Origin of the sequence: Streptococcus infantis (assembly GCF_047464215.1) — a bacterium.
GTDB classification, from domain to species: Bacteria; Bacillota; Bacilli; order Lactobacillales; family Streptococcaceae; genus Streptococcus; species Streptococcus infantis_P.
In genome coordinates this window covers 56,192-108,907 of record NZ_JASHCG010000008.1, presented here as the reverse complement: position 1 = coordinate 108,907, position 52,716 = coordinate 56,192, and the positions used below count along the sequence as shown (strand labels likewise).

General features: G+C 40.5%; 53 protein-coding genes and 1 riboswitch (1 of these 54 running past the window's edge). Of the genes, 22 read left to right on the top strand and 31 right to left on the bottom strand.

Features of this window, described 5'->3' with window-relative positions; translation table 11 throughout:
• Window positions 1-992, top strand: a 992-nt coding sequence (locus QM469_RS06415) for an ISL3 family transposase (RefSeq protein WP_414320621.1), incomplete at its 5' end; no start/stop codon positions are given.
• Between the two features lie 72 nt (window positions 993-1,064).
• Here the strand turns inward: QM469_RS06415 and QM469_RS06410 are convergent.
• Together QM469_RS06410 and QM469_RS06405 are read right to left on the bottom strand one after the other, a co-directional pair.
• Complete coding sequence (locus QM469_RS06410) at window positions 1,065-1,910, bottom strand: undecaprenyl-diphosphate phosphatase (protein WP_371559020.1); 846 nt, start codon at window positions 1,908-1,910, stop codon at window positions 1,065-1,067.
• A gap of 61 nt (window positions 1,911-1,971) precedes the next feature.
• The gene (locus tag QM469_RS06405) at window positions 1,972-3,864 is read right to left on the bottom strand and encodes a DUF2207 family protein (protein WP_414276308.1); all 1,893 of its coding nucleotides are present in this window, start codon (window positions 3,862-3,864) and stop codon (window positions 1,972-1,974) included.
• A 130-nt stretch (window positions 3,865-3,994) separates the two neighbouring features.
• Here QM469_RS06405 and QM469_RS06400 point away from each other — a divergent pair, with 130 nt between their 5' ends.
• Both QM469_RS06400 and QM469_RS06395 read left to right on the top strand, forming a co-directional pair.
• Window positions 3,995-5,560: an ABC transporter substrate-binding protein/permease gene (locus tag QM469_RS06400; RefSeq protein WP_045763619.1), complete on the top strand. Its 1,566-nt coding sequence runs from the start codon at window positions 3,995-3,997 to the stop codon at window positions 5,558-5,560.
• The gene (locus tag QM469_RS06395) at window positions 5,560-6,300 is read left to right on the top strand and encodes an amino acid ABC transporter ATP-binding protein (RefSeq protein WP_000081949.1); all 741 of its coding nucleotides are present in this window, start codon (window positions 5,560-5,562) and stop codon (window positions 6,298-6,300) included. Before QM469_RS06400 ends, QM469_RS06395 begins: the two co-directional genes overlap by 1 nt.
• Window positions 6,301-6,758: 458 nt before the next feature.
• On the opposite strand, the gene QM469_RS06390 is transcribed toward QM469_RS06395, so the two are convergent.
• The 13 genes from QM469_RS06390 to QM469_RS06330 form a co-directional block, all read right to left on the bottom strand.
• Window positions 6,759-6,974 carry a hypothetical protein gene (locus tag QM469_RS06390; RefSeq protein ID WP_001140700.1) on the bottom strand — a complete coding sequence of 72 codons (216 nt, stop codon included), beginning with the start codon at window positions 6,972-6,974 and terminating at the stop codon, window positions 6,759-6,761.
• A gap of 105 nt (window positions 6,975-7,079) precedes the next feature.
• Window positions 7,080-7,976, bottom strand: a complete 897-nt coding sequence (locus QM469_RS06385; protein ID WP_000243418.1) for an SPFH domain-containing protein — start codon at window positions 7,974-7,976, stop codon at window positions 7,080-7,082.
• Between the two features lie 82 nt (window positions 7,977-8,058).
• On the bottom strand, window positions 8,059-9,309 hold the full coding sequence (gene ilvA, locus QM469_RS06380) for a threonine ammonia-lyase IlvA (RefSeq protein WP_414276307.1): 1,251 nt from the start codon (window positions 9,307-9,309) through the stop codon (window positions 8,059-8,061).
• An 80-nt stretch (window positions 9,310-9,389) separates the two neighbouring features.
• A complete protein-coding gene (gene ilvC / locus QM469_RS06375; RefSeq protein WP_045763621.1) occupies window positions 9,390-10,412 on the bottom strand; it encodes a ketol-acid reductoisomerase in 1,023 nt (340 codons plus the stop codon).
• Window positions 10,413-10,477: 65 nt separating this feature from the next.
• Entirely contained in the window at window positions 10,478-10,954 is a 477-nt protein-coding gene (ilvN, locus tag QM469_RS06370; protein WP_001253809.1) for an acetolactate synthase small subunit, read from the bottom strand.
• The gene (locus tag QM469_RS06365) at window positions 10,947-12,647 is read right to left on the bottom strand and encodes an acetolactate synthase large subunit (RefSeq protein ID WP_414276306.1); all 1,701 of its coding nucleotides are present in this window, start codon (window positions 12,645-12,647) and stop codon (window positions 10,947-10,949) included. Before QM469_RS06365 ends, ilvN begins: the two co-directional genes overlap by 8 nt.
• 212 nt (window positions 12,648-12,859) lie before the next feature.
• Window positions 12,860-13,549 carry a 50S ribosomal protein L1 gene (rplA, locus tag QM469_RS06360; protein WP_001085672.1) on the bottom strand — a complete coding sequence of 230 codons (690 nt, stop codon included), beginning with the start codon at window positions 13,547-13,549 and terminating at the stop codon, window positions 12,860-12,862.
• Window positions 13,550-13,645: 96 nt separating this feature from the next.
• Entirely contained in the window at window positions 13,646-14,071 is a 426-nt protein-coding gene (rplK, locus tag QM469_RS06355; RefSeq protein WP_001085808.1) for a 50S ribosomal protein L11, read from the bottom strand.
• Between the two features lie 192 nt (window positions 14,072-14,263).
• Window positions 14,264-14,746 (bottom strand): GNAT family N-acetyltransferase, encoded by a 483-nt coding sequence (locus tag QM469_RS06350; protein ID WP_414276311.1) that lies wholly within the window; start codon window positions 14,744-14,746, stop codon window positions 14,264-14,266.
• Window positions 14,721-15,140, bottom strand: a complete 420-nt coding sequence (locus QM469_RS06345; protein WP_414276305.1) for a chromosome partitioning protein ParB — start codon at window positions 15,138-15,140, stop codon at window positions 14,721-14,723. The genes QM469_RS06350 and QM469_RS06345 overlap by 26 nt, the downstream gene beginning before the upstream one ends.
• A gap of 27 nt (window positions 15,141-15,167) precedes the next feature.
• Window positions 15,168-15,818, bottom strand: a complete 651-nt coding sequence (locus tag QM469_RS06340) for a phosphatase PAP2 family protein (protein ID WP_000653445.1) — start codon at window positions 15,816-15,818, stop codon at window positions 15,168-15,170.
• Window positions 15,808-16,371 (bottom strand): ECF transporter S component, encoded by a 564-nt coding sequence (locus tag QM469_RS06335; RefSeq protein ID WP_000185852.1) that lies wholly within the window; start codon window positions 16,369-16,371, stop codon window positions 15,808-15,810. The genes QM469_RS06340 and QM469_RS06335 overlap by 11 nt, the downstream gene beginning before the upstream one ends.
• 157 nt (window positions 16,372-16,528) lie before the next feature.
• A riboswitch (FMN riboswitch) is annotated at window positions 16,529-16,747 on the bottom strand.
• A 48-nt stretch (window positions 16,748-16,795) separates the two neighbouring features.
• Window positions 16,796-17,299 (bottom strand): tRNA (cytidine(34)-2'-O)-methyltransferase, encoded by a 504-nt coding sequence (locus tag QM469_RS06330; RefSeq protein WP_320692775.1) that lies wholly within the window; start codon window positions 17,297-17,299, stop codon window positions 16,796-16,798.
• A gap of 393 nt (window positions 17,300-17,692) precedes the next feature.
• Between QM469_RS06330 and trkA the strand changes: the two genes are divergently transcribed.
• The 9 genes from trkA to QM469_RS06285 all read left to right on the top strand — a co-directional run bounded on the left by trkA (window position 17,693) and on the right by QM469_RS06285 (window position 28,853).
• Window positions 17,693-19,042, top strand: a complete 1,350-nt coding sequence (gene trkA, locus QM469_RS06325) for a Trk system potassium transporter TrkA (protein WP_414276304.1) — start codon at window positions 17,693-17,695, stop codon at window positions 19,040-19,042.
• A gap of 3 nt (window positions 19,043-19,045) precedes the next feature.
• Window positions 19,046-20,485 carry a TrkH family potassium uptake protein gene (locus QM469_RS06320; protein WP_248034659.1) on the top strand — a complete coding sequence of 480 codons (1,440 nt, stop codon included), beginning with the start codon at window positions 19,046-19,048 and terminating at the stop codon, window positions 20,483-20,485.
• Window positions 20,486-20,648: 163 nt separating this feature from the next.
• Window positions 20,649-21,281, top strand: a complete 633-nt coding sequence (locus QM469_RS06315; protein WP_414276303.1) for a hypothetical protein — start codon at window positions 20,649-20,651, stop codon at window positions 21,279-21,281.
• Between the two features lie 60 nt (window positions 21,282-21,341).
• Entirely contained in the window at window positions 21,342-22,034 is a 693-nt protein-coding gene (locus tag QM469_RS06310; protein WP_315640846.1) for a CPBP family intramembrane glutamic endopeptidase, read from the top strand.
• Between the two features lie 354 nt (window positions 22,035-22,388).
• Window positions 22,389-23,618, top strand: a complete 1,230-nt coding sequence (gene arcA, locus QM469_RS06305; RefSeq protein ID WP_371559028.1) for an arginine deiminase — start codon at window positions 22,389-22,391, stop codon at window positions 23,616-23,618.
• Window positions 23,619-23,684: 66 nt separating this feature from the next.
• Window positions 23,685-24,698, top strand: coding sequence for an ornithine carbamoyltransferase (argF, locus tag QM469_RS06300; RefSeq protein WP_315640906.1), 1,014 nt, complete (start codon window positions 23,685-23,687; stop codon window positions 24,696-24,698).
• A gap of 258 nt (window positions 24,699-24,956) precedes the next feature.
• Window positions 24,957-25,904, top strand: coding sequence for a carbamate kinase (gene arcC / locus QM469_RS06295; RefSeq protein WP_414276302.1), 948 nt, complete (start codon window positions 24,957-24,959; stop codon window positions 25,902-25,904).
• 93 nt (window positions 25,905-25,997) lie between these two features.
• The gene (locus QM469_RS06290) at window positions 25,998-27,506 is read left to right on the top strand and encodes a YfcC family protein (protein ID WP_153225072.1); all 1,509 of its coding nucleotides are present in this window, start codon (window positions 25,998-26,000) and stop codon (window positions 27,504-27,506) included.
• Between the two features lie 18 nt (window positions 27,507-27,524).
• Window positions 27,525-28,853, top strand: coding sequence for a dipeptidase (locus QM469_RS06285; protein ID WP_414276301.1), 1,329 nt, complete (start codon window positions 27,525-27,527; stop codon window positions 28,851-28,853).
• Window positions 28,854-29,194: 341 nt separating this feature from the next.
• Here the strand turns inward: QM469_RS06285 and QM469_RS06280 are convergent, their stop codons facing one another.
• Window positions 29,195-30,739: a peptide chain release factor 3 gene (locus QM469_RS06280; RefSeq protein ID WP_414276300.1), complete on the bottom strand. Its 1,545-nt coding sequence runs from the start codon at window positions 30,737-30,739 to the stop codon at window positions 29,195-29,197.
• A 212-nt stretch (window positions 30,740-30,951) separates the two neighbouring features.
• Here QM469_RS06280 and gatC point away from each other — a divergent pair, with 212 nt between their 5' ends.
• From gatC to nusB, 7 genes are all read left to right on the top strand, one after another.
• Window positions 30,952-31,254, top strand: a complete 303-nt coding sequence (gene gatC / locus QM469_RS06275; protein WP_311518865.1) for an Asp-tRNA(Asn)/Glu-tRNA(Gln) amidotransferase subunit GatC — start codon at window positions 30,952-30,954, stop codon at window positions 31,252-31,254.
• A complete protein-coding gene (gene gatA, locus QM469_RS06270) occupies window positions 31,254-32,720 on the top strand; it encodes an Asp-tRNA(Asn)/Glu-tRNA(Gln) amidotransferase subunit GatA (protein ID WP_414276299.1) in 1,467 nt (488 codons plus the stop codon). Before gatC ends, gatA begins: the two co-directional genes overlap by 1 nt.
• A complete protein-coding gene (gene gatB / locus QM469_RS06265) occupies window positions 32,720-34,162 on the top strand; it encodes an Asp-tRNA(Asn)/Glu-tRNA(Gln) amidotransferase subunit GatB (RefSeq protein WP_414276298.1) in 1,443 nt (480 codons plus the stop codon). The genes gatA and gatB overlap by 1 nt, the downstream gene beginning before the upstream one ends.
• 124 nt (window positions 34,163-34,286) lie before the next feature.
• The gene (locus tag QM469_RS06260) at window positions 34,287-35,327 is read left to right on the top strand and encodes a 2,3-butanediol dehydrogenase (RefSeq protein WP_414276297.1); all 1,041 of its coding nucleotides are present in this window, start codon (window positions 34,287-34,289) and stop codon (window positions 35,325-35,327) included.
• 379 nt (window positions 35,328-35,706) lie between these two features.
• Window positions 35,707-36,267 (top strand): elongation factor P, encoded by a 561-nt coding sequence (gene efp, locus QM469_RS06255; RefSeq protein WP_000568646.1) that lies wholly within the window; start codon window positions 35,707-35,709, stop codon window positions 36,265-36,267.
• A 28-nt stretch (window positions 36,268-36,295) separates the two neighbouring features.
• Window positions 36,296-36,685 (top strand): Asp23/Gls24 family envelope stress response protein, encoded by a 390-nt coding sequence (locus QM469_RS06250; protein WP_049548992.1) that lies wholly within the window; start codon window positions 36,296-36,298, stop codon window positions 36,683-36,685.
• The gene (nusB, locus tag QM469_RS06245) at window positions 36,678-37,100 is read left to right on the top strand and encodes a transcription antitermination factor NusB (protein WP_049548991.1); all 423 of its coding nucleotides are present in this window, start codon (window positions 36,678-36,680) and stop codon (window positions 37,098-37,100) included. Before QM469_RS06250 ends, nusB begins: the two co-directional genes overlap by 8 nt.
• A 50-nt stretch (window positions 37,101-37,150) precedes the next feature.
• Here nusB and QM469_RS06240 read toward each other — a convergent pair whose 3' ends face one another.
• The 15 genes from QM469_RS06240 to QM469_RS06170 form a co-directional block, all read right to left on the bottom strand.
• Window positions 37,151-37,876, bottom strand: a complete 726-nt coding sequence (locus QM469_RS06240; protein WP_414276296.1) for a lysostaphin resistance A-like protein — start codon at window positions 37,874-37,876, stop codon at window positions 37,151-37,153.
• Window positions 37,877-38,260: 384 nt separating this feature from the next.
• Complete coding sequence (locus QM469_RS06235) at window positions 38,261-39,028, bottom strand: acetyl-CoA carboxylase carboxyl transferase subunit alpha (protein ID WP_414276295.1); 768 nt, start codon at window positions 39,026-39,028, stop codon at window positions 38,261-38,263.
• Entirely contained in the window at window positions 39,028-39,891 is an 864-nt protein-coding gene (gene accD / locus QM469_RS06230; RefSeq protein WP_414276294.1) for an acetyl-CoA carboxylase, carboxyltransferase subunit beta, read from the bottom strand. Before accD ends, QM469_RS06235 begins: the two co-directional genes overlap by 1 nt.
• A gap of 232 nt (window positions 39,892-40,123) precedes the next feature.
• Window positions 40,124-41,491 (bottom strand): acetyl-CoA carboxylase biotin carboxylase subunit, encoded by a 1,368-nt coding sequence (accC, locus tag QM469_RS06225; RefSeq protein ID WP_414276293.1) that lies wholly within the window; start codon window positions 41,489-41,491, stop codon window positions 40,124-40,126.
• 11 nt (window positions 41,492-41,502) lie between these two features.
• Entirely contained in the window at window positions 41,503-41,925 is a 423-nt protein-coding gene (gene fabZ, locus QM469_RS06220; RefSeq protein WP_414276292.1) for a 3-hydroxyacyl-ACP dehydratase FabZ, read from the bottom strand.
• The gene (accB, locus tag QM469_RS06215) at window positions 41,922-42,365 is read right to left on the bottom strand and encodes an acetyl-CoA carboxylase biotin carboxyl carrier protein (RefSeq protein ID WP_414276291.1); all 444 of its coding nucleotides are present in this window, start codon (window positions 42,363-42,365) and stop codon (window positions 41,922-41,924) included. The genes fabZ and accB overlap by 4 nt, the downstream gene beginning before the upstream one ends.
• Before the next feature lie 2 nt (window positions 42,366-42,367).
• Window positions 42,368-43,603 carry a beta-ketoacyl-ACP synthase II gene (fabF, locus tag QM469_RS06210; RefSeq protein WP_414276290.1) on the bottom strand — a complete coding sequence of 412 codons (1,236 nt, stop codon included), beginning with the start codon at window positions 43,601-43,603 and terminating at the stop codon, window positions 42,368-42,370.
• 22 nt (window positions 43,604-43,625) lie between these two features.
• Complete coding sequence (fabG, locus tag QM469_RS06205) at window positions 43,626-44,360, bottom strand: 3-oxoacyl-[acyl-carrier-protein] reductase (protein WP_414276289.1); 735 nt, start codon at window positions 44,358-44,360, stop codon at window positions 43,626-43,628.
• A 33-nt stretch (window positions 44,361-44,393) separates the two neighbouring features.
• Complete coding sequence (fabD, locus tag QM469_RS06200; RefSeq protein WP_248034679.1) at window positions 44,394-45,314, bottom strand: ACP S-malonyltransferase; 921 nt, start codon at window positions 45,312-45,314, stop codon at window positions 44,394-44,396.
• Window positions 45,307-46,281, bottom strand: a complete 975-nt coding sequence (fabK, locus tag QM469_RS06195) for an enoyl-[acyl-carrier-protein] reductase FabK (protein ID WP_414276288.1) — start codon at window positions 46,279-46,281, stop codon at window positions 45,307-45,309. The genes fabD and fabK overlap by 8 nt, the downstream gene beginning before the upstream one ends.
• Window positions 46,282-46,397: 116 nt before the next feature.
• Window positions 46,398-46,622, bottom strand: coding sequence for an acyl carrier protein (locus QM469_RS06190; protein ID WP_000257838.1), 225 nt, complete (start codon window positions 46,620-46,622; stop codon window positions 46,398-46,400).
• A 56-nt stretch (window positions 46,623-46,678) separates the two neighbouring features.
• Window positions 46,679-47,653, bottom strand: a complete 975-nt coding sequence (locus tag QM469_RS06185) for a beta-ketoacyl-ACP synthase III (RefSeq protein ID WP_248034681.1) — start codon at window positions 47,651-47,653, stop codon at window positions 46,679-46,681.
• Complete coding sequence (locus tag QM469_RS06180) at window positions 47,653-48,087, bottom strand: MarR family winged helix-turn-helix transcriptional regulator (RefSeq protein ID WP_075232026.1); 435 nt, start codon at window positions 48,085-48,087, stop codon at window positions 47,653-47,655. The genes QM469_RS06185 and QM469_RS06180 overlap by 1 nt, the downstream gene beginning before the upstream one ends.
• A gap of 91 nt (window positions 48,088-48,178) precedes the next feature.
• Window positions 48,179-48,964, bottom strand: a complete 786-nt coding sequence (locus tag QM469_RS06175) for an enoyl-CoA hydratase (protein WP_414276287.1) — start codon at window positions 48,962-48,964, stop codon at window positions 48,179-48,181.
• Between the two features lie 110 nt (window positions 48,965-49,074).
• Complete coding sequence (locus QM469_RS06170; protein ID WP_248034683.1) at window positions 49,075-49,635, bottom strand: hypothetical protein; 561 nt, start codon at window positions 49,633-49,635, stop codon at window positions 49,075-49,077.
• 158 nt (window positions 49,636-49,793) lie between these two features.
• Here QM469_RS06170 and QM469_RS06165 point away from each other — a divergent pair, with 158 nt between their 5' ends.
• From QM469_RS06165 to serS, 3 genes are all read left to right on the top strand, one after another.
• Window positions 49,794-51,158: an aspartate kinase gene (locus QM469_RS06165; RefSeq protein WP_414276286.1), complete on the top strand. Its 1,365-nt coding sequence runs from the start codon at window positions 49,794-49,796 to the stop codon at window positions 51,156-51,158.
• A gap of 2 nt (window positions 51,159-51,160) precedes the next feature.
• Window positions 51,161-51,532, top strand: coding sequence for a DUF956 family protein (locus QM469_RS06160; RefSeq protein WP_049508922.1), 372 nt, complete (start codon window positions 51,161-51,163; stop codon window positions 51,530-51,532).
• 213 nt (window positions 51,533-51,745) lie between these two features.
• Window positions 51,746-52,716, top strand: the 5' portion of a protein-coding gene (gene serS / locus QM469_RS06155; RefSeq protein WP_000884217.1) for a serine--tRNA ligase. Its footprint extends 304 nt past the window's final position; the window shows 971 of its 1,275 coding nt (coding positions 1-971); its start codon is at window positions 51,746-51,748; its stop codon lies beyond the right edge, outside the window.

Genomic DNA, 52,716 nt, shown 5'->3' with positions numbered 1-52,716 from the left:
CTGTCGCAGAGACTTCCTTAGTCAAAAAGAATCACCAAATCGCGACCATCGTCAACCAGAAAATCACTCAAAAATTAATCGAGAAAGTCCCTATGACGGCTATCGCAGAAAGTCTATCTGTCTCTACTTCGACAGTCATTCGTAAATTGAAAGAATTCAAATTCAAGACAGATTTATCTTTCCTTCCAACTCACATGTCTTGGGATGAATACAGCTTCAAGAAAGGTAAGATGAGTTTCATTGCACAGGATTTTGATTCCAGAAAGATCGTAACTATTCTGGATGGACGAACTCAAGCGACTATTCGCAATCATTTTCTTCGTTATTCTAGTCAGGTGAGAAGTCGCGTGAAAGTCATTACAATGGATATGTTTAGTCCCTATTACGATATTGCCAGAAAACTTTTTCCTAATGCTAAAATCGTTCTCGACCGCTTTCACATTGTCCAACATCTCAGTCGAGCTATGAATCGTCTTCGTATCCAAATCATGAATCGTTTTGATCGTAAATCGCACGAATATAAAGCATTAAAACGTTACTGGAAACTCATTCAACAGGATAGCCGTAAACTTAGTGATAGACGTTTTTATCGCCCTACTTTTCGCTCACACTTGACCAATAATGAGATTCTCGAAAAGCTCCTTGCATACTCTCAAGAACTTAGAAAGCACTATGAACTCTATCAACTATTACTGTTTCATTTCCAAGAGAAACAAACAGACAATTTCTTTGAACTGATTGAAGAAACGATTTCTTGTGTAAATCCTATTTTTCAAACTGTTTTTAAGACCTTTTTGAAAGACAAGGACAAAATCATGAACGCACTGGAACTGCCCTACTCAAACGCGAAACTAGAGGCTACCAATAACCTCATTAAGGTCATCAAGCGCAATGCTTTTGGCTTCCGGAACTTTGAAAACTTTAAAACTAGAATCCTCATTGCTTTGAATATCAAAAAGGAGAGAACCATGTTGGTCCTCTCCAGGTTATAACTTTTCATCAACCCACTACAGTTGACAAAGAGCCTTAAAACCTTGAAGGAAGCTTCCCTCAAGGTTTTTTTCTTATACAAATAATCGAATAAAGCTATAAAGTAGCAAGACACTACCAAGGACAATGCGGTATTTACCAAACATCGTAAAGTCGTGTTTTTTAACATAGCTAGTCAAGAAACGAATGGCAACCATGCTGACTGCAAAAGCGACTACCATGGCAACTAAGAGCAAGAAGAATTGACCAAAACTCAAAACTTCTCCTGCCTTGATGAATTTAAAAATCTTCAAGGCACTAGCTCCAAACATAACAGGAATTCCTAGATAGAAGGTGAACTCAGTTACAACTGAACGACTAGTACCATTTAACAAACCACCGACGATAGTGGCACCTGAACGGCTAGTTCCCGGTAAAAGAGCCAAGACTTGGAAAAGACCGATATAAAGGGCTGTTTTATAAGGTAATTTGTCCAACTCTGTGACTGTTGGCTCAATAGCTTGGGCCTTGTTGCGTTTTTCAAGATAGATAAAGGCCACCCCATAAACAATCAACATAATAGCCACTGACACCATATTATGGAAATGAGTATCAAACCAATCATCGAACTTAAAGACAAGGAGAAGAGGTAGAGTCGCTACAAAAACCTTGGACCATAACTGCCAAGTTCTACGGACTTGCACCTTATCCTTACCAGGTTTGAAGGGATTAAGCTTGTTAAAGTAGATAACCATAACCGCTAAAATAGCTCCTAGTTGAATAACTACGTTAAACATAGACATGAAGGCTTCACTCTGGTCTTTATACTGGACAAATTCTTCTGCTAGGATCAAGTGACCTGTACTTGAAATCGGCAACCATTCCGTAATTCCTTCAACAATACCAAAAAAGATAGATTTTAAAATTTCAATAAGATACATAGATAACTCCTTTTTCTATCCTCCATTATATCATACTTTTATAAGCTGTGTTTAGTTTTCTTTAAAAGGCACCGATACTACCGCCTCCACCGCCTCCAGAGAATCCGCCTCCAGAACTTCCATTACTAGAAGATACTGAGTAAGTGCTTGCCGTATTTGCGACACTGGCATAATGGCTCATTTGCGCTGTTGAATGATAAAACATGCTATGCCAGCCATAGGCTACATAGAGATTGATATCTGGATTTTCAACTTGGATCTGGTGAACCTTCATCAAATGGCTCACCTTGTCAGCACAGCCAAACAAGGTTGCATACACCAGTAGGCGATTCCAGACTACAATACTTTCCAACTCTGCCTGATCCAGTCGTGCAATCTCACGCAACATATTTTCAAAGCTCGTCCAAAGATAATAGACTTCAGCTCCTACTTCATTTAGAACACCATCACGATTATCTAGTCGAAGCTTCCAATAATAGAAAACAGTCAAAATTAAACCCAATGAGCCAAGTATTGGCAAGGGGAGGTAAAGATAGCCATGAACGTCCAAACTGTACAAGAACAAACCAAATCCGATGATTAGTGGCAAAATAGTAGAAACACCCATACTCACTTGCAAGATCTTTTCCCCGCTAGTCAAGGGACGATAATAAGCTGGTAGCCCCAAGAAAGAGACTCGGTCCTCCACCCCTTCTTGCATCTCTTTCAATGCTCTTTCAAAAGAATATTTGAGCTTACGGCCTTTTGTTTGAATCCGTTTTTCATCAGTAGCTTTCGCTCCACGGTAAAGGCTCTCAGATACCTTATAATCTGCAAACAAATCGGAAACAGCAACTTCTTTTTTACCTGAAAAGGCCAGATTTAGACAGGTCCTCTCAAAGCTTGCCAAGCCATCTTCTTTTACCAACCTTAAAGTAACTGCATCTCCTTCTGAAATAATAGAGACATTACCACGGTCGATTACATCTAGTAAGGTAGCCTGAATAAGCTGGTTGAAGGTGAATTTGCCTGCTCCTTTAATTAGAGGACTCACTTCCTCCAAGGAAGTAGAATAAACAGCTTCAGATAAAACCATAGGCTCTAATTCCATCGGCGGTTCATAGAGACGATGATTTTTGGCATATTTGACTGAAGGAGTGGTTTTTCTTCTATAAATAAAATAGAAGCAGATACTCAATAACAAGGAAAGTGACGAAATCAAAGGAAACACCCAAGTAACGAGTTGTTTACTCTGCTCTTTTTCTCTAACAATCGAGTCTTCTATCTTATTAAACTCTTCTAAACGATTCCCTTTTAAGCCCTGATCCATAGCGCTAGCAAAATCGGTTCGAGGCCAGTAGGCATGCAACTCAACTCCGCGCTTAGACGGAAGATTGTCGAAGCGAATAGTATAGTCATGACCACTCTGTTCAATACTTCCCTCTCTAAAGAGTTGCCCTGTGTGGAAAAAGAGTTTTTCAGCCCCCTTCTCTCCGCTTACATGAAACTCAAACTTTTCAATAGATTCTGAACTGTCTGTTAAGGGTTGCCAATTTAATTCAGCGATATCATTATACAAGAAAAGAAGGTTTTTCAATTGCCAGGTAAGTTCCACTTCGACCCTGTCCCCTTCCTGACCTGGATTATAGACTTTAACAGTATAACCATTCGTTTCTTCTGTCACTTCGCTAGTAACATCTGTCAGTTCAGCACCATTTTTCGAGGCCTCAACCTTTGGATGAGGATCAATTTCAAACCCGCTAGGCATCTTGCCTGCACGACCAAGACCCACGATTTGCCCATTAAAATCATCCTCGAACTGGTAAACTATCTTCTGCCTAAATTCCGCTGTATTATCTGCATGAATATACAGTTCTCCTTTATAGGATGGAATGCTGAAATCCACGGCAAAAACCAATTTTGGAACAATTATCAGACAAGTAAATATAAGTACTATTAACCATCTTTTTTTCATAATATAGCCTCTTTTGACCTTTTTCTCATTATATCATTTTTTTACAAGTAAGGGTTTACTAAGATTGAAAAAGTTCCGCTTTTTCGATACAATAGAGAGAAGCAATTTTAGACTAGAAATAGGAGAAATCATGAAAAAATTATGCTTAACTATCCTTGCTAGCCTGGCCCTTACTTTAGGACTAGTTAGCCAGGTCCAAGCCGATGAATATTTACGCATCGGTATGGAGGCAGCCTACGCACCCTTTAACTGGACTCAAGATGACGACAGTAACGGCGCTGTCAAAATCGATGGAACCAACCAATATGCTAATGGTTACGACGTCCAAATAGCTAAAAAGATTGCTAAGGACCTAGGCAAAGAGCCCTTGGTTGTTAAAACCAAGTGGGAAGGACTTGTTCCAGCCCTTACTTCTGGTAAGATTGATATGATCATTGCAGGTATGAGCCCAACTGCTGAACGCAAACAAGAAATTGCATTTTCAAGCAGCTACTATACTAGCGAACCAGTACTTTTGGTTAAAAAGGATTCTGCCTATGCAAATGCCAAATCACTAGAGGACTTTAGCGGAGCAAAAATCACTTCTCAACAAGGTGTTTACCTTTATGATTTGATTTCACAAATCTCAGGCGCTCAGAAGGAAACTGCCATGGGAGATTTCGCCCAAATGCGTCAAGCTCTTGAAGCTGGTGTCATTGATGCCTATGTTTCTGAACGTCCTGAAGCCCTAACTGCCGAATCAGCAAACGCTAAGTTCAAAATGATTCAGCCTGAACCTGGTTTTAAAACTGGTGAAGAAGATACATCTATCGCTATTGGACTTCGTAAAGATGATGACCGTATCAGCCAAATCAACGCCAGTATTGAAACCATTTCTAAAGATGAACAAGTTGCGCTCATGGATCGTATGATCAAAGAGCAGCCAGCAGAATCTACAACGACTGAAGAAAGCAACAGTAATTTCTTTGGCCAAGTCGCCAAAATTCTGACTGAAAACTGGCAACAACTCTTGCGTGGTGCTGGTATTACCCTTCTCATTTCAATTATCGGTACCATCGTTGGTCTCGCTATCGGTCTTGCTATCGGTGTCTTCCGTACAGCACCTCTATCTGAAAACCAATTTATCTTTGGTATCCAAAAACTAATCGGTTGGATTCTCAATATCTATATCGAAATTTTCCGTGGAACACCTATGATTGTACAATCTATGGTTATCTACTATGGAACTGCTCAAGCTTTCGGAATCAATCTAGACCGTACGCTAGCTGCTATCTTTATCGTTTCGATCAACACTGGTGCCTACATGACTGAAATCGTCCGTGGTGGTATTCTGGCTGTTGATAAGGGACAATTTGAAGCAGCAACTGCACTTGGTATGACTCATAACCAGACCATGCGTAAGATTGTTTTGCCTCAAGTTGTTCGAAATATTCTACCAGCAACTGGTAATGAGTTCGTCATCAACATCAAGGATACTTCTGTATTGAACGTTATCTCTGTTGTAGAACTCTACTTCTCAGGAAACACAGTAGCAACACAAACCTACCAGTACTTCCAAACCTTTACCATCATCGCAGTTATCTACTTTGTCCTCACCTTCACAGTAACGCGTATCCTACGCTTCATCGAAAAACGTATGGATATGGATACCTACACGACAGGTGCTAACCAAATGCAAACGGAGGATTTGAAATAATGAGTCAACCAATCCTTGAAATCAAACACCTCAAAAAATCCTACGGGCAAAACGAGGTCCTAAAAGACATCTCTCTCACTATTCATAAAGGAGAAGTGATTTCTATCATCGGTAGTTCCGGTAGTGGTAAATCAACCTTCCTACGTTCTATCAACCTTCTCGAAACACCAACTGAAGGTGAGATTCTTTATCACGGTGAAAACGTACTTGAAAAAGGGTATAACCTCACTCACTATCGTGAAAAACTAGGCATGGTTTTCCAATCCTTTAACCTCTTTGAAAATCTCAACGTTCTTGAAAATACGATTGTTGCACAGACAACTGTCCTCAAACGTGAACGATCAGAAGCAGAGAAAATTGCTAAAGAAAACCTTGAAAAAGTTGGCATGGGAGAGCGCTACTGGCAAGCTAAACCAAAACAACTTTCTGGTGGTCAAAAGCAACGTGTAGCCATTGCTCGCGCGCTTTCTATGAATCCTGATGCCATTCTCTTTGACGAGCCTACATCAGCCCTCGACCCTGAAATGGTCGGTGAAGTTCTCAAAATCATGCAAGAACTAGCTCAAGAAGGCTTGACTATGATCGTTGTAACCCACGAAATGGAATTTGCTCGTGACGTATCACACCGTGTCATCTTTATGGACAAGGGTGTGATTGCAGAAGAAGGCAAACCTGAAGATTTATTTACAAATCCTAAAGAGGAACGTACAAGAGAATTTTTACAACGCTATTTAGGATAAGATAAAAGCGATTGGATAAACCTCTTAAACCAAGAGTTGTTTTCCTATTCAAACCCCAATCAATATTGAGTCAAAGGCTCATGAACATAAAAATCAAGGTCGGAGTTTTTTATCCCGACCTCTTTTTATATACTTTAAAAATCAGCTTTATCCCTTCTTCTGTTTCCTGAGCAAGTATTGCTTGTAGCTATATTCCTAATCTTTTATTTGATTTTCATGAGTGATACTCAATGAAAATCAAAGAGCAAACTAGGAAGCGAGCCGCAGGCTGTACTTGAGTACGGCAAGGCGAAGCTGACGTGGTTTGAATTTGATTTTCGAAGAGTATGAGATCACTCAGCTCCCTGTCAACCTAGTTCATCCTGACAAATAGATTTGTTGAGCAGGTCATAGCATGGCTATTTCGCCGTTCCATAAATAAAAGCAGACCCTAATTAGAGTCTGCTTGTATCCAAAGATTAATCTTCAAATTTTTCATGATTTTTTTCATAGAAATCAATTAATCCAAGGGCTGTTTCAAAGGAAATATTTTTAACTTTTGCACGTCCTTGAGCTAGAGCAATGATAGACATTTCACGTGCATTCGTTTCTTTAGAAATACGATAACCAGTGATCTTCTTATCACGAACCCAGCTAACAACTGATTCTACTTTTTCAAAGTTAGTCTTAGCCATGTTTTTCTCCTATTTTATTCTTTACGATATTTAATTGTATACGTTTTTATGGCATTTGTCAATAAAAAAACATATATCCAATCAAATAAGACGTTAAGATTACATTTACTTGGCTTTTAAAGCCGATAATATATGGGTTCGTATATCTTCAACTCCGTTAGGATTTGCTGGTAAGAAAATTGTATTATTACCTTGTTTTTCTGCAAAATTATTCAATGTATCTAAATACTGGTTAGTTAACAAGATTGACATGATTTGCTCTTCAGTTAATTCAACATTGGCTCCTTTTAACTCTTTAATAGAATCAGCAAGTCCATCAACAATTGCTTTTCGTTGCTCTGCGATCCCCACACCATGTAGGCGATCCTTTTCTGCCTCTGCTTCGGCCGCTGTTACGATCTTAATTTTATCTGCTTCGGCCAATTCTTGTGCTGCTACTCTCTTACGTTGAGCAGCATTGATTTCATTCATCGATTGCTTGACTTCCGCATCCGGCTCTACTTTGGTAATGAGCGTTTTGACGATAATGTACCCATACGTTGACATTTCTTCCGCTACTTGTTTTTGAACTTCTAATGCAATTTCATCCTTTTTCTCAAACAATTCATCCAAAGTTAACTTAGGAACTGATGAGCGCAATGCGTCTTCAATATAAGATTTGATTTGAGCCTCAGGTCTCATTAGTTTATAGTAAGCATCTGTAACATTTTGTTCATTTACTCGGTACTGTGTCGCAACATTCATCGTCACAAATACGTTATCTTGAGTCTTGGTTTCCACAACGATTTCACTTTGCAAGAGACGCAGTTGTACACGAGCTGCAATTTTATCAATCCCAAATGGTGCTCTTAGGTGAATACCACTATTGCTCAATTTTTGATACTTACCAAATCGTTCAATGATAGCTACTGATTGTTGTCGAACAACATAGATTGAGCTCATTAGTATAGCTCCTACAATAAGCATTAGAATAATTAGAACAAGTATAACTTTTAAAACCATGGGAATCTCCCCCTTTCTTCACTTACATTATAGCACTAGTAAATAGGTTAGGCAAATAATATGATAAAAATTTCATAGCATATTAAACAAGCATATTATATAGGGTTTCATTCCCATTTAAGTTAATATAAGACGGGTCAAATTTTTCCATCCGGTGAATCAATCCCGCATAATCATGTTTATCAGCCAGCGCAATCCCTATTAGTACTGGACCAGTTCCCTTGCTAGCTCGTTTGATATATTCAAAACGAGTAATATCATCATGAGGTCCTAAGATATCATTTACAAATTCTCGAAGTGCTCCCGGACGTTGTGGGAAATTCACTACAAAGTAATGCTTGATACCATCATAAATCAAGGCACGTTCTTCCATCTCTGGCATACGGTTGATGTCATTATTCCCTCCAGAAATGATACAACAAATGGTCTTGCCCTTAATATAGTCTGATAATACTTCTAGGGCTGCAACACTAGCAGCACCCGCAGGTTCTGCTACGATACCTTGTTTAGAGTAGAGATCAATTAAGGTCTCAGAAATCAAGCCTTCATCTACTCCGATAAGAGTTTCTACATGTTTGCGTGTTGCTTCATAGGTCAACTGTCCTACCTTTTGCACTGCAATTCCATCCGCAAACTTATCAATTTCTTTAAGTTTAACCGGTCCTCCAGCTTCAAAGGCAGCCTTCATAGAACGAGCACCTTCAGCCTCTACTCCAATGACCTCAATCTGAGAATTTGTTTCTTTAATATAAGTAGAAACACCTGAAATGAGACCTCCTCCTCCAACAGGTACCAAGACAGTATCAAATTCAATAGATTCTTTACGAGCTTCTTCTAAAATTTCATAGGCTACCGTGCCTTGACCAGCTTGAACATAGGGATCATCAAAGGGATCAATAAAAGTACGATTTTCAGCTACGGTAAAGTCTTGAGCAGCCTTGGCTGAAGCATCAAAAGTATCCCCTACTAATTTGATAGTAACAAAATCTCCTCCAAAGAAACGAACCTGACCAATTTTCTGTTGAGGTGTCGTAATTGGCATAAAGATTGTTGCAGGAATCTTCATCTCATTACATGTGTAGGCAACACCTTGAGCGTGATTTCCCGCTGAAGCACACACTACACCACGTTCACGTTCCTCTTTTGTCAATTGGGAAATTGCGTAATAAGCCCCACGAATTTTAAAAGAACGGACACGTTGAGCATTTTCCTTTTTAAGATAAATTTTCGCTCCGTATTTTTCGGATAAATAATGATCGTAGTCAAGTGGCGTATTGGCTACTACACCACTCAAAACCTTGTGGGCTTTCACCACATCTTTTGCACTTAGCATAATCTCCTCCTAGATGAGTTTTCAAGATAAAAAACGAGTTAGGTTCCCCCCAACTCGCCTTCTGTTTATATTCTTAAAAATTAGTTGTAGATCTTGAATGCATCATCGTCGTTTTTACCGACAAATGGCATTGCTTTACGCAATTCTGCACCAACTTTTTCAATTTCAAGGTTAGCTGCTTGTTCACGGTAGGCAGTCAATTTTGGACGTCCAGCTTTGTAGTCATTTACAAAGTCGTTGGCGAATTTACCATTTTGGATGTCCGCGAGAACTGCTTTCATATTTTCTTTGACTTGTTCAGTGATTACACGTGGACCTGAAACATAGTCACCGTACTCAGCAGTGTTTGAAATTGATTGACGCATTTTCTTGAATCCACCTTCGTAGATCAAGTCAACGATCAATTTCATTTCGTGAAGAACTTCAAAGTAAGCCAATTCTGGAGCATAACCAGCTTCTGTCAAGACTTCAAAACCAGCTTCAATAAGGGCAGTCAAACCACCACAAAGTACTGCTTGTTCACCAAACAAATCTTCTTCAGTTTCTTCTTTGTAAGTTGTTTCAAGAAGACCTACACGAGCTGCACCAACACCTTTACACCAGTCCATAGCGATGTCTTTAGCATTTCCTGTTGCATCTTGGTAGACAGCGTAAAGCGCTGGAACACCAAATCCTTCTTCGTAAGTACGACGTACCAAGTGTCCTGGTCCTTTAGGAGCACACATGAAGACATCAACATCTGCAGGAACTTTGATGAATTCGAAGTGGATGTTGAAACCATGTGCAAAACCAACTGCATTTCCAGCTTCCAAGTTTGGTGCAATTTCTGCTTCGTACAATTCTTGTTGGATTTCGTCTGGAGCCAAGATCATGATAACATCAGCCAACTTAGTTGCTTCTGCTACTGTGTATGTATCAAAACCATCTTCTTTTGCTTTGTCAAAAGATTTACCTGGGCGTACACCGATGATGACATCACGACCTGAATCACGCAAGTTTTGAGCGTGAGCATGACCTTGTGAACCATAACCGATAACGGCGATTTTTTTACCGTCAAGTGCTGCTACTTTTACATCTTTTTCGTATTCCATTTGAACTGCCATAGTTTTTTCTCTCTTTTCTATTTTTATTGCCTATTAGGCTAGTTTAACAAATTGAGGTTGGATTTTTAGTCGCGGGTAAATCCAGTTGCACCCGTACGAGCGATATTCTTAATACCATATGGTCGAATCACTCGAATCAAAGCTTCACTCTTTTCTGCATTCCCAGTCATTTGAATAGTAATGGAACTTGGAGCTACATCGACTACTGTTGCACGGAATGGTTGGATAATAGCCAAAATTTCTGCACGTTTTTCAGCAGGCGCTGAAACCTTTATAAGAATCACTTCTCGTTCTAAGTGGGGCTGATCCGTGATATCACGAATGCGAATCACATCAATCTGACGATTAAGTTGTTTGATGATTTGCTCCACTTCATCATGTGAGGCAACATCAATGATAATGGTAATTCGTGATACATTAGGATTTTCCGTTGCGCCAACAGAAATGCTTTCGATATTGACTTGACGTCTCGATAAGACTCCTGTGAAGCGATTGAGAACACCTGAACGGTTTTGAAGTTTGGCTGTTAACATTCTACGCATTAAACTTCACCCCCAACATCTCATGATTACTCTTACCAGCTGGTACCATCGGTAAAACATGTTCTTTACGAGAAATGTCTACTTCAATAAACATTGGTACATCTTCCATGATGACTTCCAAATCCTTCTCAAGAGTTTCAGGATTATCAAACTTATAATTTTTAATCCCGTAAGCTTGAGCCATCAATTGGAAATCTGGAAGGCTATCAAAGACTGATTCAGATGTTCGACCATCATAGAAGGCTTCTTGCCACTGGCGAACCATTCCAAGTGAGTGGTTGTTAAGCATGATGACCTTGATTGGAATCTTGTAAATATTTAAGATTGCTAATTCCTGATTGGTCATCTGGAAACCACCATCACCGACAAAGAGAACAACTTCTTTATCTGGATTGGCAATCTTAGCACCAATAGCTGCTGGGACTCCGAATCCCATAGTTCCTAGTCCACCTGATGTTACCAATTGACGCTCGTTTTGGTAAGGATAGTATTGTGCCGTCCACATTTGGTGTTGTCCAACGTCTGTTACGACAATGGCATCTCCCTTGGTCAACTCACCGATACGTTCAATAACTGCTTGGGGTTGAACCACACGTTCTTTCTTATCATAAGAACGAACACGATTCTTATCTTTGGTAACTTTTTCAATCCACTTTTCAGTATTGTTACGAACGATTGGCTCAGCTAGTAACTGTTGCAAAGCCTTTTTCGCATCTCCAACAACTGGAATATCAACTGCGATAATCTTACCAATCTCTGCAGGATCGATATCAATATGCGCTACTTTAGCATTCTTAGCAAAGGTCTTAGGATTTCCAGTCAAACGGTCATCAAAACGACAACCAATAGAAATCATAAAGTCAGCCTCAGTCATGGCAATATTGGCTGCAAAGGAACCGTGCATTCCACCCATTCCCAAAAACAGTGGATGGCTAGTTGCGATTGTTCCCTGTCCCAAAAGACTGGTAACAACAGGAATTTGATAACGCTCTGCGAATTCATTTAACTCTGCTGCAGCCTCAGCATAACTAATCCCACCACCAGCTAGCAAAACTGGCTTTTTAGCCTTAGACAACTGCTTCAAGATTTTCTTGATCTGCATGTCATTTGGCTCAAGTGTCGGCTGATAACTTGGTAAATCTATCTCTGGAGAGTAAATGAAGTCTGTCTCAAGCGCAGAAACATCTTTTGGAAGGTCAATGACGACTGGCCCTGGACGACCTGTAGTCGCAATATGCACAGCTTCCGTAATAATCCGTGGAATATCCGCAGTTTCTCGAACCTGATAATTATACTTAGTGATTGGCATGGTGATACCAACGATATCAGCTTCTTGAAAAGCATCTTTCCCAATTCCAGCACGTGCCACTTGGCCAGTAAAGACTAAAAGGGGAACACTATCGCTCATAGCATCTGCGATCCCTGTAATGGCATTTGTAGCTCCTGGTCCGCTTGTGACGACTGCTACACCCAGTTTTCCTGTTGACTTAGCATAACCTTCAGCTTCGTGAAGACAGCCCTGCTCATGGCGACCTAGAATATGGCGGATTCCCTTAAAATTATAAATAGCATCATATAAAGGAAGTACCGCTCCACCAGGATAACCAAAAATCGTATCGATTCCTAAGTTACGAAGTGTTTCCAAAACAAGATCCGATCCCGACTTAGGTGAGTCTAAAATGATTTTCTCCATCGTTCCCCTTTCTCTTCTCTTAAAAATAGCTTGTTACTATGATACCATTTTTTCAAAAATTTTCAAGGGAAAAGAGCAAATTTTCTGAATTTTCTATCTAGATACTTTACAATATCAAATAGATTAGAAAGTTTATACGTATTTTTATTTTTTTAATAGAAAAAAGGTTGAGACAAACTTGTCTTCAACCTTTCATGTTAAATTATTACTAATTAAAGTGAGTTAACGTCAACCTTGATACCAACACCTTGAGTAGTTGTAATTGTCAAGCTTGTTACGTAAGTTCCTTTAGCAGTAGCTGGTTTAGCTTTTTGGATTGTTTCGTTGAATGCTTTGAAGTTTTCAACCAACTTGTCAGCTTCAAATGAAACTTTACCGATGATAGCTTGTACGATACCTGCACGGTCTGCACGGTAAGTAATTTTACCACCTTTAGACTCTTCAACTGCTTTAGCAACATCCATTGTTACAGTACCAGTTTTAGGGTTTGGCATCAAGTTACGAGGTCCAAGGACACGTCCAAGACGTCCAACAAGAGCCATCATATCAGGTGTAGCGATAACTACGTCGAAGTCCAACCAACCGTCGTTGATTTTAGCAACAAGGTCATCTTCACCAACGAAGTCTGCACCAGCAGCTTTAGCTTCTTCAGCTTTTGCACCACGTGCAAATACAAGAACGCGAGCTGTTTTACCAGTACCGTTTGGCAATACCATTGCTCCACGGATTTGTTGGTCAGCTTTTTTAACGTCAATGTTCAAGTTGTAAGCAACTTCTACAGTTGCATCAAATTTTGCGAAGTTAGTTTCTTTTGCAAGAGCTACAGCTTCTTCTACGCTGTATGCTTTTGTGCTGTCGATCTTCTCAAGAGCAGCACGAAGTTGTTTGCTTTTTTTAGCCATTTTCTATTCTCCTTGTAAGTGGTTCAATCGATTTTCATCTCCCACGTCACTTCTCGAAATGATGAAGTCTTGCGGGTTATATAGGGATGTTATTGATTAGTCAACAACAGTGAATCCCATAGAACGAGCAGTACCTTCGATCATACGCATTGCAGACTCAATGTTTGCAGCGTTCAAATCTGGCATCTTAGTTTCTGCAATTTCTTGTACTTGTGCACGAGTAACTGTAGCAACTTTAGTTTTGTTAGGTGTACCTGATCCTTTTTCAACACCTGCAGCTTTTTTCAAAAGAACAGCAGCTGGTGGTGTTTTTGTAACGAAAGTAAATGATTTGTCTTCGTATACAGAGATAACAACTGGAATGATCATACCAGCTTGGTCAGCAGTACGAGCGTTGAACTCTTTTGTGAATCCCATGATGTTGATACCAGCTTGACCAAGAGCAGGTCCAACCGGTGGAGCTGGTGTAGCTTTACCAGCAGGGATTTGCAATTTTACAAGTTTTTCGACTTTTTTAGCCATTTTTAAATCCTCCTTTGTGGTTTTGGCGGTAATTAGAGATTTTTACCTCCCACAAGTATGCTTTACACATACCCATCTATTATACACTATTTTTTAAAAAATGCAAGAGAAATTTTTATTTTTGATATTTCTTTCTGTTACACTTTTTTTGTGAAATCAATCTTCAGAATCTTCTACCACAATGGAGTGAGTTCATTCGCCCAAAGTTAGTACAAAACTCACTCCATTTTCAGTAGTACCACTTTCCACAAATCCAAGAAACTCAAAGCATCTTCTAGAAATACGATTGAAAGTATAGATTTCTTGAACTTTCAATTGTTTCCAACCCTTTTGCCGAGCTAGATCAATCAAAGCCTTCAAAACCTTGCGTCCAAGTCCTTGATGTTGATAAGTTGGATTGCCAATCACAATAGGAAGATTCTCCTGAGATAAGGTGACATCCCCAATTGGAAGCCACTCTCCCTTTTCTCGAAACTCAATCCAGAACAAATCCCCGTGTCTTTCTAAATAGGAATACATGGCATTTAATTTTTCCGGACTATAAGGTATTCTAATACCGTCTACAAGTTCCACCAAATCCACATCTTGATACCAGGCCAAAGCTGCATCATGATGATCCGCTAAAAAATAGGGAACTAGACGCAAGGAATCATCTATCTGAATGATTTTTGTCATCATTTTCTAATCCTAATACTAGCTCCGCTGCTTGATTAAACCCATCACACCAGTTATACCATTTTGCTTCATACTCATCTTGAGGTAAGATATGATTTTTTAAATCCAGAACAGAGCATATCCTTCTTTTCTCACAAGCTTGCGCATAGAGTTGATAGAGTTCATCACCTCCATCTCTATCCCACTCAGCAGAAATCGTATTCTGCCCTATCAATAAAGCCTGATAAGCCCTGTGATGCCCATCTGTAATCAACAAATAATCTCCAAATGCAAGAACGCTGATTGGATCAACATTGATTTGTTCCACCGACTGATAAAGCATCTGGATATCTTGTAACTTCTTTTCTGATAAATATAGTTGAGTCGGATGAAGATCTTTTATGTTGACTTCCATTTTTATCTCCTCAAGAAGGGGCAATTCCTACTTCTGCTTTCCTTTGAAGCGCCATTGAAAACGCAGTTTATCGTAGAAAGGGAACTCCATAAACAAAACTCCTAGGCCTACACAAAGGCTGGCAATCACATCTGACGGGTAGTGAACTCCCAGATAAATTCTTGATACCAATACACTGAAGATGTATAAACTTAGCAAGATTTGAACGATTTTTCTCCAGACTGTATTCTTAATCCTTTGGCTCAAAATCACAATCAAAGTTCCAACCATAATCGTTACTGCCAGAGAATGTCCGCTTGGAAAAGAAAAACCTTTTTCTTCTACCAAGTGTAGAATTTCTGGCCGTGGTCTTTGGTAGATATTTTTAAAAGTTACGATTAAGATTCCAGCTAAAGTCAAATTCCCCAGCATGAGATAACTTTCCATCTTCCATTGCTTACGATAAAATACAAAAGCTACAATTAAAACCCAGCTAATAATGACTGGGATGTCAATTAAGTGCGTAATTGCCCGAAAAAGAAGCGTTAAGGTCTCAGGTAAATCACCTCTAATGGCAGTCTGAATCGGCTGATCAAAACTGACCAGCATTTCTGGATAAAATTTGACAATATAGCCAATAATCATAAAAAGTAAAAGGGCAAAAGAGCCCTTCATCATAAATGTTTGTTTATCTTTCATAGTATTTTAAAGTTGGTTTCAAAAGGACAAACAACAACCAGAAAGAGATGGCAAAGATAATACCTTCAATCAGATTAAAAGGCAAAACCATAGTCATCAGGTAGTTGCTCAATCCTAAGATTTTCTCAATATCAAAATTAGCAAACTTAGCGTACAAAGGAACAGCATAAACATAGTTTAGAACTAGCATAGCTAGAGTCAAACCAAGCGTACCAGCTAGTGAAGCTAGGACGAAACGCATGGTTGTTCGCTCTTTTTTCCAAATCAAACCAAAAGCAAGTACAAAGACTCCCAAGGCAACAATATTCATCGGTAAACCAATATAGGTACTAACCCCTTGATTGTTCAGAAGGATTTTCAACAAGGACCGAAGGAAAAGCACTCCAAAAGCCGCGGGTAAATCCAAGACTACCAAGCCCACAAGAACCGGTAAAATACTGAACTCAATCCTCAAAAAGGATGCCGCTGGCAAAAGCGGAAAGTCAAAGTACATCAACACAAATGAAAGCGCTGATAGAATTGCAATGGTCGAAAGTCGACGTGTGTTTGTCATAACAGGTTCCTCCAATTTTCTATAAAATCAGAAGAAGTTGGAAAGGATTCCTCTATCTACCCTCTATTTTTATATTCCAAAAGTTTCCCCTCACTCTGTTTAAGCAAGCGGTTGCAATTTACCTATAAAAAATCAATTAGAATAGACAAAGCCATTCTTTCGTCTTCTCCCATCCAGACTATACTGTCGGTTGTGGAATCTCACCACATCAGCTTGCGCTCGCGGACTTATTTGGCTAAGATATTTTAGATTTATCTAGACGTCGCAGTCGAAGATAATACTTAAAGTATATCGAGACAAGACAACGAAGAGAAAGCTAAAATAGCTAGTCAAATTCACCGCCGGTCGGGAATTACACCCAGCCCTGAAGACCCCTTTATGATAACAAAAAAAGCTTGCAAGCGCAAGCATTTTATCTAAGTGTTTATTTCAATTTATCTGTTTCATAAGTGTGAACCAGTTCGAGGCCCACAAAGTTTTGTTGTCGGAGAGCCTCATAGACAATCATACATACTGTATTAGATACATTCAGGCTACGAACATGTTCATCATTCATCGGAATTCTGAGAGCCTTTTCTGGATGCTCTCGCATAAATTCCTCAGGCAAGCCCTTATCTTCACGTCCAAAGAGAAAATAATGATCTCCTTCTGTCGTGAAATCTGCATCTGAATAGACTTTTTCTGCAAACTTGGAAATCAGGTAGAGCTGACCATCCATTTTTCCCATAAAATCAGCCAAGCTATCATAAAAATGAATCTCAAGCTTGTCCCAATAATCTAGACCTGCCCGCTTCATCTTACGATCATCAATAGGAAAACCCATCGGTTTGATAATATGAAGGGGCGCATTCGTTGCTGCGCAAGTACGAGCAATATTACCCGTATTTTGTGGAATCTGGGGTTCAAATAATACAATGTGATTTGTCATGCCTTGTTTCCTCTCACTAGTGCAAAAAAATAGCCACACTGCCCGGAGTCAAGCTCAGCAAACAGCGTGGTTAAGGCGTCGTTAACTTACCTCACAACAGGTTTGAAGTAAATCAGCGAAACTACTGTTTTAGTATATCACTTTCAGCTTGATTGTCAATAGAAATGACTTGATTTTTTCAATTTTTTTACAAACATATTTACATTATCTAAAAATGCTTATGTATTCATTAGAATTACACGAAAATAGCTGATTTATATCTTAAATTTTTAACAAGTAAGATTATCAGTGGGACAATTTTCTACCCCTATAATGAAAAGAGTCGGTTGCCGAGTGCATTTTATTCTAAAAAAGAGTATGATAGATACATATTGAAAAAGTAGGTTATTTAATATGAAGATTATTCTTGTCGGAGGGGGGAAAGTTGGATCTGCCCTTTGTCGTTCACTTGTCGCTGACAATCATGATGTTGTTCTAATTGAACAGAACGAAACGGTTCTTAATTATATGACAAGCCGTTTTGATATTATTGGAATTGCTGGTAATGGGGCTGACTTTGCCATGCTAGAAGCTGCCAATGTTCAAGACTGCGATATTTTCATCGCTATGACTCAATATGACGAGGTCAATATGGTCTCTGCTGTCTTAGCTAAAAAAATGGGTGCCAAGGAAACCATCGTCCGTGTTCGCAATCCTGAGTATTCCAACCCTTACTTTAAAGAAAAAAATATTCTCGGATTTTCTCTTATTGTCAATCCAGAACTCCTTGCAGCTCGGGCTATCGCTAATATCATCGACTTCCCAAATGCTCTTTCTGTTGAGCGTTTTGCAGGTGGTTTGGTTAGTTTGATGGAATTCAAGGTTCGAATTGATAGTAATATTTGTCAGATGTCTATTGTTGATTTCCGTAAAAAGTTTGGTAATGTTATCGTTTGTGCCATTGAGCGCGATCATAAGCTCATGATTCCAAGTGGGGATATGGTCCTCCAAGATAAGGATCGGATTTTTGTTACAGGTAACCGTGTAGACATGATGCTTTTTCATAACTATGTCAAATCTCGTGTCGTTAAGAGTTTACTCATTATCGGAGCCGGAAAAATCGCCTACTACCTTGTTGGTATTTTGAAAGATAGCCGTATTGATACCAAGGTCATTGAACTCAATCCAGATCGCGCAGCATTTTTCAGTCAAAAATATCCAAAACTCTATATTGTACAAGGGGACGGAACTGCAAAAGATATTCTCCTAGAAGAAAGTGCCCAACACTACGATGCGGTCGCAACCCTTACTGGAGTTGACGAAGAAAACATTATTACATCTATGTTCTTGGATAGTGTGGGTGTTCAGAAAAACATCACTAAGGTCAATCGAACTAGTCTCCTAGAGATTATCCATGCACCTGAGTTTTCTAGTATCATCACACCAAAAACTATCGCTGTTGATACGATTATGCACTTTATCCATGGTCGTGCCAATGCCCAATATTCAGATCTTCAAGCGATGCACCACCTAGCAAATGGACAGGTTGAAACTCTTCAATTCCTTATCAAGGAAGCTAACAAGATGACTGGTAAACCTTTGTCTCAATTGAAACTCAAAAAAGATATTTTAATTGCTGCTATTATCCGCAATGGAAAAACAATCTTCCCAACTGGTGAAGATAGCCTTCAAGTCGGTGATAAGTTAGTTGTCATCACACTACTATCAAATATCACCAAGATCTATGATCTGTTAGAGAGGTAAGCTATGAATAGAAGTATGGTACGATTTCTTCTTGCAAAGCTACTCTTGATCGAGGCTGGTCTACTCTTAGTTCCAGTTAGCATTGCTATTTATTATCGAGAATCGAGTCAAGTTTTTACAGCTCTTTTCTCTACCATCGGAATCCTTGTTGTTCTAGGTCTTCTGGGAATCATCAGCAAACCTAAAAAACAGCGAATCTATGCAAAAGAAGGGGTCTTAATTGTAGCTCTCTGTTGGATTCTCTGGTCATTCTTTGGTGCCCTTCCCTTTGTCTTTTCAGGGCAAATTCCCAATATGATAGACGCCTTCTTTGAGATTAGTTCTGGCTTCACAACAACGGGAGCAACCATTCTAAATGATGTTTCTGTCTTAAGCCGTTCTCTTCTATTTTGGAGGAGTTTTACTCACCTTATCGGAGGGATGGGGGTGCTGGTTTTTGCCCTAGCTATCATGGACAATGCAAAAAACAGTCACTTAGAGGTTATGAAGGCAGAGGTTCCTGGACCAGTATTTGGTAAGGTTGTATCTAAGCTAAAAAATACAGCTCAAATCCTTTATATCCTCTACCTGGCTATGTTTGCCCTCTTTGTGGTTATTTATTACCTTGCTGGGATGCCACTCTACGATAGTTTTGTTATCGCTATGGGTACTGCTGGTACTGGTGGCTTTACTGTTTATAATGATGGAATTGCCCACTATCACAGTTCTCTCATCACCTATTTGACAAGTATCGGGGTTTTAATGTTTGGTGTCAATTTCAACCTTTACTACTATCTCATGCTCCGTCGTATCAAGGAATTCTTTTTTGATGAAGAACTCCGAGCCTATCTCTTGATTGTAGCCATATCAACTGGCTTAATCACGCTTAACACACTCCACCTCTACAGTGGAGTTTCTCAAAGCTTTGAGATGGCCTTCTTCCAAGTATCTAACATCATTACCACTACCGGTTTTGGATATGGGGATATCACGAACTGGCCTTTGTTCTCTCAATACATCTTGCTAATGCTGATGGCAATCGGTGGTTCTGCTGGCTCCACTGCAGGTGGTCTCAAGGTTATTCGCGGAGTCATCCTATCTAAAATTGCTAAAAATCAAGTCTTGTCTACCATATCACCTCATCGTGTGTTAACCCTTCAGGTTAATCAAACGGTTATTGATAAGGATACCCAGCACAAGATTCTGAAGTACTTTGTGGTTTATATCATGATTTTACTCAGTTTGATTTTCATCGTCAGTTTAGATACCAATAATTTAATGGTGGTCACGAGTGCTGTTTTCAGTTGCTTTAACAATATCGGTCCTATTTTAGGAACAACTGCAAGTTTCTCAATTTTTAGTCCATTTTCAAAACTTCTACTATCCTTTGCAATGATTGCAGGACGTCTTGAAATTTATCCAATCATACTACTCTTTATGAAGCGAACCTGGTCTAAACGTTAGAACAATCAACTTTATACCCTATCTTCCCTCTTCAAGGGCCCCTTGAAGAGGGATTTTTTAGTTTCAAAAGACAAGACAGCTCTAAAAATCGACAATTGGGAATTTAAGGACTTTTCTCTCCTATCTTTTAGCTATAATAAGAAAAAAATATAGGGGATACTTTATGGAAAAAGTCATAAAATCAATTCGACTACTCTTGTTCTTTGCCTTAATCCAACTGGCACTTTGTAGTTGTATCTTTTGGTCTGGAACCTCTCTGGCCCTCAAACAATCCTGTTTTTATTTTCTACTGGCTTTATTGGGCTTATCTGGGTCTTGTGCCTTTATGCATTATTTATCTAGTCACAACTTAAAAAGAGATAGACTGATTGACAGGAGTCGCTTTATCTTTTTATTTTATAGTATGATGATTGTGGTCAACCTCTGCGGGGTTGGGCTGGTTCTGTCAGAGAGTATCGTCACTGTTAACTTACTTCAAAAAGAAGCTGTAGAACTCATCCTTCCCTCCTTCTTTTTTCTCTTTGGAGTTGATCTCGTTACCTTTCTCCCCTTGAAAAAATGGAGAAGGTTACAAAAAAATTCCAGTAGCAAGGAAGTGAGATTTTCCGTCATCATCATTTCCATTTTAATCTTCCTACGTAACCCAATCACCATTTTATCGATTGCTTTTTATATTGGCCTTGGTGCTCTATTTCTCAGCTTTTTATTCCCAAAAAATTTGAGACAGGAAGTATCATTCTACGGTCATTTGATTCGGGATATTCTATTTGTCGTCTGTACTTTCCTCTTATGGTAACAAATAGAATCCTCTCAGCAATTGTGTTATAATTAGATAAAAATTTTAGGAGACATATCAATGAACTTTTTTAAAGATTTTCGTAAACGACTCGCGTGGTTTGGGATTTTGTTAGTAGCTATCTTTCTATCTCAGACTCCTATGCTAACTCTATCTATACTAACTAAAATTCAGTTTAATCCAATCTGGTCACCAATTCTTGTGTCCCTTATTTCGATTCTTGTGATCGCTATCTTTTTATACGGAGCCCATAAGAGCAAGTTACTAGTATTTAAGCCTAAACTCTTAACGATTAATGATCTTCCTCGTATTGTTTTGAGTTATTTGACAATCTTTGTTGGAAATCTTGTAGGTGGCATCTGGTTACAACTCATAAAACAAACAACAACTTCTAATCAGCAAGTAATTAACAACCTTATTTCCGAAAGCTCTCTGATTAGCAGTTTCTTCCTCATCGTTTTAATCGCACCTATTTGTGAAGAAATCATCTGTCGCGGGATTATTCCTACCAAACTCTTCCAAGGCTACGAAAAGTTTGGCTATGTTATTGGTTGGTTGATCTTCCTCCTTGCGCACAGACCTTCTAATCTCCCTTCCTTCTTGATTTATGGCTGGATGTCAGCCGTCCTCACTTGGACTGCTTATCGTACTAGACGTTTGGAAATGTCTATCTCAGTCCATATGCTACTTAATAGTATCAGTTTCATCTTACTGGCACTCTTTACAATTTTTATGAAAAATTTCGGTATCTAATACCCAACTATTCTTCCCTTAGGCTAGATCAATCGTCCTAGTCTAAGGGATTTTTTTATTTCAACAAACTTTTCACCTCAAAAAATCCACCTTTTTTTACTATCTCAAAAGTTTTTTAAAAAAATTTTAAAAATATTTTTATGCATAAATTTTATAGAATATAAAAATAAGTTAACTTAACATGTATATTTGTGAATATTCTTATAAAAAAATGTAAGAAATCCTTTAAAATAGCCATTTTAAAGCCTTTTAGGCCTTATCATATCCCTTGTAATGCATATTAATTTGTGATACTATTAGCTTGTAAGCGATACCAATATCATTTGGTACACACGAGAAAAAAGGAGGATACACATGTCTTCACATCCAATTCATGTTTTCTCAGAAATTGGGAAACTGAAAAAAGTTATGTTGCACCGTCCGGGTCAAGAATTAGAAAACTTGATGCCTGATCACCTTGAGAGGTTGCTCTTTGATGACATCCCATTTTTAGCAGATGCCCAAAGTGAACACGACGCCTTTGCTCAAGCACTCCGTGACGAAGGAATCGAAGTGCTCTATCTTGAACAATTGGCTGCTGAATCATTAACTTCTCCAGAAATACGCGACCAGTTCATCGAAGAATATCTCAACGAAGCAAATATTCGTGGTCGACAAACTAAAAATGCCATCCGAAAACTGCTTCATGATATTGACGACAATCTTGAACTGATCAAGAAAACAATGGCAGGTGTTCAAAAAGTTGAATTGCCTGACATCCCTGAAGAAGGCAAAGGATTAACTGACTTGGTTGAATCTGACTATCCGTTTGCCATCGATCCAATGCCAAACCTTTACTTCACTCGCGACCCATTTGCGACTATCGGAAATGCAGTATCACTTAATCACATGTACGCCGATACACGCAATCGTGAAACACTTTATGGTAAGTACATCTTTAAGTATCATCCAATCTATGGTGGTAAGGTAGAGCTCATCTATAACCGTGAAGAAACTACTCGGATTGAAGGTGGAGATGAACTTGTTCTTTCAAAAGATGTCCTAGCAGTTGGGATCTCTCAACGGACTGATGCCGCTTCTATCGAAAAACTTTTGGTTAATATCTTCAAAAAGAATGTTGGCTTCAAGAAAGTTTTGGCTTTTGAATTTTCAAACAGCCGTAAGTTCATGCACTTGGATACTGTCTTCACCATGGTAGACTATGACAAATTTACAATCCACCCAGAAATCCAAGGCAATCTTCGCGTCTATTCCGTCACTTACGAAAATGAAGAACTCAAGATTGTTGAAGAAAAAGGAGATTTGGCAGAACTTCTTGCTCAAAACCTTGGTTTAGAAAAAGTTACACTCATTCCTTGTGGTGATGGTAATATTGTTGCAGCTGCTCGTGAACAATGGAATGATGGCTCTAACACACTCGCTATTGCACCAGGTGTCGTAGTCGTTTATGAACGCAACACTGTGACCAATAAGAAACTTGAAGAATATGGACTTCGTCTCATTAAGATTCGCGGCAGGGAGTTGGTACGCGGTCGTGGTGGACCTCGTTGTATGTCAATGCCGTTTGAACGCGAAGACATTTAGATTCTTCCTATTTCTGCTAGCATCTGCTAGCAGAATCATGCTTGTTAGAAAAGGATATATAGAATGATACATTCAGTATTTCAAGGAAGAAGTTTTCTAGCTGAAAAAGATTTTACCCGTGCAGAGCTCGAATATTTGATTGGACTTTCAGCTCACTTGAAGGATCTTAAAAAACGAAACATCGAACACCGCTATCTAGCTGGTAAAAATATTGCTCTTTTATTTGAAAAAACTTCTACCCGTACACGCGCAGCCTTCACAACTGCTGCAATCGATCTTGGTGCACATCCAGAATACCTGGGGGCAAACGATATTCAACTAGGTAAAAAAGAAACTACGGAAGATACCGCAAAAGTTTTGGGACGTATGTTTGATGGTATTGAATTCCGTGGTTTTAGTCAAGATATGGTTGAAGAATTAGCTAAATTTTCTGGTGTTCCTGTTTGGAATGGCTTGACGGATAAATGGCACCCAACTCAAATGCTTGCAGACTACTTGACAGTACTAGAAAATTTCGGACATCTTGAAGGTTTGACATTGGTTTACTGTGGTGACGGTCGTAACAATGTTGCCAATAGTCTTCTAGTAACAGGAGCGATCCTTGGTGTGAACGTTCATGTCTTTTCACCAAAAGAACTCTTCCCAGATCAGGCAGTTGTTGCACTGGCTGAGGGATATGCCAAAGAAAGTGGGGCTCACATCCTCATCACAGAAGATGCTGATCAAGCTGTAAAAGGGGCTGATGTCCTTTACACTGATGTTTGGGTATCTATGGGCGAAGAAGATAAGTTTGCAGAACGTGTCGCTTTGCTAAAACCTTACCAAGTCAATATGGATCTTGTTAAGAAAGCAGGCAATGAAAACTTAATCTTCCTCCACTGCTTACCAGCCTTTCATGATACGAACACAATCTACGGCAGACAAGTAGCTGAGAAATTTGGTGTAAAAGAAATGGAAGTAACTGATGAGGTCTTCCATAGCAAATATGCTCGTCAGTTTGATCAAGCAGAAAATCGTATGCACACCATCAAAGCCGTTATGGCTGCTACACTAGGAAATCTCTACATTCCTAAAGTGTGATACAAACTATAAGAAACAGCTTAGGGGCTGAGACTAGTGTTTTAGTCCGGTCCCTTTTTGTAATAGTTACGAGCTCTGAATTGGAATTCCCAAATAGTCACCATTCAAGCAAAAACCTCATAACAAGTAACTGCCTTCCAGTTATTCGCATTTCGAAATTCCAATTCAACTCGTCCCTACAAAGTATTTCTTCTCAACTTCCAAATCCAAGCCTTTAACCAAAATTGGCTTTTGTTCATCCAAAAGAAAGGAGCGCTCATGTCTCATCGTAAAATCGTTGTAGCTCTTGGAGGAAATGCCATTCTTTCCACAGATCCGTCTGCTCAAGCTCAAGAAGCTGCTCTGGCAGAAACAGCACGCCATCTGGTGAAACTCATCCAAAATGGTGATGAATTGATTATCACCCATGGCAATGGACCGCAAGTTGGTAACCTTCTCCTCCAACACCTAGCAGCGAATTCCGAAAAAAATCCTGCCTTTCCTCTCGATTCACTTGTTGCTATGACAGAGGGTAGCATCGGTTTTTGGCTCCAGAATGCTCTGGAAAATGCTTTACAGGATATTCATCTTGATAAAACTGTCGTTTCTGTTGTCACACAAGTTGTCGTGGACAAGAATGATCCTGCCTTTCTCAATCCAAGTAAACCCATTGGTCCATTCTACTCAGAAGAAGAGGCTAAAGCAGAAAGCGAAAAAACTGGGGCTAACTTTAAAGAAGATGCAGGACGTGGCTGGCGTAAGGTAGTGGCTTCTCCAAAACCTGTTTATATCAAAGAAATCGATAGTATACGCGCACTCTTAGATAAGGGACAAATTGTCATTGCAGCAGGCGGTGGAGGTATTCCTGTAATCAAAAATGAAAACGGTTACCTATCAGGAGTCGAAGCCGTTATTGATAAGGACTTTGCTTCTCAACGCTTGGCAGAGCTAGTCGAAGCAGATCTCTTCATCATTTTAACTGGCGTCGATTATGCCTATATCAACTATAACAAACCAAATCAAGAAAAGTTGGAGCGAGTAACTGTTAGCCAACTTCAAGAATACATCAAAGAGGGGCAATTTGCTCCTGGTAGTATGCTACCAAAAATCCAAGCTGCCATTGATTTTGTGACCAATCGTCCAGCAGGAAAAGCAGTTATCACTTCCCTTATCAATCTAGGAGCTTTAATTGAATCTGATAGCGGAACAATCATCGTGAAAGAATAATAGTTTAGTCATACCTTTCAAGAAAGTTTAGTCAGCACTCTTGCCACATCATTCGTTTTTATACTGTGTGACATAGTTTAGGAGGAAAAACAAATGAGTGAAAATAAAAAAAGGTTTCAAATGCCCTCATCATACACTGTTTTGATTATCATCATTACCATCATGGCATTTTTAACCTGGATCATTCCAGCAGGTAAGTATGATACCAATGAAGCAGGTAACCTCATCGCAGGTACCTATCAAACTGTTGACTCAAATCCTCAAGGGATTTACGATGTCCTCATGGCACCAATTCGTGCCATGCTCGGTCACGAACCAACTAGCGCAGCCATCGATGTTGCCTTCTTTATCCTTATGGTCGGAGGTTTCCTTGGTGTCGTAAACGCTACTGGTACACTCGATGTAGGGATTGCCTCCATCGTTAAAAAATACAAGGGCCGCGAAAAAATGTTGATTCTCATCCTCATGCCCCTCTTCGCACTTGGAGGAACTACCTATGGTATGGGAGAAGAAACCATGGCCTTCTACCCCCTTCTTATTCCTGTAATGATGGCAGTTGGTTTTGACAGTATCACTGCTGTAGCCATCATCTTACTAGGTTCTCAAGTTGGTTGTTTGGCATCTACATTGAATCCATTTGCTACTGTTATCGCTTCTGATACTGCGGGAATCTCTTCTATGGATGGGGTTATTCTCCGTGTTATCTTCTGGTTTGTAATGACAGGTATCAGCACTTACTTTGTTTATCGTTATGCAGAAAAGATTCAAAAAGATCCTACTAAATCGCTCGTTTACGCTCAACGCGAAGAAGATATCAAACACTTCAATGTTTCCGAAAACGATGATGCACCATCTACCTTGAGCAAGAAACAAAAACATGTCCTCGCTTTATTTGTATTAACCTTTATCATTATGATTGCAAGTTTCATCCCTTGGGTTGATTTGCATGTTACTGTATTTGAAGACTTCAAGAATTGGTTAATCGGACTTCCTGTAATTGGAGGAGTTATCGGTTCATCTGCTCTACCATTTGGTAGCTGGTACTTCCCAGAAGGCGCTATGCTCTTTGCCGTTATGGGGATTTTGATCGGTGTTGTCTATGGTCTCAAAGAAAGCAAGATTGTCTCAACCTTCCTAACTGGTGCTGCAGATTTACTTTCAGTTGCCTTGATTTGTGCGGTTGCTCGTGGTATCCAAGTTATCATGAACGATGGTATGATTACTGCAACCATCCTACACTGGGGTGAAATCGGCCTTCAAGGTCTCTCTCCTCAAGTCTTTATCGTATTGACCTATATCTTCTACCTACCTATGTCCTTCCTCATTCCTTCTTCATCTGGTCTTGCTAGTGCAACCATGGGGATCATGGCTCCTCTTGGAGAGTTCGTCAATGTTAAAGCAAGCCTTATCGTCACTGCCTACCAATCTGCATCTGGTGTCCTTAACCTTGTGACTCCTACTTCAGGTATTGTTATGGGTGCTCTTGCTCTTGGTCGTGTCAGCCTTGGAACTTGGTGGAAATTTGTTGGAAAACTCGTCATCGTCATTGTCGTTGCAAGTATTCTACTTCTTATCTTGGGTACCCTAGTGCCATTCTTATAGTCAAAAGGGGAAATACGGATGAAATCCTATATTACAGAATCAATCAAAGAGGATTTTCTTCAAAGTTTGAAAATAATCATCTCTTATCCTTCTGTTCTCAATGAAGGTGAAAATGGCACTCCCTTTGGTCAAGCCATTCAAGATGTCCTGAAAAAAACTCTGGACTTATGTCAAGAACTTGGTTTTAAAACCTACCTTGATCCTCAAGGATATTATGGGTATGCAGAAGTTGGTGAGGGGGATCTCCTTGCCATCCTCTGCCACCTAGATGTAGTTCCTGCAGGTGATTTGACAGACTGGGAAACTCCTCCATTTGAAGCTAGTATCAGAGATGGGCGGATTTATGGTCGGGGTTCCCAGGATGATAAAGGACCTTCTCTTGCAGCCCTTTACGCAGTCAAAAGCCTGCTTGACCAAGGAATTCAATTCAAAAAACGGGTTCGTTTCATATTTGGTACTGATGAGGAAACCCTTTGGCGTTGTATGGCAAGATATAATGTCATTGAAGAACAAGCCAGCATGGGATTTGCTCCTGATTCATCGTTCCCATTAACCTATGCAGAAAAAGGACTCCTTCAGGTCAAACTTCATGGACCTGGATCAGAACAACTCGCCTTAGATGTAGGTGGAGCTTTCAATGTCGTTCCTGATAAGGCAACCTATCAAGGACCACTTATGGAACAACTCCAAGAAGGGCTAATATCTGCTGGTTACGATTATCAACAAAATGATCAGTCCCTTACTGTTCTAGGACTATCTAAGCATGCCAAGGATGCCAGCCAGGGGATTAATGCAGTCATTCGACTAGCCACCGTCTTTGATTCCATTCAATCCCATCCTGCACTGACATTTCTTGCCAAAGAAGTTGGTCAAGATGGTCAAGGAAAAGGAATCTTTGGTGATATCAGCGACCAGCCTTCTGGACATTTATCCTTTAATGTGGCCGCCTTAACCATTACTCCCGAAAGTTCTGAGATTCGAATTGATATCCGAATCCCAGTCCTTGCAGACAAGGATGCCCTTGTTCATCAGCTGAAAGAGCGCGCAAAAGCTTACCAACTTAGCTACCAAGAATTTGACTACCTAGCACCACTTTACGTTGCAAGAGATAGTATGCTCGTCACTACACTCATGCAGGTTTATGAAGAAAAAACTGGTGACAATAGTCCCGCTCTATCATCTGGCGGTGCAACCTTTGCACGTACCATGCCAAACTGTGTCGCTTTTGGTGCCCTCTTCCCAGGAAGAGAGCAAACAGAACACCAAGCAAATGAATATGCTATCTTAGATGATCTCTATCATGCTATGGATATCTATGCTGAAGCTGTTTACCGATTAGCGACCTAAAAGACCTCCTAAACTCCGTCCCACATTGGGGCGGAGTTTTAGGAAAATTTTGAATAGCAAGCTACAACAAAAGCCAAGGAAGGGATTTTCTTGGCTTTTTGCAATAGTTTTAAGGTAAGTTACCAACTCAGGCACTCTTTTTTCATTAGGACACGAAAACGATTATTTTTCGCCAATGAGTTAGCAAGGCAGTTAGGACATACACTATCTAATCGTTACGACGTAAAGTTTTACGAATCGATAATATTCGTAAAACTTTACTAGTGGAGCGCCTAGCCAAGTTCCATAGAAACTTGGCGTTAGTTACTTAGATTGTTACACAATCAAGTAACTTTGGAGATCTACATCTTTTCCTCCAACTCTACATCTGGATACTTGTCCGCAAACCAACGGAGGGCAAAGTCATTCTCAAAGAGGAAGACTGGTTGGTCAAAACGGTCCTTGGCCAAGATATTACGACTAGATGACATCCGTTCATCCAAGTCCTCAGGCTTGATCCAGCGAACGGTCTTTTTACCCATTGGGCTCATAACCACTTCTGCATTGTACTCATTTTCCATACGATGTTTGAAGACTTCAAACTGCAATTGACCAACGGCACCCAACATATATTCACCTGTTTGGTAGTTGGTATAAAGCTGAATAGCTCCTTCTTGCACCAATTGCTCGATTCCCTTGTGGAAGGATTTTTGCTTCATAACATTCTTAGCAGAAACTTTCATGAAAATTTCAGGTGTAAAGGTTGGCAGTGGTTCAAATTCAAATTTGTTTTTCCCAACTGTCAAGGTATCCCCAACCTGATAAGTACCTGTATCGTAAACTCCGATTATATCTCCTGCCACGGCATTGGTCACATTCTCACGACTTTCCGCCATAAACTGAGTGACATTCGAAAGTTTAGCACCCTTACCAGTACGAGGCAGATTGACACTCATCCCACGCTCAAATTCACCTGATACGATACGGACAAAGGCGATACGGTCACGGTGACGAGGATCCATGTTGGCTTGGATTTTAAAGACAAATCCTGAAAAATCCTTGTCGTAAGGATCCACAATTTCACCGTCTGTTTTCTTGTGTCCATGTGGTTCTGGAGCAAACTTAAGGAAGGTTTCAAGGAAGGTCTGCACACCAAAGTTTGTCAAAGCTGAACCAAAGAAGACTGGTGTCAATTCTCCAGCCAGAATAGCTTCCTCTGAAAACTCATTTCCAGCTTCATTCAAAAGCTCAATATCATCCTTGACTTGCTCGTAGAAAGGATTGCTGCCAAAAAGCTCGTCCCCATCTTCTAGACTAGCGAAACGTTCATCCCCCTTGTAGAGTTCCAAGCGTTGGTTATAAAGGTCATACAAACCTTCAAAAGCTTTCCCCATCCCGATTGGCCAGTTCATAGGATAGCTCGCAATGCCTAGAACTTCTTCTAATTCTTGCAAGAGATCCAAAGGCTCACGACCGTCACGGTCCAGCTTGTTCATAAAGGTAAAGACGGGAATGCCACGATGTTTCACAACCTCAAACAATTTCTTGGTTTGGGCCTCGATACCTTTTGCAGAGTCCACGACCATGACCGCAGCATCCACCGCCATCAAAGTCCGATAAGTATCTTCTGAAAAGTCCTCGTGCCCTGGGGTGTCTAGGATATTGACACGCTTACCATCGTAGTCAAATTGCATCACAGATGAAGTAACCGAAATCCCACGTTGCTTCTCGATATCCATCCAGTCAGACTTGGCAAAAGTCCCTGTTTTCTTTCCTTTTACGGTACCAGCCTCACGAATCTCGCCTCCAAAGTAGAGCAACTGCTCAGTAATGGTTGTTTTCCCCGCGTCAGGGTGGGAGATGATAGCAAAGGTACGACGTTTCTTAATTTCTTCTTGAATATTCATAAGTTCTCTTTCTCTGATTCTCTATTTTTCTTGTTTCAATAGCTAAGAATGATTTTTACATTGGATTTTACCATTCCTTTCAACACTCCATTATATCGGATTTTGCCATTTTTTTCAATTTCTATTTCTTTTCACTTATCCCTCCCTTATTTATAGGAAAATATGGTAAAATAGAACAGATAAATAATCATCATTTCACGAAAGGATGCAAGATGAAAATTACGCAAGAAGAGGTAACACACGTTGCCAATCTTTCAAAATTAAAATTCTCAGAAGAAGAAACTGCTGCCTTTGCGACAACCTTGTCTAAGATTGTTGACATGGTTGAATTGCTGGGCGAAGTTGACACTACTGGTGTTGAACCAACGACTACCATGGCAGATCGCAAGACCGTTCTTCGCCCAGACGTAGCCGAAGAAGGAACTGACCGTGATCGCTTATTTAAAAATGTACCTGAAAAAGACAATTACTATATCAAGGTACCAGCTATCCTGGACGATGGAGGAGATGCCTAATGACTTTTAACAATAAAACCATTGAAGACTTGCACAATCTCCTTGTATCCAAGGAAATTTCTGCAACCGAACTAACGCAAGCAACGCTTGAAGATATCAAGGCGCGCGAAGAGGCTATCAACGCTTTTGTTACCATCGCTGAAGAGCAAGCTCTTGCTCAAGCCAAAGCTATTGATGAAGCTGGAATTGACGCTGACAATGTCCTTTCAGGAATTCCGCTTGCTGTTAAGGATAATATCTCTACAGACGGTATCCTGACAACTGCTGCCTCAAAAATGCTCTATAACTATGAGCCTATCTTTGATGCAACAGCTGTTGCTAATGCAAAAGCGAAAGGCATGATTGTCGTTGGAAAAACCAACATGGACGAATTTGCCATGGGTGGATCAGGTGAAACTTCTCACTATGGTGCCACTAAAAATGCTTGGGACCAGACAAAGGTTCCTGGTGGTTCATCCAGTGGTTCTGCCGCAGCCGTAGCTTCAGGACAAGTCCGCTTGTCACTTGGTTCTGATACTGGTGGTTCTATCCGCCAACCTGCTGCCTTCAACGGGATTGTTGGTCTCAAACCGACCTACGGAACGGTTTCTCGTTTCGGTCTCATTGCCTTCGGTAGCTCATTAGACCAGATTGGACCTTTCGCACCAACTGTTAAGGAAAATGCTCTCTTGCTCAACGCTATTGCCAGCGAAGACGCCAAAGACTCTACTTCTGCTCCTGTCCGCATCGCTGACTTTACTTCAAAAATCGGTCAAGACATCAAGGGCATGAAAATTGCTTTGCCTAAGGAATACCTTGGTGAAGGGATTGACCCAGAAGTTAAGGAAACTATCCTGAACGCCGCTAAACACTTTGAAAAACTTGGTGCCATCGTTGAAGAAGTCAGCCTTCCTCACTCTAAATACGGTGTTGCCGTTTACTACATTATCGCTTCATCTGAAGCTTCATCAAACTTGCAACGCTTTGACGGTATCCGTTACGGCTATCGTGCAGAGGATGCGACTAATCTTGATGAAATCTATGTAAACAGCCGTAGCCAAGGTTTCGGTGAAGAGGTGAAACGCCGTATCATGCTAGGGACTTTCAGCCTTTCATCAGGTTACTATGATGCTTACTACAAGAAGGCTGGTCAGGTTCGTACCCTTATCATTCAAGATTTCGAAAAAGTCTTTGCGGATTATGACTTGATTTTGGGACCAACTGCACCAAGCGTTGCCTATGACTTGGATTCTCTCAACCACGATCCCGTTGCCATGTACTTGGCTGACCTCTTGACCATCCCAGTCAACTTGGCAGGTCTCCCAGGAATTTCGATTCCTGCTGGATTCTCTCAAGGTCTACCTGTCGGTCTGCAATTGATTGGTCCTAAGTACTCTGAGGAAACTATTTACCAAGCTGCTGCTGCATTTGAAGCAACAACAGACTACCACAAACAACAACCCGTGATTTTTGGAGGTGATAACTAATGAACTTTGAAACAGTCATTGGACTTGAAGTCCACGTAGAGCTCAACACCAATTCAAAAATCTTCTCACCTACTTCTGCCCACTTTGGAAATGACCAAAATGCCAACACCAACGTGATTGACTGGTCCTTCCCAGGAGTTCTGCCAGTTCTCAATAAAGGTGTTGTTGATGCCGGTATCAAAGCTGCTCTTGCCCTCAACATGGACATCCACAAGAAGATGCACTTTGACCGCAAGAATTACTTCTATCCTGACAATCCAAAAGCCTACCAAATTTCTCAGTTTGATGAGCCAATCGGTTATAACGGCTGGATTGAAGTCGAGTTAGAAGACGGTACAACTAAGAAAATCGGTATCGAGCGCGCCCACTTGGAAGAAGACGCTGGTAAAAACACCCACGGTACAGATGGCTACTCTTATGTTGACCTTAACCGCCAAGGGGTGCCATTGATTGAGATTGTATCTGAAGCAGACATGCGTTCTCCTGAAGAAGCCTATGCTTATCTGACAGCCCTCAAGGAAGTTATCCAGTACGCTGGTATTTCTGACGTTAAGATGGAAGAAGGTTCTATGCGTGTGGATGCCAACATCTCTCTTCGTCCTTATGGTCAAGAGAAATTCGGTACCAAGACTGAGTTGAAGAACCTCAACTCCTTCTCAAACGTTCGCAAGGGGCTTGAATACGAAGTCCAACGTCAGGCTGAAATCCTACGCTCAGGTGGTCAAATCCGCCAAGAAACACGCCGTTACGATGAAGCCAACAAGGCAACCATCCTCATGCGTGTTAAGGAAGGTGCTGCTGACTACCGTTACTTCCCAGAACCAGACCTACCCCTCTTTGAAATCTCAGATGAGTGGATTGAGGAAATGCGTACGGAGTTACCAGAGTTTCCAAAAGAGCGCCGTGCACGCTATGTCTCTCAACTCGGATTATCAGACTACGATGCTAGCCAGTTGACTGCAAACAAAGTCACTTCTGACTTCTTTGAAAAAGCTGTTGCCCTAGGTGGTGATGCCAAACAAGTCTCTAACTGGCTCCAAGGTGAAGTTGCTCAGTTCTTGAATGCCGAAGGCAAGACACTGGAACAAATCAAATTGACACCAGAAAACTTGGTAGAAATGATTGCCATCATCGAAGACGGTACGATTTCGTCTAAGATTGCCAAGAAAGTCTTTGTCCACCTAGCTAAAAATGGCGGTGGAGCTCGTGAATACGTTGAAAAAGCAGGTATGGTTCAAATCTCAGATCCTGATGTTTTGATTCCAATTATTCATCAAGTCTTTGCGGATAACGAAGCCGCTGTTGCCGACTTCAAGTCAGGAAAACGTAACGCTGACAAGGCCTTCACAGGATTCCTCATGAAAGCGACCAAAGGCCAAGCCAACCCACAAGTCGCCCTTAAACTCCTTGCCCAAGAATTGGCGAAGTTGAAAGAAGATTAATATGTAAAAGAAACCAGCCCTAAGGTTGGTTTTTCTTGACAAATATAAAGAAAGCGTTTACAATATTACATGTAAAGTTTCCTAAAAGGAAAATTAAAAATCGCAACAATAAGGAGTTATTCATATGCCTACAATGAAAGCAGCTCGCTGGCATGCAGCAAAAGATGTTCGTATTCAAGAAGTAGAAGTCCCTGAGGTACTTCCGCACCAAGTAAAAGTTGCTGTTAAATTCACAGGAATTTGTGGTACTGACCTCCACGAATTTTTAGATGGCCCTATCTTCATCCCAACAGAAGAACATGTCTATTCTGGTCAAAAAGCACCAGTAACACTGGGACATGAATTTTCTGGTGAAATTGTAGAAGTCGGAAGCGATGTTACTCGTGTTAAAGTTGGTGATCGTGTTGCTGTAGAACCAATTCTAGCTAAGAATAACTTAGTTGGTAATTATAATTTGGATCCAAACCTTAATTTTGTCGGTTTGGCTGCAGACGGTGGATTTGCCAAATATTGTGTTTTAGACGGTGACTTAGTACATGTCATTCCAGATAGCTTAAGCTATGAGCAAGCTGCTCTCACTGAGCCAGCTGCTGTTGCAGTTTATGCAGTTCGTCAATCAGCACTAAAAACTGGTGATACTGCTGCTGTCTTTGGCTTAGGTCCGATTGGTCTCTTAATTGTAGAAGCCCTTCGTGCAGCGGGTGCTTCTAAGATTTATGCTGTTGAACTATCACCTGAACGTCAAGCAAAAGCTGAAGAGTTAGGAGCTATCGTTGTCCGTTCGGAAGAGGGTGAAACAGCTGTTGAAGCTATTCATCGTTTAACAAACGGTGGTGTAGATGTTTCTTATGAAGTAACGGGTGTGCCAGTAGTTTTAGGGCAAGCTCTAGCCGCAGTACATAAGGCAGGTGAGTGTATGGTTGTCTCTATCTGGGAACGAGAAGCAAATATTAATCCGAATGAATTTGCAATCCAAGAAAAGACACTAAAAGGAATCATTGCTTATCGTCATATCTTCCCTAAAGTATTAGAATTGATGGAACAAGGCTACTTCTCTGCTGAAAAATTAGTTACTAAGAAAATTAAATTGGAAAATATCGTCGAAGAAGGCTTTATCGAATTAACTCAAGATAAGTCACAAATTAAAATTTTGGTAGAACCATAATAAAAATCAATCTTTTTAAGACAATACTAACAGGTCGGAGTAAGCTTACTTCGGCCTTTTGAAATATAATACTCTTCGAAAATCTCTTCAAACCACGTCAGCGTCACATTACTGTATATATGGTTACTGACTTCGTCAGTTCTATCCACAACCTCAAAACAGTGTTTTGAGCAGCCTGCGGCTTGCTTCCTAGTTTGCTCTTTGATTTCCATTGAGTATGAGAAGAAATATAGTGGATACTATTTAACATTAACCACTCCACCTGACTAGGCAATATTCTTTTTCTCCCCCACCATCTCCCATTAACTATTTTGGCTTTATTTCCAGAAGATTTTATGGTAAAATGAAGAGTAATAATATTTATAAAAGAGGTAAAAACATGATTGAAGCAAGTAAACTAAAGGCTGGTATGACCTTTGAAACAGCAGAAGGAAAATTGATCCGCGTTTTGGAAGCTAGCCACCACAAACCAGGTAAAGGAAACACTATCATGCGTATGAAATTGCGTGATGTCCGTACTGGTTCAACATTTGAAACAAGCTACCGCCCAGAAGAAAAATTTGAGCAAGCTATTATCGAAACAGTTCCAGCTCAATACTTGTACAAAATGGACGACACAGCTTACTTCATGAATACAGAAACTTATGACCAATACGAAATTCCTGTTGTAAATGTTGAAAACGAATTGCTTTACATCCTTGAAAACTCAGATGTAAAAATCCAATTCTACGGAACTGAAGTAATCGGTGTGACTGTACCAACTACTGTTGAATTGACAGTTGCTGAAACACAACCATCTATCAAAGGTGCTACTGTTACAGGTTCTGGTAAACCAGCAACAATGGAAACTGGTCTTGTCGTGAACGTTCCAGACTTCATCGAAGCAGGACAAAAATTGATTATCAACACTGCAGAAGGAACTTACGTTTCTCGCGCCTAATCTCTAGAAACTAGAAAGAGGTCATTCTATGGGAATTGAAGAACAACTTGGCGAAATCGTCATCGCCCCACGTGTACTTGAAAAAATTATTGCTATCGCAACTGCGAAAGTTGAAGGCGTACACTCTTTTTCAAACAAATCAGTATCTGACACCCTTTCAAAACTTTCTCTTGGTCGTGGCGTATATCTAAAAGAAGCAAACGATGAGCTCACAGCTGATATCTACCTCTACCTAGAGTACGGTGTCAAAGTTCCTAAGGTTGCTATGGCTATCCAGAAAGCTGTTAAGGATGCTGTCCGCAATATGGCTGATGTTGAAATCACTGCCGTCAACATTCACGTTGCTGGTATCGTTCCAGATAAAACACCAAAACCAGAATTGAAAGACTTATTCGACGAGGACTTCCTCAATGACTAGTCCATTATTAGAATCTAGACGTGAACTACGTAAGTGTGCTTTCCAAGCCTTGATGAGTCTTGAATTTGGTTCAGATCTAGAAACTGCTTGTCGCTTCGCCTACACACATGATCGCGAAGATACAGACGTACAACTTCCTAACTTCCTTGTAGAGCTCGTTTCTGGTGTCCAAGCTAAAAAGGATGATCTGGATAAACAAATCACTCAACATTTGAAAACTGGTTGGACCATCGATCGTCTGACTTTAGTGGAAAAAACTCTTCTACGCCTAGGAGTTTTTGAAATTACTTCATTTGACACTCCTCAACTCGTAGCTGTTAACGAAGCCATTGAGCTTGCTAAAAGCTTTTCAGATCAAAAGTCAGCCCGTTTCATCAATGGACTCCTCAGTCAATTTGTGACAGAAGAAGATTAAATAATATAGAAAAAGTGTTTGACTCAGATCAAACACTTTTCTTATTACTACTATCTTAAAAAACGATAATAGATAAAATTATAAACAAAAATCCAGATGGGCTTTGCATAAGTGAGAAAGTTGAAAAAACTATGGCATAGGATTGTAATTTTCAGGTTCTTTGTCCAACGGTAGACAAGGGCATAGAAGAAACCGCCTAAACTATAAATGATGAAACTGATAGGATCTCGGTGAGTTAGGATCAAATGACTAAGTCCAAAGATAAGAGCAGATAGGATAACATCCAGATAGTACTTGGACTGGGGGAAAAAGTTATTCATAAAGTACCCCCTATGAATCAGTTCCTCCAATATAGGTCCGACGACTACTGTTAAACTAAAACTGAGAACAGTTGATAGAAAAGTTGGTTGTCCATTTGAATACAAGGCTGAAAGAAGGTCTTGAAAGATATACTTGTTATCAATGAAGTGATGAAACTGTAACTGAAAAGCATCCACCAATTGACGATCAAAATAAGTAGCCACTAGACCAACTACAAGGTAAAAGAATCTTGACTTCTTTGAACCCTTTTTTTCAAAAATATAGAGCATCTCTTTCTTTTTGAGCCAGTAGATAAATAATAGCAAAATAGCTATTACTTCAACTGTTAAAAAGATAGAATAGCCATTTATCCCCCATCCTAAAAACTTAGTCAGATGCACAATCCCTAACTCTGGTAGATAAACCGATAGAAATACCAGTAAGATAAAGACTCCAAAATGCCAAAGTTTTTTCATACTCATTCCTTAAAAAAATTAAAATTACCTTGATGGAGGGAAAAATTAACACCCCCCTATTCAGTTTATCAGTTATATACTGACATAGCACAGCATAAAATCTATAAAAACTTATACTCTTCGAAAATCAAATTCAAACCACATCAGCTTCACCTTGCCGTACTCAAGTACAGCCTTCGGCTAGCTTCCTAGTTTGCTCTTTGATTTTCATTGAGTATTAATCTATTCTCTGTAGCACTTATAGATTATCATTCCTTATTATAAAATATACATCTTTTTTAAACGCCCCTCAGTTCCATTTCCTCAACTGTCAATTATTAATCCTGAAATGTCTTTTTTTATAGAAGCTAAAAAGCTAGAACCACTTTTGTTCTAGCTTTCTTTTTAATACTTTCTAAAGCGTTGATAACGCTCTTCAATGAGTTGGGCTAGCGGAAGTTTACCAAGTGCATCGAGTTCCGCTTGAAGTTGTTCTTTCACTTGCTTGATCAGATCTTTACTTGATAGACCCACCTCAGAGATGACCTTATCAACAACTTGCATATCCAACAACTCATACGAAGTGATTTTCATCAACTCAGCTGCTTCCATAGCACGCGTGCCATCTTTCCACAAGATGGAAGCAAAGCCTTCGGGACTGAGAACTGCATAGATAGAGTTTTCTAGCATCCAAACACGGTCAGCTACTGCAAGTGCAAGAGCTCCACCAGAGCCTCCTTCACCGATAATAATGGCAATGATGGGAACTTTTAAATCACTCATTTCAAAGAGGTTACGGGCAATAGCTTCACCTTGACCCCGTTCTTCTGCTCCTACACCAGGATAGGCACCAGCAGTATTGATAAAGGTTACAATTGGACGACCAAATTTTTCAGCCTGCTTCATCAAGCGAAGGGCTTTTCGATAACCTTCTGGATGAGGTTGACCAAAGTTGCGGTTAAGATTATCTTGTAAGCTTTTACCTTTTTGGATTCCGACAACAGTTACTGCTTGATCTCCCAACCAACCGATACCACCAATAACAGCACCATCATCTCTGAAAGAGCGATCCCCATGTAGCTCTACAAAGTCATCAAAAATTCCTGTTGCGAAGTCCAAGGCAGTTAAGCGGGTTTGTTCACGTGCTTCTCTGATAATTTTCGCTATATTCATCAACAATCCCCCTTATGCAACCTTACTAATCGAGCAATCGTATCTGGCAATTCTCGCCGTTTAATAATTGCATCTACAAAACCATGTTCCAGTAAAAACTCTGCTTTCTGGAAGTCTTCTGGTAGGTCTTCTCTTACTGTATTTTCAATGACACGGCGTCCGGCAAATCCTACCAAACTTTGAGGTTCCGCCAAGATGATATCCCCTTCCATTGCAAAGGAAGCTGTAACACCTCCAGTTGTTGGATCCGTAAGGATAGTCAGATAAAAGAGATCTGCATTGGAATGACGTTTAACTGCAGCAGAGATTTTAGCCATCTGCATCAAACTCATGATTCCTTCTTGCATACGTGCTCCACCAGATGCTGTAAACAAGACAACTGGTAATTTTTCAGCTGTCGCGTATTCGAACAAGCGAGTGATTTTTTCACCAACTACAGTTCCCATAGACGCCATGATAAAGTTAGAATCCATGATGCCAAGGGCAACCTTCTCTCCCTTAATCAAAGCTGTTCCTGTCACAACAGCCTCATCAAGACCTGTCTTTTCACGCATCAAAGTCAATTTTTTACGATAGCCTGGAAAATTCAAAGGATCCTGAGTCTCAATCCCTTTAAACATTTCCAAAAACGTACCCATATCAATGGTTAAAGCTAAACGCTCTTGAGCTGAAATACGGAAGGTATAGCCACAGTGAGGGCATATACGCTCACTCCCCAAGTCCTTTTGGTAAATTGTATATTTGCAACCTGGACATTGGGAGAAGAGCTCATCTGGAACCTCTGGCTTGATCTGAGGTTGATTTACAGTCGAACGATTGGGATTGATTCGAATATATTTATCTTTTTTACTAAATAGAGCCATACATCCCCCTTTTCAGTCTTATACTATTTTTATACTCAATGAAAATAAAAGAGCAAACTAGGAAACTAGCCGTAGGTTGCTCAAAGCACTGCTTTGAGGTTGTAGATAAGACTGACGAAGTCAGCTCAAAACACTGTTTTGAGGTTGTGGATAGAACTGACGAAGTCAGTTACCTATATCTACGGCAAGGCGAAGCTGACGCGGTTTGAAGAGATTTTCGAAGAGTATTACATTATTCTTTTTCTTGATAGTGTGGTAAGAAAGTTTCCATCAAGAATGAAGTATCGTAGTCCCCTGCTATCACTCGACGATCTGAAATCAGATCCAGTTGGAAATCAGCATTGGTGACCACCCCTTCAATTTCGAGTTCATAAAGAGCTCGTTGCATTTTCATGAGTGCATCAAAACGATTTTCACCATGAACAATAATTTTAGCAATCATACTATCATAGTATGGCGGAATGGTATAACCAGGATAGACTGCTGAATCCACACGCAAGCCCACACCACCACTTGGTAGATAAAGATTGGTAATCTTACCTGGACTTGGTGCAAAATTAAAGGCTGGGTTTTCCGCATTGATACGGCACTCAATAGCATGTCCTTTTAGAACAATATCTTCCTGCTTCAAAGTCAATGGTTGACCTGCTGCGATACGGATTTGTTCCTTGACAATATCCACACCAGAAACAAATTCGGTTACTGGATGTTCTACTTGGATACGCGTATTCATCTCCATAAAGTAGAATTTACCACTTGCTTCATCTAGTAAGAATTCAATGGTACCAGCGTTTTCGTAGCCTACAGACTCCGCTGCACGTACTGCCGCTGCACCAATTTCATTACGAAGGGTTTTTCCAATAGCAATCGAAGGACTTTCTTCTAAAACCTTTTGGTTATTCCGTTGAAGCGAACAGTCACGCTCACCTAGGTGAATAACATGACCCATCTGGTCAGCAAGAATCTGTACTTCAATATGGCGAGCAGGATAGATCACACGCTCAAGGTACATCGCTCCATTACCAAAGTTGGCTTTGGCTTCACTAGAGGCTGTTTCAAAGGCTGACACGAGATCTTCTGCTTTTTCAACCTTACGAATCCCTTTTCCACCACCTCCAGCTGAAGCTTTCAGCATAACTGGATAACCAATTTTTTCAGCAATAGCAAGAGCCTCTTCTGCAGTATGGACTTCTCCATCTGAACCCGGAATGACGGGAACATTAGCCTTAATCATTTGAGCACGGGCGTTAATTTTATCTCCCATGATATCCATGACACGAGCTGATGGTCCGATAAATTTAATCCCAACTTCTTCACACATGGTTGCAAATTTGGAATTTTCACTCAAAAATCCAAATCCAGGGTGAATAGCTTCAGCTTCAGTCAAGACCGCAGCTGATAGGATGGCATTGATGTTCAGATAAGATTCTGCAGCCTTCCCAGGGCCGATACAGATAGCCTCATCAGCCAAAAGCGTGTGGAGAGCTTCCTTGTCAGCAGTCGAATAGACAGCGACTGTTGCGATTCCTAACTCTCGTGCCGCACGAATAATACGAACAGCAATTTCACCACGATTGGCAATTAAAATCTTACAAAACATGGAAAACCTCCCTAGTTTCCAATAGCAAAGGTCAGAGTCCCGCTTGCTGCAAGCTTACCATCTACTTCTGCCTTCGCTTCTACTACGGCGATTGTGCCACGACGTTTGACAAACGTTGCTGTCATGACAAGCTGATCACCAGGAACAACTTGTTTCTTAAACTTAACCTTATCCATGGCAGCATAGAAGACAAGCTTCCCTTTGTTTTCAGGTTTTGATAATTCCAAAACACCTGCTGTCTGAGCCAAGGCTTCCATAATGAGGACTCCTGGCATAACTTGGTATTGAGGAAAATGACCGTTGAAGAAAGGTTCGTTAATCGTTACATTTTTAATGGCAACGATTGTATCTTCACTAACTTCTAAGACACGATCTACTAAGAGCATGGGATAACGGTGAGGCAAAGCTTCTTTAATTCCTTGAATATCAATCATTTGATACGTACCAAGCCTTTCCCAAACTCAACCATTTCTTCATTAGCAACAAGAATTTCTGTTACGACACCATCTTTAGGTGCTGGAATTTCGTTCATGACCTTCATAGCTTCGATGATGACCAGAGTTTGGCCTTTTTTAACAGTATCACCGACTGAAACAAAATTAGGTTTGTCTGGTCCGGCAGCCAAGTAAGCAACTCCGACAAGTGGACTTTCTACAAGATCCCCTTCATCTTCAGATTCACTAGCACCTGATTCTGAAACTGCTTCTACAATTGGTGTTGTAGTTGGAGCTTGAGGTGCTGGACTTGCTTCTGCAACAAGTTTCGCTTCATTCTTACTGAAGACCAACTCATCCGTTCCATTTTTATAAGAAAATTCTCTCAAGCTTGACTGGTCAAATTGCGCCATCAAGTCTTTGATTTCATTTAAATTCATCTTTACTTATTCTCCCAACGTTTGAAAGCAAGAACTGCGTTATGCCCACCAAATCCAAAAGTATTTGAGATAGCATATGGAATTTCTCGTTCCAATCCTTGTCCATAGATAACGTTTGCTTCAATGTAGTCTGATAATTCTATCGTTCCAGCTGTCATTGGAACATAGCTTTGACGAATAGCTTCAATAGTAGCGATTGCTTCAACAGCCCCTGCCGCTCCTAGCAAATGGCCTGTAAATGACTTAGTTGAAGATACAGGTACTTCCTTACCAAGAACCGCTACGATAGCACCACTTTCTCCCTTTTCATTAGCAGGAGTTGATGTACCGTGAGCATTGACATAGGCTACTTGGTCTGGTGTGATTTCAGCTTCCTCCAAGGCAAGTTTGATAGCTTTAATAGCACCTTGGCCTTCTGGATATGGTGAAGTCATATGGTAGGCATCACAAGTATTCCCGTAACCGACAACTTCTGCTAAGATAGTCGCTCCCCGTTTTTCAGCATGCTCTAAACTTTCAAGGACTAACATACCTGATCCTTCACCCATAACAAATCCATTACGGTCTTTGTCAAATGGAATAGAAGCACGAGTTGGATCCTCTGTTGTTGAAAGAGCTGTTAAGGCTTGGAAACCAGCGATCGCAAATGGTGTAATAGAGGATTCTGAACCACCAACTAGCATGATATCTTGGAAACCAAATTTGATAGAACGGAAGGCATCTCCAATTGCATCATTTGAAGAAGCACAAGCAGTATTGATAGATTTACAAATACCATTAGCACCAAAGCGCATAGCAACATTTCCTGAGGCCATATTTGCTAAAGCTTTTGGAAGGGTCATCGGTTTCACACGTTTTGGACCTTTTTCATGAAGGCGAATGACTTGATCTTCGATTTCCTTGATTCCACCAATACCTGAAGCAACGATAACACCAAAGCGATCCTTATCCAGAGCTTCTACATCAAGACCTGCATGATTAACGGCTTCTTGGGCTGCATATAGCGCATACAAAGAATAAGCATCAAAACGATTGGTATCTTTTTTTACAAAATATTTGTCAAAAGGAAAATCTTTGATTTCTGCCGCATTATGCACTGCAAATTCACTATGATCAAACTTAGTAATTTCACCAATTCCAATCTTACCAGTTTTTAAGCTGTTCCAAAATTCTTCTGGTGTGTTGCCAATTGGAGATGTTACTCCATAACCTGTCACTACTACTCGATTCAGTTTCATTCTTCTACCTCTATTTTAACTCTTATTGCATGGTTAGTCCACCGTCAATTGCAATTACTTGTCCTGTTAGATAATCTTGACTAGCAAGAAAGACTGTCACATCAGCCACCTGCTCTGCTTGTCCAAACTGTTTCATCGGAATTTGCGCCAACATGGCATCCTTTACTTTATCTGTCAAGACAGCGGTCATATCCGATTCAATCATTCCTGGCGCAATAGCATTTACTCTCACATTACGATTAGCAACCTCACGTGCTACAGACTTGGTAAAACCAATCAATCCTGCTTTTGAAGCAGCATAGTTCGCTTGACCGATATTTCCCATCAAACCAACAACACTCGACATGTTGATAATGGCACCCTCACGAGCTTTTAGCATCTGTTTCAAGACTGCTTGTGTCATATTGAAGGCACCCGTTAGATTGACTTTTAAGACCTTCTCAAAGTCTACTTCTGTCATCTTGAGCAGGAGAGTGTCTTGGGTAATCCCAGCATTGTTGACTAAAACATCAACTGAACCCAGCTCTTCAATGGCTTGGTCCACCATGCGCTTAGCATCTGCAAAATCTGAGACATCTCCAGAAATGGCTAGAACCTTGACACCGTATGGTTTAAATTCAGCTAGAAGCTCCTCAGAGATTTCACCACGACTATTCAAGACAACGTTGGCTCCCAAGCTGGCAAATTTATGAGCAATGGCAAGACCAATTCCTCGACTTGAGCCTGTAATAAAGACATTTTTCTGTTCTAGTTTCATGTTTCTCCTTTCAGAACTTCTACCTCATGAAATTTAATTCTCTAGAAGTGCTTCTAAGCTTGCTTGATCTTCCACATTAGCAAGTTGAGCTGTTTTATTAATCTTTTTAACGAATCCTGACAAGACTTTTCCAGGACCAATCTCGATAAAACGAGTGACACCCGCTTCTTGCATGACTGCAATACTTTCATAAAAACGAACGGGTTCCTTAACTTGACGAGTCAAAAGTTCTGCAATTCGTTCTTTTTCCATGACCTTTGCTTCTGTATTGCCAACAAGTGGACAAGCAAAGTCAGAAAACTCAACTTCTGTCAGGGCTCGAGCTAGTTTTTGACTAGCAGGTTCCAATAAAGCTGTATGGAAAGGACCAGAAACATTTAGCGGAATCAAACGTTTTGCTCCTGCTTCTTGCAAGAGTTGAACCGCACGATCTACCGCCACTACCTCACCACCAATAACAATTTGACTCAGCGTGTTGTAGTTAGCTGGAGTTACAACACCAAGTTGAGAAGCTTCTTGACAAGCTTTTTCAATCACTTCAACTGGTGTATTTAGCACAGCTACCATTTTCCCTGATCCTACTGGTGCTGCTTCTTCCATATAAGACCCACGTTTAGCAACTAGAGCCACTGCAGCTTCAAAATCCAAGGCACCACTAGCTACCAGGGCAGAGTATTCTCCAAGAGACAAACCTGCCACCATATCAGGCTGGTAACCTTTTTCCTTTAGTAGTCGGTAAATAGCAACGGATGTAGCTAAAATAGCTGGTTGCGTGTAACGAGTCTGATGTAGCTTCGTTTCATCGTTATCAATCAAGTCACGAAGGTCATAACCTAAGACTTGGCTAGCTTGATCGATTGTTTCCTTGACGATAGCATATTGGTCGTATAGCTCACGTCCCATTCCAAGGTACTGGGCTCCTTGACCTGCAAATAGAAAGGCTGTTTTAGTCATTTCTTGTAACTCCTGCCCAACGAGCAGCTTCTGCTTGAATCTTTTCAGCTGCACCGTAGTAAATATCTTTTAAGATTTCTTCAACGGTTTCTTCCTTGGAAACAAGCCCTGCAATTTGACCTGCCATAACAGATCCACCATCCACATCTCCGTGAACAACCGCTTTGGCTAGAGCACCTGCTCCCATTTGTTCAAAAATTTCCAAATCAGGATTTTCTTGTTTAAAGGCCTCTTTTTCAGCTTTTTCAAAATCACGAGTCAACTGATTTTTAATTGCACGAACAGCATGTCCAAAGTGTTGAGCTGAAATCGTAGTATCGATATCTCTAGCTTTTAAAATTTTCGCTTTATAGTTTGGATGGGCGTTTGATTCTTTAGCAACTACAAAACGAGTTCCTACTTGCACAGCTTCTGCACCGAGCATAAAGCCAGCAGCGGCTCCCTCACCGTCTGCAATGCCTCCAGCTGCAATAACAGGGATAGAAACAACAGCTGCAACTTGACGAACCAAGGTCATAGTTGTTAGTTTACCGATGTGTCCACCTGCTTCCATACCTTCTGCAATAACAGCATCTGCACCGATTTTTTCCATCCGTTTAGCCAAAGCTACGCTAGGAACTACAGGAATAACGGTGATTCCTGCTTCATGAAATCGATCCATATATTTACTTGGGTTTCCTGCACCAGTTGTGACTACCTTAACCCCTTCTTCAATGACGAGGTCAACAATATCATCAACAAATGGAGACAGAAGCATAATGTTGACACCAAAAGGCTTATCTGTTAAAGATTTAATCTTATCGATATTAGCTTTAACCACTTCTTTAGGAGCATTTCCTCCACCGATGATACCTAGACCACCTGCTTTTGAAACAGCTCCAGCAAGGTCACCATCTGCAACCCAGGCCATTCCCCCTTGAAAGATAGGATATTTAATGTTCAATAATTCTGTAATACGTGTTTTCATAGTGCCTCCATGAGTCTTGCTTAGGTAATAGTTCGACCACATTATACTTTGACTGTCAAACTATTACCTGAACAAGAGGGAGCGGGTTCCCCCTACTCCTTCTTCATTTATTTTAATTATTTTGTTTGCTCTTCAACGTAGGCAACCAAGTCACCAACTGTTTTCAAGTCATCTTCTGCTTCGATTTGAATATCAAAAGCATCTTCAATTTCTGAGATTACTTGGAACAAGTCCAATGAATCTGCATCCAAATCATCAAAAGTAGATTCAAGTGTTACTTCTGATGCATCTTTTCCAAGTTCTTCAACGATAATTTCTTGTACTTTTTCAAATACTGCCATGATAGACTCCTTTAAAATAAATAGTTTTTATAACAATGTGTTCACCACATGATTACCTAAATTGTAACAATAAGCGTGCCCCATGTCAAACCTCCGCCGAAGCCTGACAAGAGAATTTTTTGGCTTCCATCCAAACGAATGAGCCCTTCCTCTACACACTCTGAAAGTAGAATCGGAATACTTGCCGCACTGGTATTTCCATACTTGGTCATATTGGCAGGAAGCTTGTCTCGATCTACACCGATCTTTCTAGCCATTTTATCTAGAATGCGGATATTAGCTTGGTGAAGCAGGAGATAATCTAGTTCTTCTGCCGACAGAGGACTCTCTTCTATGGTATTTTTTATAGACTTAGCAACATCTCGAATCGCAAAATCAAAAACTGCTCGGCCGTCCATTCTCAAGAAAGCATCTGGATTTTCTTGAACTGAAAATGGCGAAGTCAAGCCTGTCTGCCCATAGGTCAAGCACTCACTACGTGAACCATCGCTATTGAGACTCTCCGCTAGGAAATGTTGCTTATCGCTTGCTTCTAACAAGACGCCACCAGCTCCATCTCCAAATAGGACAGCTGTTGAACGATCTGTCCAGTCCAAGGTTTTGGACATAGTTTCACTACCGATGACCAAGCCCTTGCCAAATCGTCCAGATGATATGAATTTCTCAGCAGTTGAAAGGGCAAAGGTGAAACCACTACAAGCGGCAGTTAGATCAAATGCAAAGGCCTTACGAGCACCAATACGAGCCTGTACACGTGCTGCAGTAGAAGGCATCATTGAGTCAGGTGTCATCGTAGCTAGGATGATAAAATCCAACTCTTCCGCAGAAATCCCTGACTTCTCTAGGAGTTGTTTTGCAACTTCCGTTGCCAAATCTCCTGTTGATTCTGTCTTAGAAATGCGACGTTCCTTAATCCCAGTTCGACTTGAAATCCATTCATCACTCGTATCCATAACCTGAGCCAAATCTTCATTTGTGACAATCTGCTCTGGAACATAATGAGCAACCTGGCTTATTTTCGCAAAAGCCATTATTTCAAATCCTCCAAAAATTGATAAAGATTGGTCAAACCTTTACTCATGACATCCATTTCCTCTGGGCTCATGCCTTCGATGATCCTTTCGACCATGGCCTTGTGAAAACGTCTATGGAGCCGATGTACCAAGCGACCTTTCTTTGTCAAATGCAGATGTACTACACGACGATCCTGATCTGATCGCAAGCGCTCGATATAACCTTTTCGTTCCAAGTTGTTCAAGCTAGTTGTCACGGTTCCTAGAGTTACCATCAACTCTTTGGACACTTGACTTGGAGTCACATCTGGAAACTTGCCAATCACATCGATCGTGTGCATTTCCTTGATGGAGATATCCTTGAAACGACTACCTCTCAAACTCACTTCCTCAATCACAAGGACGTTATTAAAAATAGATGTTAAATAGTCATTGATCCGTTGGTAGTCCAATTTTCTTCCCTCCCTCATCAAAAAAGTTTAACTATCAAAACATTTGACAAGAAAAGTATATCAAACTTCAAAGAATTGCGCAAGTATTTTATTATTTCCCCAAAAATTTTGGACGTCTTCTTTCAGAATGTGCACGAACACCTTCTTTGAAATCCTCCGTATAAGATAGAGATTTTTGCAATTCCAATTCTAGCTGTGCGTACTCGTGCCACTGCTTAAACTCGCTCTCCCAGACTAACTTCTTAATAGCAGCATAGGAGTTAGAGGAGCCTCTTCTCAACTTCTTCAACAATTGTTCTCTTGTCTTTTCCAGTTGATCACTAGCACACATACGATAGACAGCACCTGCTTCTAAAGCATTCTCAGCTGTAAAAGCTTCACCGGTCATGGCAAGCTGCGTTGCCCGAGTCGTTCCTAGCGATCGTGTCAGCAAGAATAAACCTCCCGCGTCTGGAGCCAAGCCCACACCTACAAAGGCCTGGATGAATTTAGCTCTGTCAGAAGCAATACAGAAATCAACTGCCAAGGCCATATTAGCCGCCGCCCCAGCAACTGCTCCATCCACCTCCATAATGACTGGTTTAGGAATTTGTTTAATCTTATAGGAAATCGTATTTACTAACTCCGCGATTTGGGTGAGGGAGACAATATCATCCTCTTCAACAGCACGTTTCATTTCTACTAGATCGCCCCCAACAGAGAAGACTTTGCCGGGAGCATTAATGAGAACAAACGAAACCGAAGCATCTTTTTCAGCCAATTCCAATGCTTCTAGAATTTCTTGACACATAGGAATATGAAAACCATTGGCCACCTCAGGACGATTTAAAGTTAGTATCGCTAAATCGTCTTGAACTTGATAGAGAATATGATCCATAGCCACTCCTTTCAAATTACAATGATGTTTAAATTATTTTATTTTCAAATTATATATTTTTCTTGTTTATAAGACAAGAGAAAAATCGACCGAAAGTGTCTCGGCCGATTTTAAAAGCTTAGTTTGGTCTCTAAAAATACAGGAAAACCAGTACTTGTATCATCCATAAAATCATAAATCACTTCAAGCATTCGTCCTCCTTCTCTCTGATAGAGCTGTGCTTGGTTGGGTCCCTTATGGTAGAATTCTCCTGAAACCATGTAAAAAACACGATTTGGATCTTCAAGGTAGGCAAAAAGATTTCCTGTAAAAGGAACTTCCTTATCCCCATCCTTGTCGACCAGACTTGCAGCTAAGAGTTTCGTGATTCCTCTAAATTGTCCACTCTCATCTGTTTGACAGTAAAACTTGACTCTAGCTTCATAGTTAGGATTGACGATAATCTTTTCAGAGAGAATTCGATAAGTCCTTGACTGACTATCTGACAAGCCGATAGATAAGATAATTTTAGCCCTCTCAACTGATATCTGACCTTCCTGAGCATACTCAATCGCTAATTCTTCTCCGGTCAAACGACCACTGGGAAGAGGATGAGAAGTTGCTCCTATATTTGTAGGATTCATCACGAAGGTAAGGACTAGTAGTATTAAACAAAACACTCTTTTAATCATCTTTCCCAACTCCTTTCATCAGAAGAGTCTTTCCCCCTACATCTTTATTATAAGCTTTCTTGATGAGACATTCAAACAATTATATAGGAAATTTTCCAGATTGAAAAAAGCCCCTCTTTCTGCTATAATCGTATAAAATACTTACTTTAGGAGTTCTTATGAAGGTTGTTAAATTTGGTGGAAGCTCGCTTGCCTCTGCTAGTCAATTAGAAAAAGTTTTAAATATTGTCAAAAGTGACCCAGAACGTCGTTTTGTGGTTGTATCTGCCCCTGGTAAACGTAATTCTGAAGATACTAAGGTTACAGATGCCTTGATTAAATACTACCGCGACTATGTAGCTGGTAACGATATCAGTAAACGTCAAAACTGGATTATTGATCGTTATGCTGCCATGGTTAGCGAATTAGGTCTTAAACCAGCCGTTTTAGATAAAATTTCAAAAAGCATCCGTGCTCTCGCAACTCTTCCAATTGAAGACAATGAATTTCTCTACGATACCTTCCTTGCTGCAGGGGAAAACAACAATGCCAAATTGATTGCAGCCTACTTTAACCAAAATGGCTTGGAGGCGCGTTATGTTCATCCTAGAGAAGCTGGTATCGTCGTTACGAGCGAACCTGGAAATGCACGTATCATCCCATCAAGTTACGATAAAATCGAGGAATTGACAAATTCAACTGAAGTTCTTGTTATCCCTGGTTTCTTCGGTGTTACGAAAGAAGATCAAATTTGTACCTTCTCACGTGGGGGTTCAGATATCACTGGTTCTATCATTGCTGCTGGTGTCAAGGCTGACCTCTATGAAAACTTTACGGATGTAGATGGAATCTTTGCAGCCCACCCTGGTATTATCCATAAGCCACACTCTATCCCTGAATTGACCTACCGTGAAATGCGTGAATTGGCTTATGCAGGTTTCTCTGTCCTTCATGACGAAGCCCTTCTTCCTGCCTACCGTGGGAAAATTCCTCTTGTCATTAAAAATACCAACAATCCAGACCACCCAGGTACTCGCATTGTGCTACAACATAGCAGCGACAAATTCCCAGTTGTTGGAATCGCTGGTGATTCTGGCTTTGTCAGCATTAATATGTCTAAATATCTGATGAACCGCGAAATCGGTTTTGGTCGTAAAGTTCTTCAGATCCTTGAGGACCTTAATATTGGTTGGGAACACATGCCAACTGGTATCGATGACCTGTCTATCATCTTACGTTCACGAGAATTGACTCCGATCAAGGAAGAAGAAATCCTTCGTCAGTTAGTCCAAAAAGCAGAGGTAGACCACGCTGAAATCGAACACGACCTGTCTATCATTATGATTGTTGGGGAAAAAATGAAGCGTCATATCGGGGTAACTGCTACAGCCACTCGTGCCTTATCTGAGAACAACATCAACATCCAAATGATGTCACAAGGCTCTAGTGAAGTTTCTATCATGTTTGTTGTCCATAAAGACCAAGAAAAAGCCGCTCTTAAAGCTCTCTACCAAGCATTTTTCGGTGAAAATAAGGAAGACTAAACATGGCACAATCCCTCAACAAGGTCGTCGACTTGCAAACAACTGGAACTTCCTATCTCTCCATTACAGGAAAGGTTGGAAAATTTCTGGTTGGAGATCATGCGCTAGAATTTTACGCAGATCGAAATGTCGAGGACTATATTCAAATTCCATGGTCCAGCATTAATCAAATCGGAGCCAATGTTTCAGGCCGCAAGGTTAGTCGTCATTTTGAAATCTTTACAGATCAAGGAAAATTTCTCTTCGCCTCAAAAGACTCTGGAAAAATTCTTAAAATAGCTCGTGAAAAACTGGGAAATGACAAGGTAGTCAAACTTCCTACCTTAGTCCAAATCATTGGTCGAAAAATTAAAAATCTATTTGCAAAAAAATAGAAAGTTTAGTATAATCATAGAAACGGATAAGTAGGTTACTTACTTCTTTCAGAAAGTCTGCGGGTGCTGCGAGCAGATAGAAGATTTAATTGAAATTCTACCGTTGTTACAAACTAAATACATAATCAAGTGCACACCTGTGAAGTTGGATGGAACCGTGGCCCTGCCACTCCAACGCTTTGTCGGGTGTGCTTTTTTCATAAAGGAGTTTATATGTTAGATATCAAACGTATTCGTACAGACTTTGATGCTGTCGCAGAAAAACTAGCTACACGTGGTGTAGATGCTGCTATCTTGAACGAGATGAAAGAAATCGATGCCAAACGACGTGACATCTTGGTCAAGGTTGAAACTCTCAAGGCTGAACGTAACACAGTTTCTGCTGAGATTGCACAAGCTAAACGTAACAAGGAAAATGCCGATGACAAGATTGCTGCGATGCAAACCCTCTCTGCCGAGGTAAAAGCTCTTGATGCAGAATTGGCTGAAATCGATGCTAAATTGACAGAATTTACCACTACACTTCCAAATATCCCAGCTGATAGCGTGCCTATCGGTGCAGACGAAGATGATAATGTAGAAGTTCGCCGTTGGGGAACTCCTCGCGAGTTCGACTTTGAACCAAAAGCTCACTGGGATCTAGGTGAAGATCTTGGTATTCTTGACTGGGAACGTGGTGGGAAGGTAACTGGAGCGCGCTTCCTCTTCTATAAAGGCCTCGGGGCTCGTTTGGAACGTGCTATCTACAACTTTATGTTGGATGAACATGGAAAAGAAGGCTACACTGAAGTCATCACACCTTACATGGTTAACCATGATTCTATGTTCGGTACAGGACAATATCCAAAATTCAAAGAAGATACATTTGAATTGAAAGATACGAACTACGTCCTCATTCCTACAGCTGAAGTTCCTCTGACCAACTACTACCGTGATGAAATTCTTGATGGAAAAGACTTGCCAATCTACTTTACTGCTATGAGCCCATCATTCCGTTCTGAAGCTGGTTCAGCTGGTCGTGATACTCGTGGTTTGATTCGTTTACACCAATTCCACAAGGTAGAAATGGTGAAATTTGCTAAACCTGAAGAATCATATGAAGAACTTGAAAAGATGACAGCTAACGCTGAAAATATCCTTCAAAAACTCAACCTTCCATACCGTGTAGTTGCTCTTTCTACAGG

Excerpts from the sequence above, each read along its gene's own strand:
- QM469_RS06390 (WP_001140700.1), bottom strand. The coding sequence starts at position 6,974 with ATGGCTAAGACTAACTTTGAAAAAGTAGAATCAGTTGTTAGCTGGGTT.
- QM469_RS06410 (WP_371559020.1), bottom strand. The coding sequence starts at position 1,910 with ATGTATCTTATTGAAATTTTAAAATCTATCTTTTTTGGTATTGTTGAA.
- fabZ (WP_414276292.1), bottom strand. The coding sequence starts at position 41,925 with ATGATTGATATTCAAGGAATTAAAGAAGCTTTGCCTCACCGTTATCCC.
- QM469_RS06165 (WP_414276286.1), top strand. The coding sequence starts at position 49,794 with ATGAAGGTTGTTAAATTTGGTGGAAGCTCGCTTGCCTCTGCTAGTCAA.
- QM469_RS06315 (WP_414276303.1), top strand. The coding sequence starts at position 20,649 with ATGGAAAAAGTCATAAAATCAATTCGACTACTCTTGTTCTTTGCCTTA.
- rplK (WP_001085808.1), bottom strand. The coding sequence starts at position 14,071 with ATGGCTAAAAAAGTCGAAAAACTTGTAAAATTGCAAATCCCTGCTGGT.
- arcC (WP_414276302.1), top strand. The coding sequence starts at position 24,957 with ATGTCTCATCGTAAAATCGTTGTAGCTCTTGGAGGAAATGCCATTCTT.
- gatA (WP_414276299.1), top strand. The coding sequence starts at position 31,254 with ATGACTTTTAACAATAAAACCATTGAAGACTTGCACAATCTCCTTGTA.
- gatB (WP_414276298.1), top strand. The coding sequence starts at position 32,720 with ATGAACTTTGAAACAGTCATTGGACTTGAAGTCCACGTAGAGCTCAAC.
- fabD (WP_248034679.1), bottom strand. The coding sequence starts at position 45,314 with ATGACTAAAACAGCCTTTCTATTTGCAGGTCAAGGAGCCCAGTACCTT.
- QM469_RS06190 (WP_000257838.1), bottom strand. The coding sequence starts at position 46,622 with ATGGCAGTATTTGAAAAAGTACAAGAAATTATCGTTGAAGAACTTGGA.
- QM469_RS06340 (WP_000653445.1), bottom strand. The coding sequence starts at position 15,818 with ATGAAAGATAAACAAACATTTATGATGAAGGGCTCTTTTGCCCTTTTA.
- accC (WP_414276293.1), bottom strand. The coding sequence starts at position 41,491 with ATGTTTTGTAAGATTTTAATTGCCAATCGTGGTGAAATTGCTGTTCGT.
- QM469_RS06345 (WP_414276305.1), bottom strand. The coding sequence starts at position 15,140 with ATGGAAGTCAACATAAAAGATCTTCATCCGACTCAACTATATTTATCA.
- fabK (WP_414276288.1), bottom strand. The coding sequence starts at position 46,281 with ATGAAAACACGTATTACAGAATTATTGAACATTAAATATCCTATCTTT.
- accB (WP_414276291.1), bottom strand. The coding sequence starts at position 42,365 with ATGAATTTAAATGAAATCAAAGACTTGATGGCGCAATTTGACCAGTCA.
- QM469_RS06350 (WP_414276311.1), bottom strand. The coding sequence starts at position 14,746 with ATGACAAAAATCATTCAGATAGATGATTCCTTGCGTCTAGTTCCCTAT.
- QM469_RS06400 (WP_045763619.1), top strand. The coding sequence starts at position 3,995 with ATGAAAAAATTATGCTTAACTATCCTTGCTAGCCTGGCCCTTACTTTA.
- efp (WP_000568646.1), top strand. The coding sequence starts at position 35,707 with ATGATTGAAGCAAGTAAACTAAAGGCTGGTATGACCTTTGAAACAGCA.
- QM469_RS06395 (WP_000081949.1), top strand. The coding sequence starts at position 5,560 with ATGAGTCAACCAATCCTTGAAATCAAACACCTCAAAAAATCCTACGGG.
- rplA (WP_001085672.1), bottom strand. The coding sequence starts at position 13,549 with ATGGCTAAAAAAAGCAAACAACTTCGTGCTGCTCTTGAGAAGATCGAC.
- QM469_RS06330 (WP_320692775.1), bottom strand. The coding sequence starts at position 17,299 with ATGACAAATCACATTGTATTATTTGAACCCCAGATTCCACAAAATACG.
- QM469_RS06290 (WP_153225072.1), top strand. The coding sequence starts at position 25,998 with ATGAGTGAAAATAAAAAAAGGTTTCAAATGCCCTCATCATACACTGTT.
- nusB (WP_049548991.1), top strand. The coding sequence starts at position 36,678 with ATGACTAGTCCATTATTAGAATCTAGACGTGAACTACGTAAGTGTGCT.
- fabG (WP_414276289.1), bottom strand. The coding sequence starts at position 44,360 with ATGAAACTAGAACAGAAAAATGTCTTTATTACAGGCTCAAGTCGAGGA.
- QM469_RS06260 (WP_414276297.1), top strand. The coding sequence starts at position 34,287 with ATGCCTACAATGAAAGCAGCTCGCTGGCATGCAGCAAAAGATGTTCGT.
- QM469_RS06250 (WP_049548992.1), top strand. The coding sequence starts at position 36,296 with ATGGGAATTGAAGAACAACTTGGCGAAATCGTCATCGCCCCACGTGTA.
- QM469_RS06405 (WP_414276308.1), bottom strand. The coding sequence starts at position 3,864 with ATGAAAAAAAGATGGTTAATAGTACTTATATTTACTTGTCTGATAATT.
- QM469_RS06185 (WP_248034681.1), bottom strand. The coding sequence starts at position 47,653 with ATGGCTTTTGCGAAAATAAGCCAGGTTGCTCATTATGTTCCAGAGCAG.
- accD (WP_414276294.1), bottom strand. The coding sequence starts at position 39,891 with ATGGCTCTATTTAGTAAAAAAGATAAATATATTCGAATCAATCCCAAT.
- QM469_RS06365 (WP_414276306.1), bottom strand. The coding sequence starts at position 12,647 with ATGGAGAAAATCATTTTAGACTCACCTAAGTCGGGATCGGATCTTGTT.
- ilvC (WP_045763621.1), bottom strand. The coding sequence starts at position 10,412 with ATGGCAGTTCAAATGGAATACGAAAAAGATGTAAAAGTAGCAGCACTT.
- ilvA (WP_414276307.1), bottom strand. The coding sequence starts at position 9,309 with ATGCTAAGTGCAAAAGATGTGGTGAAAGCCCACAAGGTTTTGAGTGGT.
- QM469_RS06235 (WP_414276295.1), bottom strand. The coding sequence starts at position 39,028 with ATGAATATAGCGAAAATTATCAGAGAAGCACGTGAACAAACCCGCTTA.
- QM469_RS06280 (WP_414276300.1), bottom strand. The coding sequence starts at position 30,739 with ATGAATATTCAAGAAGAAATTAAGAAACGTCGTACCTTTGCTATCATC.
- QM469_RS06335 (WP_000185852.1), bottom strand. The coding sequence starts at position 16,371 with ATGACAAACACACGTCGACTTTCGACCATTGCAATTCTATCAGCGCTT.
- QM469_RS06310 (WP_315640846.1), top strand. The coding sequence starts at position 21,342 with ATGAACTTTTTTAAAGATTTTCGTAAACGACTCGCGTGGTTTGGGATT.
- QM469_RS06160 (WP_049508922.1), top strand. The coding sequence starts at position 51,161 with ATGGCACAATCCCTCAACAAGGTCGTCGACTTGCAAACAACTGGAACT.
- gatC (WP_311518865.1), top strand. The coding sequence starts at position 30,952 with ATGAAAATTACGCAAGAAGAGGTAACACACGTTGCCAATCTTTCAAAA.
- QM469_RS06170 (WP_248034683.1), bottom strand. The coding sequence starts at position 49,635 with ATGATTAAAAGAGTGTTTTGTTTAATACTACTAGTCCTTACCTTCGTG.
- QM469_RS06285 (WP_414276301.1), top strand. The coding sequence starts at position 27,525 with ATGAAATCCTATATTACAGAATCAATCAAAGAGGATTTTCTTCAAAGT.
- trkA (WP_414276304.1), top strand. The coding sequence starts at position 17,693 with ATGAAGATTATTCTTGTCGGAGGGGGGAAAGTTGGATCTGCCCTTTGT.
- QM469_RS06240 (WP_414276296.1), bottom strand. The coding sequence starts at position 37,876 with ATGAAAAAACTTTGGCATTTTGGAGTCTTTATCTTACTGGTATTTCTA.
- QM469_RS06175 (WP_414276287.1), bottom strand. The coding sequence starts at position 48,964 with ATGGATCATATTCTCTATCAAGTTCAAGACGATTTAGCGATACTAACT.
- fabF (WP_414276290.1), bottom strand. The coding sequence starts at position 43,603 with ATGAAACTGAATCGAGTAGTAGTGACAGGTTATGGAGTAACATCTCCA.
- QM469_RS06320 (WP_248034659.1), top strand. The coding sequence starts at position 19,046 with ATGAATAGAAGTATGGTACGATTTCTTCTTGCAAAGCTACTCTTGATC.
- ilvN (WP_001253809.1), bottom strand. The coding sequence starts at position 10,954 with ATGCGTAGAATGTTAACAGCCAAACTTCAAAACCGTTCAGGTGTTCTC.
- QM469_RS06385 (WP_000243418.1), bottom strand. The coding sequence starts at position 7,976 with ATGGTTTTAAAAGTTATACTTGTTCTAATTATTCTAATGCTTATTGTA.
- arcA (WP_371559028.1), top strand. The coding sequence starts at position 22,389 with ATGTCTTCACATCCAATTCATGTTTTCTCAGAAATTGGGAAACTGAAA.